The organism is Streptomyces sp. NPDC002324 (assembly GCF_053593335.1).
Map to the genome: position 1 here is coordinate 56719 of NZ_JBSFCF010000021.1, position 56944 is coordinate 113662.

The 56944-nt window shown below is 71.7% G+C and carries 53 protein-coding genes and 1 tRNA gene (2 of these 54 running past the window's edge); 37 read left to right on the forward strand and 17 right to left on the reverse strand.

Annotated features, from left to right (window positions below; translation table 11 throughout):
- Both ACWCRJ_RS25630 and ACWCRJ_RS25635 read right to left on the reverse strand, forming a co-directional pair.
- Positions 1–874 carry the 5' portion of a glycoside hydrolase family 64 protein gene (locus tag ACWCRJ_RS25630; RefSeq protein WP_450941485.1) on the reverse strand. The gene continues 344 nt to the left of window position 1, outside the view, so only the first 874 of its 1218 coding nucleotides appear in the window; the start codon lies at positions 872–874; the stop codon falls past the left edge of the window.
- A gap of 204 nt (positions 875–1078) precedes the next feature.
- Positions 1079–1870: a VOC family protein gene (locus ACWCRJ_RS25635; protein WP_450941486.1), complete on the reverse strand. Its 792-nt coding sequence runs from the start codon at positions 1868–1870 to the stop codon at positions 1079–1081.
- 233 nt (positions 1871–2103) lie between these two features.
- Here ACWCRJ_RS25635 and ACWCRJ_RS25640 point away from each other — a divergent pair, with 233 nt between their 5' ends.
- The 3 genes from ACWCRJ_RS25640 (at position 2104) to ACWCRJ_RS25650 (ending at position 4135) form a co-directional block, all read left to right on the forward strand.
- A complete protein-coding gene (locus ACWCRJ_RS25640; protein WP_028796893.1) occupies positions 2104–2352 on the forward strand; it encodes a WhiB family transcriptional regulator in 249 nt (82 codons plus the stop codon).
- A gap of 340 nt (positions 2353–2692) precedes the next feature.
- Positions 2693–4033: an SDR family NAD(P)-dependent oxidoreductase gene (locus ACWCRJ_RS25645; RefSeq protein ID WP_450941487.1), complete on the forward strand. Its 1341-nt coding sequence runs from the start codon at positions 2693–2695 to the stop codon at positions 4031–4033.
- A 26-nt stretch (positions 4034–4059) separates the two neighbouring features.
- Positions 4060–4135, forward strand: a tRNA-Trp gene (locus ACWCRJ_RS25650).
- A gap of 33 nt (positions 4136–4168) precedes the next feature.
- Here ACWCRJ_RS25650 and ACWCRJ_RS25655 read toward each other — a convergent pair.
- The 4 genes from ACWCRJ_RS25655 to ACWCRJ_RS25670 form a co-directional block, all read right to left on the reverse strand.
- Positions 4169–5146, reverse strand: a complete 978-nt coding sequence (locus ACWCRJ_RS25655) for an acyl-ACP desaturase (protein ID WP_046914536.1) — start codon at positions 5144–5146, stop codon at positions 4169–4171.
- A gap of 223 nt (positions 5147–5369) precedes the next feature.
- Entirely contained in the window at positions 5370–6146 is a 777-nt protein-coding gene (gene ddaH / locus ACWCRJ_RS25660) for a dimethylargininase (RefSeq protein WP_450941488.1), read from the reverse strand.
- A gap of 172 nt (positions 6147–6318) precedes the next feature.
- On the reverse strand, positions 6319–7950 hold the full coding sequence (locus ACWCRJ_RS25665; protein WP_450941489.1) for an ABC-F family ATP-binding cassette domain-containing protein: 1632 nt from the start codon (positions 7948–7950) through the stop codon (positions 6319–6321).
- A 348-nt stretch (positions 7951–8298) separates the two neighbouring features.
- Positions 8299–8715 carry a spore wall synthesis regulator SsgD gene (locus tag ACWCRJ_RS25670; RefSeq protein WP_005484659.1) on the reverse strand — a complete coding sequence of 139 codons (417 nt, stop codon included), beginning with the start codon at positions 8713–8715 and terminating at the stop codon, positions 8299–8301.
- A 294-nt stretch (positions 8716–9009) separates the two neighbouring features.
- On the opposite strand from ACWCRJ_RS25670, the gene ACWCRJ_RS25675 reads away from it, so the two are divergent.
- The 4 genes from ACWCRJ_RS25675 (at position 9010) to mmpA (ending at position 11466) form a co-directional block, all read left to right on the forward strand.
- Entirely contained in the window at positions 9010–10059 is a 1050-nt protein-coding gene (locus ACWCRJ_RS25675) for a WD40/YVTN/BNR-like repeat-containing protein (RefSeq protein WP_450941490.1), read from the forward strand.
- A 69-nt stretch (positions 10060–10128) separates the two neighbouring features.
- The gene (locus ACWCRJ_RS25680; protein ID WP_450941491.1) at positions 10129–10452 is read left to right on the forward strand and encodes a plasmid stabilization protein; all 324 of its coding nucleotides are present in this window, start codon (positions 10129–10131) and stop codon (positions 10450–10452) included.
- Positions 10453–10498: 46 nt separating this feature from the next.
- On the forward strand, positions 10499–11188 hold the full coding sequence (locus ACWCRJ_RS25685; protein WP_450941568.1) for an endonuclease V: 690 nt from the start codon (positions 10499–10501) through the stop codon (positions 11186–11188).
- Positions 11189–11319: 131 nt separating this feature from the next.
- Positions 11320–11466, forward strand: a complete 147-nt coding sequence (gene mmpA / locus ACWCRJ_RS25690) for a morphogenic membrane protein MmpA (protein WP_450941492.1) — start codon at positions 11320–11322, stop codon at positions 11464–11466.
- Positions 11467–11508: 42 nt separating this feature from the next.
- On the opposite strand, the gene ACWCRJ_RS25695 is transcribed toward mmpA, so the two are convergent.
- The gene (locus ACWCRJ_RS25695; RefSeq protein ID WP_450941493.1) at positions 11509–12687 is read right to left on the reverse strand and encodes a saccharopine dehydrogenase family protein; all 1179 of its coding nucleotides are present in this window, start codon (positions 12685–12687) and stop codon (positions 11509–11511) included.
- A 92-nt stretch (positions 12688–12779) separates the two neighbouring features.
- Here ACWCRJ_RS25695 and ACWCRJ_RS25700 point away from each other — a divergent pair, with 92 nt between their 5' ends.
- The 4 genes from ACWCRJ_RS25700 to ACWCRJ_RS25715 all read left to right on the forward strand — a co-directional run bounded on the left by ACWCRJ_RS25700 (position 12780) and on the right by ACWCRJ_RS25715 (position 18080).
- Positions 12780–13160 (forward strand): MmcQ/YjbR family DNA-binding protein, encoded by a 381-nt coding sequence (locus tag ACWCRJ_RS25700; RefSeq protein WP_450941494.1) that lies wholly within the window; start codon positions 12780–12782, stop codon positions 13158–13160.
- 155 nt (positions 13161–13315) lie between these two features.
- Positions 13316–14545, forward strand: coding sequence for a CaiB/BaiF CoA transferase family protein (locus tag ACWCRJ_RS25705; protein WP_450941495.1), 1230 nt, complete (start codon positions 13316–13318; stop codon positions 14543–14545).
- A gap of 46 nt (positions 14546–14591) precedes the next feature.
- A complete protein-coding gene (locus ACWCRJ_RS25710) occupies positions 14592–15806 on the forward strand; it encodes an acetyl-CoA C-acetyltransferase (protein WP_450941496.1) in 1215 nt (404 codons plus the stop codon).
- Between the two features lie 99 nt (positions 15807–15905).
- A complete protein-coding gene (locus ACWCRJ_RS25715) occupies positions 15906–18080 on the forward strand; it encodes a 3-hydroxyacyl-CoA dehydrogenase NAD-binding domain-containing protein (protein ID WP_450941497.1) in 2175 nt (724 codons plus the stop codon).
- A gap of 483 nt (positions 18081–18563) precedes the next feature.
- Here the strand turns inward: ACWCRJ_RS25715 and ACWCRJ_RS25720 are convergent, their stop codons facing one another.
- Complete coding sequence (locus ACWCRJ_RS25720) at positions 18564–19295, reverse strand: MerR family transcriptional regulator (RefSeq protein WP_450941498.1); 732 nt, start codon at positions 19293–19295, stop codon at positions 18564–18566.
- A gap of 78 nt (positions 19296–19373) precedes the next feature.
- Between ACWCRJ_RS25720 and ACWCRJ_RS25725 the strand changes: the two genes are divergently transcribed.
- From ACWCRJ_RS25725 to ACWCRJ_RS25745, 5 genes are all read left to right on the forward strand, one after another.
- A complete protein-coding gene (locus tag ACWCRJ_RS25725; RefSeq protein WP_450941499.1) occupies positions 19374–19853 on the forward strand; it encodes a macro domain-containing protein in 480 nt (159 codons plus the stop codon).
- Positions 19854–19902: 49 nt separating this feature from the next.
- Positions 19903–20379 carry a F0F1 ATP synthase subunit B family protein gene (locus tag ACWCRJ_RS25730; RefSeq protein WP_450941500.1) on the forward strand — a complete coding sequence of 159 codons (477 nt, stop codon included), beginning with the start codon at positions 19903–19905 and terminating at the stop codon, positions 20377–20379.
- A 108-nt stretch (positions 20380–20487) separates the two neighbouring features.
- Positions 20488–22452 carry a Xaa-Pro dipeptidyl-peptidase gene (locus tag ACWCRJ_RS25735; RefSeq protein ID WP_450941501.1) on the forward strand — a complete coding sequence of 655 codons (1965 nt, stop codon included), beginning with the start codon at positions 20488–20490 and terminating at the stop codon, positions 22450–22452.
- Positions 22449–23720 carry a M14 family metallopeptidase gene (locus ACWCRJ_RS25740; RefSeq protein WP_450941502.1) on the forward strand — a complete coding sequence of 424 codons (1272 nt, stop codon included), beginning with the start codon at positions 22449–22451 and terminating at the stop codon, positions 23718–23720. The genes ACWCRJ_RS25735 and ACWCRJ_RS25740 overlap by 4 nt, the downstream gene beginning before the upstream one ends.
- 83 nt (positions 23721–23803) lie before the next feature.
- Entirely contained in the window at positions 23804–25528 is a 1725-nt protein-coding gene (locus tag ACWCRJ_RS25745; protein ID WP_450941503.1) for a BCCT family transporter, read from the forward strand.
- A gap of 217 nt (positions 25529–25745) precedes the next feature.
- On the opposite strand, the gene ACWCRJ_RS25750 is transcribed toward ACWCRJ_RS25745, so the two are convergent.
- A complete protein-coding gene (locus ACWCRJ_RS25750) occupies positions 25746–26696 on the reverse strand; it encodes an FAD-dependent oxidoreductase (RefSeq protein WP_450941504.1) in 951 nt (316 codons plus the stop codon).
- Positions 26697–26761: 65 nt separating this feature from the next.
- Between ACWCRJ_RS25750 and ACWCRJ_RS25755 the strand changes: the two genes are divergently transcribed.
- Positions 26762–27790 carry an oxidoreductase gene (locus ACWCRJ_RS25755; protein WP_450941505.1) on the forward strand — a complete coding sequence of 343 codons (1029 nt, stop codon included), beginning with the start codon at positions 26762–26764 and terminating at the stop codon, positions 27788–27790.
- A 75-nt stretch (positions 27791–27865) separates the two neighbouring features.
- Positions 27866–29506, forward strand: a complete 1641-nt coding sequence (locus ACWCRJ_RS25760) for an ABC-F family ATP-binding cassette domain-containing protein (protein WP_450941506.1) — start codon at positions 27866–27868, stop codon at positions 29504–29506.
- 231 nt (positions 29507–29737) lie between these two features.
- Here the strand turns inward: ACWCRJ_RS25760 and ACWCRJ_RS25765 are convergent, their stop codons facing one another.
- The 3 genes from ACWCRJ_RS25765 to ACWCRJ_RS25775 form a co-directional block, all read right to left on the reverse strand.
- Positions 29738–32134, reverse strand: a complete 2397-nt coding sequence (locus tag ACWCRJ_RS25765; RefSeq protein WP_450941507.1) for a Tex family protein — start codon at positions 32132–32134, stop codon at positions 29738–29740.
- A 228-nt stretch (positions 32135–32362) separates the two neighbouring features.
- Entirely contained in the window at positions 32363–32506 is a 144-nt protein-coding gene (locus ACWCRJ_RS25770) for an LPFR motif small protein (protein ID WP_450941508.1), read from the reverse strand.
- A gap of 85 nt (positions 32507–32591) precedes the next feature.
- Positions 32592–33458: an SCO6745 family protein gene (locus tag ACWCRJ_RS25775; protein WP_450941509.1), complete on the reverse strand. Its 867-nt coding sequence runs from the start codon at positions 33456–33458 to the stop codon at positions 32592–32594.
- Between the two features lie 123 nt (positions 33459–33581).
- Here ACWCRJ_RS25775 and ACWCRJ_RS25780 point away from each other — a divergent pair, with 123 nt between their 5' ends.
- Entirely contained in the window at positions 33582–34541 is a 960-nt protein-coding gene (locus tag ACWCRJ_RS25780) for a GlxA family transcriptional regulator (protein ID WP_450941510.1), read from the forward strand.
- Positions 34542–34586: 45 nt separating this feature from the next.
- Positions 34587–35222, forward strand: a complete 636-nt coding sequence (locus tag ACWCRJ_RS25785; protein ID WP_450941511.1) for a DJ-1/PfpI family protein — start codon at positions 34587–34589, stop codon at positions 35220–35222.
- 17 nt (positions 35223–35239) lie between these two features.
- Here the strand turns inward: ACWCRJ_RS25785 and ACWCRJ_RS25790 are convergent, their stop codons facing one another.
- Positions 35240–35983 carry an enoyl-CoA hydratase/isomerase family protein gene (locus tag ACWCRJ_RS25790; RefSeq protein WP_450941512.1) on the reverse strand — a complete coding sequence of 248 codons (744 nt, stop codon included), beginning with the start codon at positions 35981–35983 and terminating at the stop codon, positions 35240–35242.
- A gap of 247 nt (positions 35984–36230) precedes the next feature.
- On the opposite strand from ACWCRJ_RS25790, the gene ACWCRJ_RS25795 reads away from it, so the two are divergent.
- Positions 36231–36746, forward strand: a complete 516-nt coding sequence (locus ACWCRJ_RS25795) for an ATP-binding protein (protein WP_450941569.1) — start codon at positions 36231–36233, stop codon at positions 36744–36746.
- A gap of 42 nt (positions 36747–36788) precedes the next feature.
- Here ACWCRJ_RS25795 and idi read toward each other — a convergent pair whose 3' ends face one another.
- From idi to galE, 4 genes are all read right to left on the reverse strand, one after another.
- Positions 36789–37382: an isopentenyl-diphosphate Delta-isomerase gene (gene idi / locus ACWCRJ_RS25800; RefSeq protein WP_450941513.1), complete on the reverse strand. Its 594-nt coding sequence runs from the start codon at positions 37380–37382 to the stop codon at positions 36789–36791.
- A gap of 126 nt (positions 37383–37508) precedes the next feature.
- Positions 37509–38036 (reverse strand): GNAT family N-acetyltransferase, encoded by a 528-nt coding sequence (locus ACWCRJ_RS25805; RefSeq protein WP_450941514.1) that lies wholly within the window; start codon positions 38034–38036, stop codon positions 37509–37511.
- Positions 38027–38965: a cation diffusion facilitator family transporter gene (locus ACWCRJ_RS25810; protein WP_450941515.1), complete on the reverse strand. Its 939-nt coding sequence runs from the start codon at positions 38963–38965 to the stop codon at positions 38027–38029. Before ACWCRJ_RS25810 ends, ACWCRJ_RS25805 begins: the two co-directional genes overlap by 10 nt.
- A gap of 158 nt (positions 38966–39123) precedes the next feature.
- Positions 39124–40092 (reverse strand): UDP-glucose 4-epimerase GalE, encoded by a 969-nt coding sequence (galE, locus tag ACWCRJ_RS25815; protein WP_450941516.1) that lies wholly within the window; start codon positions 40090–40092, stop codon positions 39124–39126.
- A 413-nt stretch (positions 40093–40505) separates the two neighbouring features.
- On the opposite strand from galE, the gene ACWCRJ_RS25820 reads away from it, so the two are divergent.
- The 16 genes from ACWCRJ_RS25820 to ispG all read left to right on the forward strand — a co-directional run.
- Positions 40506–42320, forward strand: a complete 1815-nt coding sequence (locus ACWCRJ_RS25820) for a DUF5941 domain-containing protein (RefSeq protein WP_450941570.1) — start codon at positions 40506–40508, stop codon at positions 42318–42320.
- Positions 42317–43069 (forward strand): phosphocholine cytidylyltransferase family protein, encoded by a 753-nt coding sequence (locus ACWCRJ_RS25825; RefSeq protein ID WP_450941517.1) that lies wholly within the window; start codon positions 42317–42319, stop codon positions 43067–43069. Before ACWCRJ_RS25820 ends, ACWCRJ_RS25825 begins: the two co-directional genes overlap by 4 nt.
- Positions 43057–44121, forward strand: a complete 1065-nt coding sequence (locus tag ACWCRJ_RS25830) for an iron-containing alcohol dehydrogenase family protein (protein WP_450941518.1) — start codon at positions 43057–43059, stop codon at positions 44119–44121. Before ACWCRJ_RS25825 ends, ACWCRJ_RS25830 begins: the two co-directional genes overlap by 13 nt.
- 28 nt (positions 44122–44149) lie before the next feature.
- Positions 44150–44878, forward strand: coding sequence for a CDP-alcohol phosphatidyltransferase family protein (locus tag ACWCRJ_RS25835; RefSeq protein ID WP_005484614.1), 729 nt, complete (start codon positions 44150–44152; stop codon positions 44876–44878).
- A gap of 8 nt (positions 44879–44886) precedes the next feature.
- Positions 44887–45759 (forward strand): glycosyltransferase family 2 protein, encoded by an 873-nt coding sequence (locus tag ACWCRJ_RS25840; RefSeq protein WP_450941519.1) that lies wholly within the window; start codon positions 44887–44889, stop codon positions 45757–45759.
- A 95-nt stretch (positions 45760–45854) separates the two neighbouring features.
- Positions 45855–46784, forward strand: a complete 930-nt coding sequence (locus tag ACWCRJ_RS25845) for an ABC transporter permease (protein WP_450941520.1) — start codon at positions 45855–45857, stop codon at positions 46782–46784.
- Positions 46777–47544: an ABC transporter ATP-binding protein gene (locus ACWCRJ_RS25850; RefSeq protein ID WP_005484611.1), complete on the forward strand. Its 768-nt coding sequence runs from the start codon at positions 46777–46779 to the stop codon at positions 47542–47544. Before ACWCRJ_RS25845 ends, ACWCRJ_RS25850 begins: the two co-directional genes overlap by 8 nt.
- 416 nt (positions 47545–47960) lie before the next feature.
- A complete protein-coding gene (gene hpnC / locus ACWCRJ_RS25855; protein WP_450941521.1) occupies positions 47961–48863 on the forward strand; it encodes a squalene synthase HpnC in 903 nt (300 codons plus the stop codon).
- The gene (hpnD, locus tag ACWCRJ_RS25860; RefSeq protein WP_450941522.1) at positions 48860–49810 is read left to right on the forward strand and encodes a presqualene diphosphate synthase HpnD; all 951 of its coding nucleotides are present in this window, start codon (positions 48860–48862) and stop codon (positions 49808–49810) included. Before hpnC ends, hpnD begins: the two co-directional genes overlap by 4 nt.
- On the forward strand, positions 49810–49950 hold the full coding sequence (locus tag ACWCRJ_RS25865; RefSeq protein ID WP_450941523.1) for a DUF6380 family protein: 141 nt from the start codon (positions 49810–49812) through the stop codon (positions 49948–49950). The genes hpnD and ACWCRJ_RS25865 overlap by 1 nt, the downstream gene beginning before the upstream one ends.
- Positions 49947–51374 (forward strand): hydroxysqualene dehydroxylase HpnE, encoded by a 1428-nt coding sequence (hpnE, locus tag ACWCRJ_RS25870; RefSeq protein ID WP_450941524.1) that lies wholly within the window; start codon positions 49947–49949, stop codon positions 51372–51374. The genes ACWCRJ_RS25865 and hpnE overlap by 4 nt, the downstream gene beginning before the upstream one ends.
- An 89-nt stretch (positions 51375–51463) precedes the next feature.
- On the forward strand, positions 51464–52516 hold the full coding sequence (locus ACWCRJ_RS25875; RefSeq protein ID WP_005484607.1) for a polyprenyl synthetase family protein: 1053 nt from the start codon (positions 51464–51466) through the stop codon (positions 52514–52516).
- Positions 52517–52653: 137 nt separating this feature from the next.
- Positions 52654–54648, forward strand: coding sequence for a squalene--hopene cyclase (gene shc, locus ACWCRJ_RS25880; protein WP_450941525.1), 1995 nt, complete (start codon positions 52654–52656; stop codon positions 54646–54648).
- A complete protein-coding gene (locus ACWCRJ_RS25885; RefSeq protein WP_450941526.1) occupies positions 54648–55292 on the forward strand; it encodes a phosphorylase family protein in 645 nt (214 codons plus the stop codon). The genes shc and ACWCRJ_RS25885 overlap by 1 nt, the downstream gene beginning before the upstream one ends.
- 5 nt (positions 55293–55297) lie before the next feature.
- Complete coding sequence (hpnH, locus tag ACWCRJ_RS25890) at positions 55298–56320, forward strand: adenosyl-hopene transferase HpnH (RefSeq protein ID WP_450941527.1); 1023 nt, start codon at positions 55298–55300, stop codon at positions 56318–56320.
- Between the two features lie 4 nt (positions 56321–56324).
- Positions 56325–56944, forward strand: partial view of a flavodoxin-dependent (E)-4-hydroxy-3-methylbut-2-enyl-diphosphate synthase gene (gene ispG / locus ACWCRJ_RS25895; protein ID WP_450941528.1) — the 5' portion only. The gene runs 538 nt beyond the window's last position; only the first 620 of its 1158 coding nucleotides appear in the window; it begins with the start codon at positions 56325–56327; its stop codon lies off the right edge, out of view.

A 56944-nucleotide genomic window follows, 5' to 3' on the forward strand; every position in this document is an offset into this window, starting at 1 on the left:
GGCCGCCGGCGAAGGTGAGCGTGTCGCCGGAGACGCGGCCGGCGAGGACGCCCCGCCCGCCCTGGAGGTCGATCCGCAGATCCGTCCCCCGGTACTTCTGCCACACCTGGTCGATGGAGGAGTTCCAGTAGGCGCGGAACGGCATCAGGTCGGGCCGGTCGAAGTACGGCGCCATGAGGTTCTGCGGTGAGATGACGCGCAGCACCTTGCCGTCGCCGCCCCGGATGACGAGCCGGTCCCACGGCTGGCCGTCCCGCGCCGACTGCGCCACCAGATCGGCGGCGATCCGGCCCACCGCCCCGTCGGGCAGCGGGGCGACCGTGTGCGTGCGGTCGCCCTCCAGGGCCAGCCCGATCGGCAGGGCCGTCACCAGGTCGACGTAACTGATGTTGGCGAACAGTTGCGTGGAGTTGAAGGTGAACTCGCAGAACGACCAGGTCTTGCCGTAGTTGGGATCGGCGGGCGTCGCGAAGGCGGGCTCGACCAGCGCCGGGCCCGGATTGAGGAAGAACTGCAGGGTGCTGTCGCGTACGAAGTAGACGCGGGCGCCGTACATCTGAGGCAGCGTCAGCACGGTGGGGGCCGACCCCGCCGGGCCGAGCGGGATCGCGCAGTCGACCGGCAGCGGTGTCTGGGGCGCGGGGGGCGAGGTGGGCCGGTAGACCCCTCCGTCGGCCCGCAGCAGCAGCCAGGCGCCCGTCGCCTGCTCGTGCCCGGTGACGTACGCCCGGACCGTGCCCGGCAACGAGGCGTTGCGCAGGGCGAGTTGGCAGGTCGCGGGCGCGGCCTGGGCGGGTGCGCCGAGAGCGCCCCCGAGGGCGGTCGTGCCGACGGCGGCCGCGGTTGCGGACAGGAAGATACGGCGGGAGATCACGGTGGCCTCCTGGGACGTGGGGGGAGTGGAGGCACAGCGGACGGGGCCCCTGCTGTGGTTCCCCCACTGTTCCCAGGGGAAGTTGGGCCGTCAAGACTTATGACTGAGAGCGCTCTCAAGACTTTCGTGTCTTCATGAGATGACGACAGACCGAACGGCGTCCGAGCCCGATGTCCGGGCGGAGCACCTGACGGCAGGCGGGAATCAGCCCTGCGGCCGCTCGCTCCGGATCACCGCGAACCGAGCCCCGTACGGGTCGGCGAGCCGGGCGAAGCGCCCCGCGCCCGCGAGGTCCGTGGCGGGTGCGTGGACGCTGCCACCCAGCTCCCGCGTCCTGCTCACCGCGGCGTCCGGGTCCGGGACCTCGAAGTACGGCAGCCAGTGCGGTCCGGACTCCGCCTCGCCCGGGTCCTCGTCGAGCGGGACGATGCCGCCGAACATGGCACTCGGCTCGGTCCCCGACGGACTGACGCAGGTGTAGCTGCCGCCGCCGACGTCGATCGCGTAGGTCTCCCAGCCGAACACAGAGTGGAAGAACCCGGCCGCCGCGGGCAGGTCCGGGGTGTGCAGCTCCAGCCAGCACAGCGCGCCCGGGTCGGTGACGACGTCGAGGCCCTTGTTGCCACGGGGCTCCCAGACACCGAAGGGGACACCCGCCCGGTCGGCGAGGATCGCCATGCGGCCCTCGTCGGCGACGTCCATGGGCCGCAGCAGCACCGAACCGTGGGCCTGCTCGACCGCCTTGACCGTGGCCTCGGCGTCCGGCGTCCGGAAGTAGACGTTCCAGGACGGGGGGCCCTGTTCCGGCGGGTTCTGCATGCCGGCCGCGGCGGTGCGGCCGTCGAGCTGGAAGAAGCCGTAGCCGCCCATGTCGGGGCCGGCCGGCCGGAACCGCCAGCCGAAGAGATCCTGGTAGAAGCCGGCGGCGCCTTCGATGTCGGGGGTGGCGAGGTCGATCCAGTTCGGGGCGCCGGTGACGTAACGGGTGGTGAGCATTGCTGCGCTCCTCCGAGGGGGTGCGAGGGCCCATGTCCTGTACCGCCGAGTCTGGCACCGTCCACGGACGATCGCCCGCCTCACGTCACGTCCGATGGCTTCGTTTCCCGTGGACCCCGCTCAGCGCGCCGTCGTGCGTCGGTCCACCGCCCCGGGGGACCATGTCAGGCCCGGGCCGTCGTGTTGATGCCGCGTTGATCGAACGTTTTTCGGCGCGCGACACGATGCTGCGCATGCACTATGACACGATCACCCCGATCGACAGCGCCTGGCAGGAGCGCGCGCTGTGTGCGCAGACGGGGGCCGACTTCTTCTTTCCCGAGCCCGGCAGTTCGGTGCGTGAGGCGAAGCGCATCTGCGGGATGTGCGAGATGCGCACCGCATGTCTGGAATACGCCCTGTCCCACGACGAGCGGTTCGGCGTCTGGGGCGGGCTGTCCGAGAAGGAGAGGCTACGGCTCCGGCGCGCCGAGAACGGCTGACCCACGACACCGGACCCCCACTCACCCCCACGACACCGGGCCCCCTCACCCCCACGGCCGCGACCCTCGTCGGACCGCAGGTGAACCGCCCGTCGACGTAGGCGGGTCGGAGGAAATCGGTGGGCCCCGTCCCGGGCGGTCGCATAGGATCCTCAAGCGCGGTTCGGAGGTGGCGCAGAGGCAGTCGCACCGCCTCGGCAGGGCGAGAACCCGGTACGAATCCGGTCGTCCGCACCGCGCTCGACATCTTCCGCGGTGCCCGGCGTGCCACGGGTCCGACGGCCGCGTGGGTGCGGCCGGGACAGCGGTACGGGGCACGGGCACGCGGGCGGGGGCACGCATGGGCGAGAGCGGCGGGATCACCGAGGAGGAGCTGGCGGCCTTTCACCGTACGGTCGGCAGGCTGCGGGCGTTGCCCGTGGACGACCCCGTGCGGCTGAGGACCGAGCGGGTCGCCGCGTCCTTCGCACGCGACGGATGGAGGCGGCGCCGTAGGGCGCTCAGCGCCGAGAAGTCCGCCGCGGACGCCGCCGTGATGACCGCGACCGCCACCGGAGCCCTCTCGCGGCGCGAGGACGCTCCGCTGTCACCAGCGGCGGCGGGCGACGGGGGAGTGCTCCACAAGTCGCGTCACTGCTACGTCTGCAAGACGTCGTATCGACAGGTCGACTCCTTCTACCACCGGCTGTGCCCGCGATGCGCCGCCGACAACACCGCGCGACGCGCTCTGAGCACCGACCTGAGCGGCCGCCGTGCGCTGCTCACCGGCGGCCGGGTGAAGATCGGCTTCCAGCTGGCGCTGATGATGCTGCGCGACGGCGTCGACCTGCTCGTCACCAGCCGCTTCCCGCACGACACCGTACGCCGTTTCCGGGCCCAGCCCGGAGCCGAGAAGTGGCTCGACCGGCTGACCGTCGTCGCCGTCGATCTGCGGGACCCGCGCCAGGTGCTGGGCCTGTGCGAGCAGTTGCGGCAGGAGGGCGAGCCGCTCGACATCCTGGTGAACAACGCGGCCCAGACGATACGGCGGCCACCGGAGTCCTACGCGCTGCTGGCCGGGGGAGAGTTCGACGCGCTGCCCGAAGGGGCGCGGCAGGCACCCGGGTTCACCCCGCTGCGGATGCTTCCGGACGGGGCCGCCGCGCTGCCCGTCGCGTTGCGCGAGGCCGACGAGGCCGGGCTGCTGCCCGACCCCTCCCCGGAGAACTCCTGGTCGGCGCGGCTCGGCGCACTCGACCCGGCGGAGGTCCTGGAGACCCAGCTGGTCAACTCCCTCGCCCCAGCGCTCCTGTGCGACCGCTTGCTGCCGCTGTTGCTCGCCGGCCCGCGCCGACGCCGGTACGTGGTCAACGTGACAGCCGTCGAGGGCCGTTTCGCCGTGCGCAACAAGACCGCCGGGCATCCGCACACCAACATGGCGAAGGCCGCGCTCAACATGCTCACCCGCACCAGTGCGGCCGAACTGGCCGACCAGGGCGTGCACATGTGCGCCGTCGACACCGGCTGGATCACCGACGAGAACCCGGCCCCGAAGAAACAGCGCATGTCCGGCGCAGGCTTTCGCACCCCGCTCGACATCGTCGACGGCGCGGCCCGCGTCTACGACCCGATCGTGCGTGGCGAGGCGGGCGACCCGGTGTCGGGCGTGTTCCTCAAGGACTATCGGGAGGCGGAGTGGTGAGTGCGGAGGCTAGGGTGGCCCGCAAGGCGGGGCCGTAGCGCAGAGGCAGACGCGCCGGTCTCCAAAACCGGAACACGTCGGTTCGAATCCGGCCGCCCCGCCCCCTGTCCGCCCATGCGGGCCGGACCGCGTCGGTCAGGCCCCCGCGCGAGCCGCCATCCGCGCCTTGCGGGCCGCGAGCTTCTCGTCGAACTTGCGGGCCTCCGCGTCGAGCCCGCCCATGTAGAGGCCGAGCTCCTCCTGGGCCTTCATGCCCTCGGGGCCGAGGCCGTCGATCTCCATGATCTTCAGGAAGCGGATGACGGGCGCGAGGACGTCGTCGTGGTGGATGCGCATGTTGTAGACCTCGCCGATGGCCATCTGCGCGGCGGCGCGCTCGAAGCCGGGCATGCCGTGGCCGGGCATCCGGAAGTTCACGACGACGTCGCGGACAGCCTGCATGGTGAGGTCGGGGGCGAACTCGAACGCCGCCTTCAGCAGGTTCCGGTAGAAGATCATGTGGAGGTTCTCGTCGGCCGCGATGCGCGCCAGCATGCGGTCGCACACGGGGTCACCGGAGTGGTGGCCGGTGTTGCGGTGCGAGACGCGGGTGGCCAGCTCCTGGAAGGCGACGTACGCGACCGTGTGCAGCATCGAGTGCCGGTTGTCCGACTCGAAGCCCTCGCCCATGTGGGACATGCGGAACTCTTCGAGCTTGTCCGGGTCCACCGCGCGCGAGGCGAGCAGGTAGTCGCGCATCACGATGCCGTGCCGGCCCTCCTCCGCGGTCCAGCGGTGCACCCAGGTGCCCCAGGCGCCGTCACGGCCGAAGAGGGTGGCGATCTCGTGGTGGTAGCTCGGCAGGTTGTCCTCGGTCAGGAGGTTCACCACGAGGGCGATCCGGCCGACCTCGGTGACCTTCGACTGCCCCTTCTCCCAGGCCTCGCCGTCCTCGAAGAAGCCGGGGAAGTTGCGGCCGTCGCTCCACGGCACGTACTCGTGCGGCATCCAGTTCTTGGTGACCTTGAGATGCCGGTTCAGTTCCTTCTCGACGACTTCCTCCAGCGCGTACAGCAGGCGCGCGTCGGTCCATTCGCTGGACGGGCTGCCGAGGTGAGGAGAAGTGATCGACACAAATGCTCCAGGGGGACGAACAGGGGGCTTGTCTTCTTGTCGGCCACGGGCGGGTGGCCTGAACCTACGGCATCGTAGGCTACGAATCCGTAGGTTACGATGCCGTAGGTTAAGAGCGCCGTAAAGAGTGCTGATCAGCGGGGTGCCGCAAGGCTTTGGCGGGCACGCCGAAGGCCCCGTGGAGCCGCAGGTCCCGGGGCCGGAAGCGTGAAGGATCATCCGCTCAGGCGTACAGCCCCCGCAGCCGCACCGAGAGGCATGTCACACAGCCCTCCAGCTTCTCGAACTCGCTGATGTCGACCACGACAGGCTCGTACCCGAGGTCCGCGTACAGCTCCGCCGTCTTCGGCGCGCTGGCCGCCATCAGCAGCTTGTCGCCGCCGAGGAGCACCACATGCGCTCCGGCCTCCTCGGGCACCGGCAGGAAGCGGCCGAACAGCGAGGGCGTGTCCATCTTCGGGATGTGCCCGACGACCGTGCCGTCGGGCAGCGCGGTGACCGCCGACTTCAGATGCAGCACCTTGCTCACGGGCGCGGAGACGACCCGCGCCCCCAGCGGCTCGAACGCGGCCCGCAGCTGCTGCACCCCGGCCGCGTTCGTCCGCCCGCCGCGCCCGACGAAGACGGTGTCGCCGACCTTGAGGACGTCGCCGCCCTCCAGCGTGCCGGGTTCCCAGACCCAGTTCACCGAGCAGCCGAGCGCGGCCACGGCCTCCTCGATCCCCTCGGTCTCCTCCCGCCGGGACTCGGCGCCGGGGCGCGCGATCAGGGCCACGTTCTTGTACATCACCACGGTGTCCTCGACGAACACCGAGTCCGGGCAGTCGTCGGCCGGCTCCACCTCGATCGTCTCCCAGCCGTGCTCGCGCAGGGCCTTCCTGTACGCCTCCCACTGCTCGACCGCGAGGTCGACGTCCACCTCGGTGCGTTCGACGTGCGTGACGAGGCCCTCGGCCAGACGGGGGCTGGGACGGCGGACGAGGGCTTTCCTGCTGGGCACGTGGGTGACTCCGAATCGAACGACGGTTTCCCGGCGCGCGTGAAGCGACGCCGGTTGGCCATCATGCAGCCCCGGCGCACGAGGACAAAACCACCGGAGCCAGGCTGTGGCCCGACTGAGATACTCGGCGGTAGCCGGGCCCGGCGCGGGTGTCCGCGCCGGGCTCGCCGTATCAGCCGGCCGCCTCGATCTCCTCCGGTGTCGTGGCCCGCAGCTCTCCCTCCTCCATCAGCAGCCACCGGGTGATCCCGATCGACTCCAGGAACGGCAGGTCGTGGCTGGCCACGATCAGCGCCCCCTCGTACGACTCCAGCGCGGTCGTCAGCTGCCGCACGCTCGCCATGTCGAGGTTGTTCGTCGGCTCGTCCAGCATCAGCAGCTGCGGGGCGGGCTCGGCGAGCATCAGTGCGGCGAGGGCGGCCCGGAAGCGTTCCCCGCCGGACAGCGTCGCCGCCGGCTGGTCGGCGCGGGCGCCCCGGAACAGGAAGCGGGCGAGACGGGCCCGGATCCGGTTGTTGGTGGCGTCCGGCGCGAACCGGGCCACGTTCTCGGCGACCGTCAGCTCGTCGTCGAGGACGTCGAGCCGCTGCGGCAGGAACCGCATCGGGACATGCGCCGTCGTCTCGCCGCTCACCGGCTCCAGCTCGCCCGCGATCGTCCGCAGCAGCGTGGTCTTGCCCGAGCCGTTGCGGCCGATCAACGCGATCCGCTCCGGCCCGCGCAGGTCGAGCCCGCCCTTCACCCGGGCGCCGTATCTCAGCTCCAGGTCCAGCAGGGTGAGGACGGTGCGGCCCGGGGGTACGGCCGTGTACGGCAGCTCGACGCGGATCTCGTCCTCGTCCCGTACCGCCTCCACCGCCTCGTCGAGCCGCTCCTTCGCCCCGGCGAGCCGCTCCTCGTGCAGGATGCGGTGCTTGCCCGCGGACTCCTGAGCGGCGCGCTTGCGCGCCCCGGCCACGATCTTCGGTACCCGCTTCTGGTCCTGCATCTTCTGCCCGAACTTTTTGCGGCGGGCCAACTTGACCTGGGCGTCGATCAGTTCGCGCTTCTGCTTCTTCAGGTCGGTCTCGGCGACCCGCACCATCCGCTCGGCGGCCTCCTGTTCGGTGGCGAGGGCCTCCTCGTAGGCGGAGAAGTTGCCGCCGTACCAGGTGACCTCGCCGGCGTGCAGATCTGCGATCTGGTCGACCAGGTCCAGGAGTTCACGGTCGTGGCTGACCACGACCATGACCCCGGACCACGCCTCGACGGCTTCGTACAGCCGGCGCCGTGCGAACAGGTCGAGGTTGTTGGTCGGCTCGTCCAGCAGGAGGACGTCGGGCCGGCGCAGCAGCAGCGCGGCCAGGCGCAGCAGCACCGACTCCCCGCCGGAGACCTCGCCGATCGTGCGGTCCAGGTCGACGTGGCCGAGGCCCAGCTGTCCGAGCGTCGCCAGGGCGCGTTCCTCCACGTCCCAGTCGTCGCCGATCGTCGCGAAGTGCTCCTCGGCCACGTCACCCGCCTCGATGGCGTGCAGCGCGGCACGGGCGGCGGCGATACCGAGCGCCTCGTCGACGCGCAGGCCGGTGTCGAGCGTGACGTTCTGCGGGAGGTAGCCGACCTCACCGGCCACGCGGACGGTGCCCTCGGTCGGGCTGAGTTCCCCGGCGATCAGCTTCAACAGGGTTGATTTGCCTGAGCCGTTGACACCGACGAGCCCGGTCCGGCCGGGTCCGAAGGCGACCTGCAGATCCTCCAGGACGGGGGTGCCGTCGGGCCAGGCGAACGACAGGGACGTACAGGTGAGAGAGAGGGGAGTAGACATGAGGAACCTCGCGGGTGCGGGAAGCGGCCAGGGGCGACGCGTTCGAAACACCGCGGGGCGACGTGACGGAGGGGTGGAAGAACCCGCTGCCGGCAGGACGGCTCTGACGCCGAGGTCGCACGCAACGCACACACGCGGGCGCCGGGATACGGCGGGGTGTGTGACGCGGTGTCTCAGGACCTCAGACGAGCAACGTCCTTCTCCAATCGACGGCAACAGGACCGTGAACCAACGTACGGAGGGGGCCGGAAGGCTGTCAACGCATTAACGCGCGGCCCGCTCATGGGGGCGGCGCAGCGGGGGTGGGGGAGTGGGGAGGGGCCTCTGCGGGCGTCGTCGGGCGGGGCCTCAGCAGGCGTCGCGCATCAGCTGCGCCAGGTCGTGGTCGAGGTCGACCTGGTGGTGCTCCAGGCCGAGCGGCACCAGATCGATCGTGCTGTCCAGAAAGCGCCGTACCTCACCGGTGTGGACATGCACCACGGCGGTGCCCTCGGGAGCGTGGAACTCCAGGACCAGCCGCTCGTAGCCGTACGGGCGGACGCGGACGTCCCCGTAGCCCACGGACTCCTCCATCCCGGTCACCAGCAGTTCACGGGCGAAGGTCCAGCAGACCTCGACGCCCTCCAGCGTGGCCGGGGCGGGGAAGGTCATACGGACGGCGAAGGGGTCGCGACGGTCGTAGTGGAGCGTGGCGGGAATGCTCGGCATCCGCGGCGCGGCGGCGACGAGACGGGCCTCTACGGGCTGCTCGATGACGGTGGACAACGCCTTGCTCCCTTGTGACGGGTGGACGGATTCCGGATGACTGAGGCCGGGCACTTCAGAAGACGCCGGATCGGGCCGATCCGTGCACATGAGGGTCGAGTGACCTCTGTCACCGAACCCAATCACCGAGGTGATCGATTTCTCATCGCGTGTTCCGGGACATGGGAGAGGACACCGGACGCCGCCCCGCGGTTCCCGCGGAGGCCATCTGGACGGCACCGGATCGGTGCACTAGCTTCGCCCGCCATGAGGGGCTTGGGGCAGTCGAGGCGGATGAGTCGGACGAGTCGGACGATGGCGACGGGCCTGGCCGCGGTGGTGCTCGCCGCCGCCCTGGCGGTGCCCGCGCAGGCGCACGGGGAGGGTGACCGGCCACCGCACTGGGAACCGAAGCGGACCGGCACCGACGCGCGCTTTCGCGGTCTGGCCGCCGTCAGCCGGAACAGTGCCTGGCTGGCGGGTTCCGCGGGGACCGTGCTGCGCACCGGCGACGGGGGCAGGACCTGGCGCGACGTCTCACCGCCCGGCGCACGGGAGTTGCAGTTCCGGGACATCGAGGCATTCGACGCACGCAGGGCGGTCGTACTCGCCATCGGGGAGGGAGAGGCATCCCGCGTGTACCGCACGGACGACGGCGGTGCGACATGGACCGAGTCGTTCCGGAACACCGACCCGCGCGCCTTCTACGACTGCCTCACCTTCTTCGACCCCCGCCACGGACTCGCCATGAGCGACCCGGTCGACGGGAAGTTCCGCATCCTGTCCACGAAGGACGGCGGCCGGTCCTGGTCGGTCCTGCCGAACGAGGGCATGCCCGCGGCCCTGGAGGGAGAGGCCGGCTTCGCCGCGAGCGGTCAGTGCCTGGTCGGTTCCGGTTCGCGCGATGTCTGGCTCGCGACGGGCGGGGCCGCACGCGCGCGGGTGCTGCACAGCGCCGACCGCGGGCTGACCTGGACGGCCGCCGACACCCCCGTACCGGCCGGCGATCCTGCCCGGGGCGTCTTCGCGCTCGCCTTCCGCGACCGGGCGCACGGCATCGCCGTCGGCGGCGACTACCGCGCCGACCAGCCGTCCCCCCGGGCCGCGGCCACCACCGGGGACACCGGCCGCACCTGGAAACCCGCCGCGCAGCCGTCGCCCGCCTACCGCTCCGGGGTCGCCTGGCTCCCGTACAGCCGTACGACCGCTCTCGCCGTCGGCCCCACCGGCACCGACGTCACCACCGACGGGGGCCGCACCTGGCGCACGGTCGACACCGGCTCGTACGACACCGTCGACTGCGCCGCGGACCGGGGCTGCTGGGCGGCGGGCGAGAAGGGGCGCGTGGCCCGGCTGGAGAACTGATCGCCGCGGGGTTGTTCCGGCGGTGCTGGGTACCCGTGGCGTGTTCGAATCACGAAGGGAGTGATCTGCATGCCACGCGGTTCGAGCCCCAAGAGGGAACGCCAGTACGAGCACATCAAGGAGAGCGCCGAGGACCGGGGCGAGAGCGAGTCGCGCGCCAAGGAGATCGCCGCCCGGACGGTCAACAAGGAACGCGCCCGGTCCGGGGAGTCCAGGACCGCGAGCCGCACCTCCACGCAGGACATGTCGTCGAGCAGGCGCGGCGGTCAGCGCTCGCACCAGGGCTCCGAGGGGCCCACGCGCGACCAGCTCTACGAAGAGGTTAAGAAGCGCGGCATCCAGGGCCGTTCGGACATGAACAAGAGCCAGCTCAAGCGCGCCCTCGACACATAGCCCCGGACCTCCGCGCCATGGGGGTATGCGTACGCTCGTCGGCACCATGACGACCGTACGCATCCCGGCGGGCTGGCCCGCCACCGAAGAGCAAGCCCTCGCCGTGCAGGACGAGTTGCGGGGCAAGGTGGTCCTCGACGAGAGCGGACCACCGCCCGGCACCGGGTACGTCACCGGCGTGGACGTGGCCTACGACGACGAGCGCGACGTCGTCGCGGCGGCGGCCGTGGTGCTCGACGCGGCGACCCTCGACGTGGTGGCCGAGGCCACGGCGGTCGGACAGGTCTCCTTCCCCTACGTCCCCGGACTGCTCGCGTTCCGTGAGGTCCCGACCGTGCTGGCCGCGCTCGACGCGCTGCCGTGCGACCCCGGTCTCGTCGTCTGCGACGGCTACGGCCTCGCCCACCCGCGCCGCTTCGGCCTCGCCGCCCATCTCGGCGTCCTCACCGGCCTGCCCACGATCGGCGTCGCGAAGAACCCCTTCACCTTCACCCACGACGACCCGGGCACCCCGCGCGGCAGCGCCGCCCCGCTCCTCGCGGGCACCGAGGAGGTGGGCCGCGCCCTGCGCACCCGCGACGGCGTCAAGCCGGTCTTCGTCTCCGTCGGCCACCGGGTGAGCCTCGACAACGCCTGCGCCCACACGCTCGCCCTCACCCCGGCCTACCGCCTCCCGGAGACCACCCGCCGCGCCGACTCCCTCTGCCGCCGGGCCCTGCGGGACACGACCGGCTGAACCCCGGCCCCGGCCCCGGGCCGCGAGCGGGCGCCGGGCGTCTTCGCGCGTACGTACGGACCTGACACCTGAGTACGAACTGAGTACGTGTACGGATGCCGGCGCCCGTCATGATCGGCAGGCTGTGCCGTATGACGACGCACCGAGCACCGAAGCCCGCCGCCGCCCCCACCCAGTCCGTCGAGCGGGTCGTGACGACCGGGCTGCTGCTCGCCCTGATCGCGGGGCTGGCCTGGATCGCCGGGATGATCTACACCCTGACGGGGTGGGCCCAGTAGGGCCCACCCGCCCGCCCCGAGGACGCCGGAAGGGGCCGTCGGCTAGCGGGACGCCGCCACCCGGAAGGTGATGCCCGCCGCGCGCAGCCGCTCGATCAGCGCGTCCCCCATCGCGACCGCCGTCGTGACCTGCCCCGACGTGGCCGGCAGGTCGTCGAGGGCCAGGCACAGGGCGGACTCGGCGAACATCTTCGCCGTCTCGCCGTAGCCGGGGTCGCCGCCGGCGACCTCCGTGAAGACCCGGCGACCGCCGCCCTCGCCCACGAACCGCACCGAGAACCAGCTCTTCGCCCGCTTCTCCGCGCTCGGCCCCTCGCCCGGCTTGAGCCGGTCGCCCAGCCAGCGCCGCACCGGCGGAACCTGGGCCGCGGCGACGACCGCGCCGACGAACGCGACCCCGCCCACCGCGAAGGGCAGGGTCTTCACGGCCGCGTAGTGGCGGTAGCGGAAGTCCGGCCCGTAGCGGGGCAGGGCGCGCGCCGAGCGCTGCACCACCTGCGCGTCGATGGTCGGCAGCGGCAGCGCCCACGCCCCGACCTCCTTGGCGAACCGGGGCGCGCTCACCGGCGCGTACGCCCGCCGCCCCACCGTGCGCGGCTCGTGCCGCTTGCGGTCCCGCGCGGCGGCCATCGTCTCCCGGGTGCGCGAGAAGCCGGTGAGCGCGGAGTTGAACGTGCCGCCCGAGAACATCCCCTCGGCGCGCACGAAGCCGTCCACGGTGATCGGCACGTCCTTCGGGAGCTGCCGCACGGTGAAGTACGCGCCCAGGTCGTGCGGTATCGAGTCGAAGCCGGCCGCGTGCACGATCCGGGCGCCGGTCTCCCGCGCGCGTGCGTCGTGCCGGACGTACGTCAGGTCGACGAACTCGGGCTCGCCGGTGAGATCCAGATAGTCGGTGCCCTCGTCGGCGCAGGCGGCCACCAGCTCCTCGCCGTGCGTGATGTACGGGCCGACGGTCGTCGCCACCACCCGTGCCTGCCGGGCGAGTTCGCGCACTGCCTGCGGATCGGACCCGTCCGCCCGGAGCACACCGATGCTCGCACCGCCGGGCAGTCGCTCGCGCAGGGCCGCGAGTTTCTCCGCGTTGCGTCCGGCGATCGCCCAGCGCAGCCCCTTCGGCGCGTGCGCGGCGAGATACTCCGCGGTGAGTTCCCCGACGAACCCCGTTGCCCCGTAGAGCACGACGTCGTACGCCCGATCCGGCCTGTTCTGCCCGCTCATTGCACCCCTCAGCACTCGCCCACGCGCCGTTGTCGGTGGCTGAGGCTAGCGTGAGGGACGAGCAGCCGAGCGCGCGGGATCCGGAGGTGGCCGTGACCGTACCCAGGAACGCCCTGAAAAAGTGGCAGAAGGTACGCGAGTTCGCCCTCGCCATGCCCGGTGCCGTCGAGGAGTTCCCCTGGGGCGAGAGCGTCGCGAAGGTCAACAAGAAGGTGTTCGTGTTCCTCGGTACGGATGACGGCGGCCATCCGCTGGGCGTCACCGTCAAGCTCAGGGACGAGGAGACCCATGCCCACGCCCTGAGCTGCCCCGGCGCCGAGCCCGCGGGGTACGGCCTGGGCAGGGCCGGGTGGGTGCGCGTCCCGCTGGAGGAGAAGGGCGCTCCGGCCGTGGAGCTGCTGTGCGACTGGGTCGAGGAGAGCTACCGCGTGATCGCTCCGAAGAAGCTGATAGCGGAGCTGGACGCCCGCTGACTCCGGCGCCGGAAGCCGGGTGCGCGCGGGCTGACACGTGCGGCGACTCCGGGCACAATGACTAAGCGTTTGCTCATTCGGGGCTTGTGCGCAGTGGACCCCGTTCCTAACATCACCGGTGTCACATCGAATGTGTCACGGAGCATGGGGGCTCGATGACAGTGGCGAAGACGCCCGGCCACGGCCCGCTCGCCGGTGTGCGCGTGGTGGAACTCGCGGGCATCGGCCCGGGACCGTTCGCCGCCATGCTCCTCGCCGACCTCGGCGCCGACGTCGTCCGCGTCGACCGGCCGGGCGGCGCGGACCTCGCCGTGAACCCCCTGTACGACGTCACCAACCGCAACAAGCGCTCGGTGATCGTCGACCTGAAGTCCCCGGCCGGCCCGGACCTCGTCCTCGACCTGGCCGACCGCGCCGACATCCTGATCGAGGGCTACCGGCCGGGCGTCGCCGAGCGCCTCGGTGTCGGCCCCGAGACCTGCCACGCCCGCAACCCCCGCCTCGTCTACGGCCGGATGACCGGCTGGGGCCAGCAGGGCCCGCTCGCCCGGCGCGCCGGGCACGACATCGCCTACATCGCCCTGACCGGCACCCTCGGCATGATCGGCCCCGCGGACACCCCGCCGCCCGCCCCCGCCAACCTGCTCGGCGACTACGCGGGCGGCTCCCTCTACCTCGTCGTCGGCGTCCTCGCCGCCCTCCACCACGCCCGCGCGACCGGCGCCGGCCAGGTCGTGGACGCGGCCATCGTCGACGGCACCGCGCACCTCTCCGCGATGATCCACGGCATGCTCGCCGCCGGCGGCTGGCAGGACCGCCGCGCCGCCAACCTCCTCGACGGCGGCTGCCCCTTCTACGGCACGTACGAGACGGCCGACGGCCGGTACATGGCCGTCGGCGCCCTTGAACAGCAGTTCTACGCCGAGTTCGTCGACCTCCTCGGCATCGCGGACCGGGCCCCGGCCCGCAAGGACGTGGCCGCCTGGAGCGAGCTGCGCGAGAGCGTCGCGGCCCGCTTCAGAAGCCGTACGAGGGACGAGTGGACGGCCGTCTTCGAGGGCTCCGACGCCTGTGTGGCCCCGGTCCTGTCGCTGAGCGAGGCCCCGCACCACCCCCATCTCGCGGCCCGTGGCACCTTCACCGACTTCGGCGGCATCACCCAGCCCGCCCCCGCGCCCCGTTTCTCCGCCACCCACACCTCCGTCCGCGGCGGACCCGCGCAGCCGGGCGCCGACACCGCCGACGTGGCCCACGACTGGGGCATACCGGGACTGTCGCAGAACGCGTCGGTCGTGGACGGCCCGGCGCCGGACGCCTCTCCCGCCGGTGCCTCCCCTCCGGCCGGCGCCTCCCCGTCGGACGCGTCCGCCGAGGACACCGCCTGACACCGGCCCCCGGGCCGCACCCTCCCGCACTGGAAAGGCCAGACTCGTGAGCACCGAAGCGTATGTGTACGACGCGATCCGCACCCCGCGCGGCCGCGGCAAGGCCAACGGCTCCCTGCACGGCACCAAGCCCATCGACCTCGTCGTCGGCCTGATCCACGAGGTCCGGCGGCGCTTCCCCGGCCTCGACCCGGCCGCCGTCGACGACATCGTGCTCGGCGTCGTGGGCCCGGTGGGCGACCAGGGCTCCGACATCGCCCGCACCGCCGCGATCGCCGCCGGGCTGCCGGACACGGTGGCCGGCGTCCAGGAGAACCGCTTCTGTGCCTCGGGCCTGGAGGCCGTCAACCTGGCTGCCGCAAAGGTCCGTTCGGGCTGGGAGGACCTGGTGCTCGCGGGCGGTGTCGAGTCGATGTCCCGGGTGCCGATGGCCTCGGACGGCGGAGCCTGGTTCAACGACCCGATGACCAACCTGGCCGTCAACTTCGTACCGCAGGGCATCGGCGCCGACCTCATCGCCACGATCGAGGGCTTCACCCGGCGCGATGTCGACGAGTACGCGGCACTGTCCCAGGAGCGTGCGGCCGCCGCCTGGAAGGACGGCCGTTTCGACCGCTCCGTCGTCCCCGTCACCGACCGCTCCGGTCTCGTGGTGCTCGACCACGACGAGTACATGCGTCCCGGCACGACGGCCGACTCGCTCGCGAAGCTGAAGCCGTCGTTCGCCGACATCGGCGACCTGGGCGGCTTCGACGCGGTGGCGCTGCAGGAGTACCACTGGGTAGAGGAGATCGACCACGTCCACCACGCGGGCAACTCCTCCGGCATCGTGGACGGCGCCTCGCTCGTCGCCATCGGCACCAAGGAGATCGGCGAGCGGTACGGTCTGCGCCCGCGCGCCCGGATCGTCTCCGCCGCCGTCTCCGGCTCCGAGCCCACCATCATGCTCACCGGCCCCGCCCCCGCGACCCGCAAGGCCCTCGCCAGGGCCGGGCTGACGATCGACGACATCGACCTCGTCGAGATCAACGAGGCGTTCGCGGCCGTGGTGCTCCGCTTCGTGCGGGACATGGGTCTCTCGCTCGACAAGGTCAACGTCAACGGCGGCTCGATCGCGCTCGGCCACCCGCTCGGCGCGACCGGAGCGATGATCCTCGGCACCCTCGTCGACGAGCTGGAGCGGCAGGACAAGCGGTACGGACTGGCCACGCTCTGCGTGGGCGGCGGCATGGGCATCGCGACGATCGTGGAACGCGTCTGAGACGACCGGCGGAACACCGGACGCGTTCACAGGACGCGGATCACGGGACGCGATCACCCGACCAAGACTTCTGCGGAAAGACTCTACGGAGACCCTGTCATGACACAGAGCACCACCATCCGCTGGGAACAGGACCGCACGGGCCTCGTCACCCTCGTCATCGACGACCCGAACCAGTCCGCGAACACCATGAACCAGGCGTTCCGTGACTCCCTCGCGGTGATCGCCGACCGTCTGGAGGCCGAGAAGGACAGCATTCGCGGCGTCATCATCACCTCCGCCAAGAAGACGTTCTTCGCCGGCGGCGACCTCCGCGACCTCATCAAGGTCACCCCCGAGACCGCGCAGCAGCTGTTCGACGGCGGCCTGGAGATCAAACGCAACCTGCGCCGCATCGAGACCCTGGGCAAGCCCGTGGTCGCGGCCATCAACGGCGCCGCACTCGGCGGCGGTTACGAACTGGCCCTCGCCTGCCACCACCGCGTCGCCCTCGACGCACCCGGCTCGAAGATCGGCTGCCCCGAGGTGACCCTCGGTCTGCTGCCCGGCGGCGGTGGCATCGCCCGCACCGTACGCCTGCTGGGCATCGCCGACGCCCTGCTGAAGGTACTGCTGCAGGGCACCCAGTACAGCCCGCGAAGTGCCCTGGAGAACGGCCTGATCCACGAAGTGGCCGACACGCAGGACGAGTTGATGGACAAGGCCCGCGCCTTCATCGACGCCAACCCCGAGTCGCGGCAGCCCTGGGACCAGCCCGGCCACCGCATCCCCGGCGGCACCCCCGCCCACCCGAAGTTCGCGGCGAACCTGCCCGCCTTCCCCGCCACGCTGCGCAAGCAGACCAACGGCGCGCCCTACCCGGCCCCGCGCAACATCCTCGCCGCCGCCGTCGAGGGCGCCCAGGTCGACTTCGAGACCGCCCAGGTCATCGAGGCGCGCTACTTCGTGGAGCTGGCCGCCGGCCAGACGTCGAAGAACATGATCCAGGCCTTCTTCTTCGACCTCCAGGCCGTCAACTCCGGCGCGAACCGGCCCAAGGGCATCGAGCCGCGCCAGGTCCGCAAGGCCGCCGTCCTCGGCGCCGGGATGATGGGCGCCGGCATCGCGTACTCCTGCGCCCGCGCGGGCATCGACGTCGTGCTGAAGGACGTGACGCCCGAAGCGGCCGCGAAGGGCAAGGAGTACTCGCGCAAGCTCTGCGCCAAGGCGGTCGCCAAGGGCCGCACCACGCAGGAGAAGGCCGACGCGCTCCTCGCCCGCATCACCCCGACGGCCGACCCGGCCGACCTCGCGGGCTGCGACGCCGTCATCGAGGCCGTGTTCGAGAACACCGAGCTGAAGCACAAGGTCTTCCAGGAGATCGAGGGGGTCGTGGCACCGGACGCCCTGCTCTGCTCCAACACCTCCACCCTCCCCATCACCGAGCTGGCCGAGGGCGTCGTCCGCCGGTCCGACTTCATCGGCCTGCACTTCTTCTCACCCGTCGACAAGATGCCGCTCGTCGAGATCATCAAGGGCGAGCAGACGGGGGAGGAGGCGCTGGCCCGCGCCTTCGACCTGGTCCGCCAGATCAGGAAGACCCCGATCGTCGTCAACGACTCCCGCGGCTTCTTCACCTCCCGCGTCATCGGCCACTTCATCAACGAGGGCGTCGCGATGGTGGGGGAGGGCATCGAGCCCGCCTCCGTCGAACAGGCGGCGGCCCAGGCGGGCTACCCCGCCAAGGTCCTCTCCCTCATGGACGAGCTGACCCTCACCCTGCCCCGCAAGATCCGAGCCGAGTCCCGGCGGGCCGTGGAGGAGGCGGGCGGCACATGGGTGGAGCACCCCGCCGACGCGGTCATCGACCGCATGGTCGACGAGTTCGCCCGGCCGGGCCGCAGCGGTGGCGCCGGCTTCTACGACTACGGCCCCGACGGCCGCCGCGCCAAGCTCTGGCCCGGCCTGCGCGAACACTTCACCAGGCCCGGGTACCGGATCCCCTTCGAGGACATGCGGGAGCGCATGCTCTTCGCGGAGGCCCTGGACACCGTCCGCCTCCTCGAAGAGGGCGTCCTGACCTCCGTCGCCGACGCCAACATCGGCTCCCTCCTCGGCATCGGCTTCCCCGGCTGGACCGGCGGCGTCCTCCAGTACATCAACGGCTACGAGGGCGGCCTCCCCGGCTTCGTGACCCGAGCCGAAGAACTCACCGCCCGCTACGGCCCCCGCTTCACCCCACCGGCCCTGCTACGGGAAAAGGCCCAGAGGGGAGAACCGTTCACGGACGCGTAGCCCTCCGGGCGGGGGCGGTTGCCCGGGTGCGGCCCCGGTGGGGGCTGGTAGCGCAGTTCCCCGCACCCGTGGAAACCCAGGCCCCTGCAGGGCCAGAAACAGCCCAACCCCGCGCAGGGCCAGAAACAGCCCAGCCCCGCGCAGGGCCAGAAACAGCCCAGGCCCCCGCAGAGCCAGAAACAACCCAGCCCCCCGCAGGGCCAGAAACAGCCCAGGCCCTGCGGGCCGAAAAGCCCAGGGCCTCACGGCCCCGAAAAGCGATGGCTTTTGCGGTCCTGCAAAGGACGGCGCTGCGGTCTTGAAAAGGGACGGCTCTGCGGTCCTGAAAAGCAGTGGGCGCAGCCCCTGCTTTTCAGGGGCGCGGGGAACTGCGCGAGAAGCCCCACCGGGCCGTCAGCCTGGGGGTCGAAGGGGCGCAGCCCCTGGGATGGGACGGGTAGGGGCGGCGGGGGCGAAAACACCCGCCCGGCACCCCCCACCCCCTCAAGACTCCACCACCCACCCCCGCAACTCCTCCGTCAACGACCGCTGAAAGGTCGTCAACAACGCCTGCACGAGCAGCGGCTGCACACGCGCCGACAACGACCGCGCAACCTGAGCATCCCGCCCCTTCACCGCCTCCCGAAACAACCGAGACAACTCCCCCGCGGCAGCACGCGAATGCTCGATCAACACACCCCGCGCCGCAAGAATCGACTCCTCGGACAGGGGCACATCGAGCAACTCCACCCCGAGCCGCAACAACCCCACATCTACCCGCAGAGCGTCCCCGTCCCGCTCGACCACCCCCATCGCGAGCAGCCGCTCCACCTCCGCCTCCCCCAGAGCCCGCCCGGCCCGCCGGTCCAGCTCCTCCCGCGTGACCGTCTCCACCGCGTCCGGCGCCCACGACGCCACCACCGCACGCTGCAGCGCGAGATCGCGCGGCGTGAGATCCGCCGGCAGCTGCCCCAGATACCGTTCGATGGCCGCGAGGGTCATGCCCTGCCGCTGCAGCTCCTCGATCAGCGCGAGCCGCGCGAGGTGATCCCGCCCGTAGTGGCCGACCCGGCGGGGCCCGATCACCGGCGGCGGCAACAGCCCCCGGGTGCCGTAGAAGCGGACCGTACGCACCGTGACGCCCGCCCGCGCGGCCAGCTCGTCGACGGTGAGAACGAACTCTCCGGCGCCCTCGACGGAGCCGCCGCCGGTGCTCTGCGCGGTGTCGGTGGTCATGCACAGCAGTATCGCTGTCGCACCGGTGCCGTGACATCCGGACGGCCGATTGTCAGTACCGCCCCGTACGGTGGCGTCATGTCGGGGATCACCTACGTCCGCGGGGACGCCACCACGCCGCTGGGCAAGGGCGTCAAGATCATCGCGCATGTCTGCAACGACATGGGCGGCTGGGGCAAGGGCTTCGTCCTCGCCCTCTCCCGCCGCTGGCCGGAACCGGAGGCCGCCTACCGCGCCTGGCACCGCGACCGGGCGCGCAACGACTTCGGGCTCGGCGCCGCCCAGTTCGTGCGGGTGGGCCCGTACCTGTGGGTGGCGAATTTGATAGGCCAGCACGGCACCCGTACCGGCAGCAAGGGCGTACCCGTCCGGTACGAGGCCATCGACACCGCCCTCGGCCTGCTCGCGGACAAGGCCCTGGAACTGGAGGCCTCGGTCCACATGCCCCGTATCGGCTGCGGGCTCGCGGGCGGCACATGGTCCCGGGTGGAACCGCTGACAGCCGACCGCCTGGTGCGCCGCGGGATACCGGTGACGGTGTACGACCACGGCGGCTGAACCCGGGCCGGCGCGGTACCACCGGGACGCGAGCGGGTAGGGCACCCGTATGGAACTGCTCCCGATGGACATCGGCCCGCTCAACCCGATCGTCGCGGAACTCGTCGTCGCGGCACTGCTGTTCGCCCTGGTGTTCCTCTTCTTCGTCCGGCTCGTGCCCCGCGTCCAGCGGGTCCTCGACGAACGGGAGGCGGCGACCAAGGGAACCGAGGCGCAGGCGGAAGCCCTGCGGGAGGAGACCCGGATCAAGCGGGCGGAGGTGGCACGGACCCTGGCCGAGGCCCGTCACGAGGCCGCCCGCATCCGTCAGCGCGCCCACGAGGAAGGTGCCGCCCTGATCGCCGAGGCCCGTGCCGACGCCCACCGCGAGTCCACCACCCTCCTCACCGAGGGCCGCGCCCGCCTCGGCTCCGACCGCGCCAGGGCCGAGGCCGAACTCCGCGTCCACGTCTCCGTGCTGGCCTACGACCTCGCCGGCAGAATCATCGGTGAGCCGATCGAGGCGGAGGTCCAGCCGCGCCCCTGAGGCTCACGGCCCTGCGAGTGGCTCCTTTCGGCCACGGGCGTGGCCGAAGCCCCGCGAACCCCAAGAGTGCCTCTTTTGCACGGGAGTTGACCGCAGTACCGTCCGCGCATGCCGATACCTGTGCGACGCACACGCTTCACGACCTGGAGATCGCTCGCGACGGCGGCCACGGCCGCCGCCCTCACGGCCTCGTTCCTCACCCCGGCGGTCGCCGGCACCCCGGCCCCCCGGAAGAGCGAACCGGTCTACTCGTACGACAAGGCCATCCGCGAGGCCGTCTGGGTGGACACCGGGCTCGACGGCGACCGCGATGGGAAGAAGGACCGGGTCGCCGTCGACATCGTCCGTCCGAGCGAACCCGCTCAGCGGGGCCGCAAGATCCCCGTGATCATGGACGCCAGCCCGTACTACTCCTGCTGTGGACGCGGTAACGAGAGCCAGCGCAAGACGTACGACGCCCAGGGGAACATCGTCCAGACACCGCTGTTCTACGACAACTACTTCGTGCCCCGCGGCTACGCGTTCGTGGCCGTCGACCTCGCCGGCACCAACCGTTCCGACGGCTGTGTGGATGTCGGCGGCCGTTCCGACATCCAGTCCGCCAAGGCGGTCGTCGACTGGCTCAACGGCCGCGGCAGGGCGTACACCACCCGCACGGGCGGCGCGCCCGCCAAGGCCCGCTGGACCAACGGCAGAACCGGCATGATCGGCAAGAGCTACGACGGCACGATCGCCAACGGCGTGGCCGCCACCGGCGTCGAGGGCCTGGAGACCATCGTCCCGATCGGCGCGATCTCCTCCTGGTACGACTACTACTTCGCCAAGGGCGCCCCCCTCTACAACTCGGGTCCCGAGTGGCTCTCCGACTACGTGGAGAGCCCGGGAGCCCGCGCCAAGTGCGGTCACGTCCAGCAGAAACTGGTCGACGGGGCCCCGCGCACCGGCGATCTGACCCCCTTCTGGGCAGAGCGCGACTACGTCAGGAACGTCCGGAAGATCGACGCCAGCGTCTTCGTCATCCACGGACAGCAGGACCTCAACGTCCGCCCCAAGCACTTCGGCCAGTGGTGGGACGCCCTCGCCGAGCACGGCGTCGAGCGCAAGATCTGGCTCTCCCAGACCGGCCACGTCGACCCGTTCGACTTCCGCCGCGCGGAGTGGGCCGACACCCTGCACCGCTGGTTCGACCACGAACTCCTCGGCTACGACAACAGCATCGACGACGAGCCCATGGCCGACATCGAACGCCACCCGGACCAGTGGGAGACGTCCACGCTCTGGCCGCCGCGCGCGACGAAGACGGCGACCCTCCGCCCGGCGAAGGGCAGCGCACCGGGCGTCGGCACCCTCGGCCTGCGCAAGCGGTCCGGCACCGAATCCTTCACCGACGACCCGGCGCTGGACGAGACCGACTGGGCCGCGTACGCCGACAGGTCCACCCCCGGCAAGGCGGGCTTCGTCACCGCGCCCCTCACCAGGGACCTGCGGCTGTCCGGCTCCTCCAAGGTCACCGTCACCGCCACGCCCACCACCTCCGCCGCCCACCTCTCGGCGGTCCTGGTCGACCTCGGCCCGGACACCGTCCGTGACTACGCAGCGGCGGGCGAGGGCATCACCACCCTCACCGAGCGCACCTGCTGGGGCCCGAGCACCACCGGCGACAGCTCCTGCTTCCGGGAGACCCGGGCGAAGACGGCCGACGTGGAGTACACGATCTTCAGCCGCGGCTGGGCCGACCTCGGCAACCACTCCTCGGGCACCGGAGCCCCGCTCACGCCCGGCACCCCGTACACGATCACGCTCGACCTGCACGCGAGCGACCACGTCGTCCCGGCGGGCCACCGTCTCGCGCTGATCGTCGCGGGCACCGACAAGGACCTGATCGACCCGCCGGCCGCCACGCCCACCCTGACCATCGACCTCCGGAAGACCTCCGCGAAGGTCCCGCTGGTCGGCGGTGCCGCCGCCTTCGAGAGGGCGACCGCCGGCGCCACGGCCACCCCGGGGGCCACCGTGCTCGACGGCGTGCGCGACCCGGGCCGGGCCGCCCGCGTGCCCGGCGGTACGGCGTGAGGGCCCGGATCGCGGCGCTGATCGCCACCGCCCTCGCCGCACCCCTGCTGTCGACGCCCGCGTACGCGACGGACACCGCCCCGCCGCGCACCGGGTTCGAGACGTCGAGCGGCGCCCGCTGGACCACTCAGCCCGAGGAGCAGGAGTTCCTGGCCGCCGTCGACCGGGCGAGCGACAAGGTGTCGGTCGCCCGGATCGGCACGACCGGGCAGGGCCGCCCGCTCCAGCTCGTCCGCGTCGGCGCCCGGGCCGCCTCGCGCACGGTCCTGCTCATCTGCAGCCAGCACGGCGACGAGCCCTCGGGCCGCGAGGCCTGCCTCGCCACGATCCGTGACCTCGCTCGTTCCGAGGACGAGCGGACCCGGCGGCTGCTGCGGTCCACCACGGTTCTCGTCGTGCCCACGGCCAACCCCGACGGCCGGGCCGCCGACACCCGGGGCAACGCCGACGGTATCGACATCAACCGCGACCACCTCGCCCTGCGCACGGCCGAGGCACGGGCGCTCGCCGCAGTCCAGCGCGACCACGCACCCGACATCGTCTACGACCTGCACGAATACGGCGCCACACCCCAGTACTACGACAAGGACCTCTTCGACCTCTGGCCCCGCAACCTCAACACCGACGCGGCCGTCCACGCCGAGGCCCGCACCCTCTCCCTGGACCATGTGCGCCCGGCCGCGCGGGCGGCGGGCCACTCGACCGGCACCTACGGCATCTGGACCGACCCGGTCACCGGCGACCCGATCCGCCAGGTCGCCGGTGACGGCCAGGAACGCATCCTGCGGAACATGTCCGGGATCAAGCACTCGGTCGGACTGCTGATCGAGAGCCGCGTGGAGCCGCCCGCCGGCGGCACCGAGGGACCGGCCAACCACCTTCGCCGGGTGAACTCGCAGCTCGCGGCCCTGAAGGGGCTGTTCGCCTTCGCCGGTGAACGCGGCCGACGGGTCGACCGGGCCACCGGCGCGGCCCGTCTCGCCGGCCTCCGGGACACCGGCCCGGTCTACGTCGGCGGCGCCGACAACGACCCGGCCGAACCCGCCGAGGTGATCCAGGACCCGCCCTGCGGCTACCGGCTCACCGAACAGCAGTACGAAGAGTTCGCGGACGAGCTGTCCCTGCACGGCGTCCGCGTACGGCCCGGGAGTGACGGCGACGGCGCACTCGTGCCGCTGCGCCAGCGACTGCGGGCGCTCGTGCCGCTGCTGCTCGACGAGCGGGCGCCCTACCACCTTACGGAGGGAGTGCCCGACACCACCTGTTGAACAAGAAAGTGTCGAGGTCACATGTGATAGGCGTTCCTGGGCAGGAGAGGGTCAGTTCCAGCCACTCTTGAAAGGTTCCACCTGTGACGCACGACCAACACACCACCCACCACGGGGGAGGCGCGCTTCCCGGCTCGGAAGCGGGCCTCTCCGGCGGCGGGCGGCCCCGGACGGACCGCGTCGTGTTCGGCGTGACGGCGGCACTCACCCTGGCCTTCGTCCTCTGGGGCGCCATCTGGACCGACTCGCTCGAAACCGTCTCCGGCAAGATGCTGAGCGGCCTGATCCACAACGGTGGCTGGGCGTTCATGCTGGCCGCCTCCTGCTTCGTCATCTTCGCCCTGTGGCTCGCGGTCAGCCGCTACGGCCGCATCCACCTGGGGGTCGAGGGCGAGAAGCCCGAGTTCCGCACGGTCTCCTGGGTCGCCATGATGTTCAGCGCCGGCATGGGCATCGGCCTGATGTTCTACGGCGTCAGCGAACCCCTCGCCCACTACACCGCGCCCCCGCCGGGCACGAACCCCGAGGGTTCGGGCGAGCGCATGGAAACGGCGATGGCGACCACCCTCTTCCACTGGACGCTGCACCCCTGGGCGATCTACGCGGTGGTGGGCCTCGCCATCGCCTACAGCACCTTCCGCAAGCGGCGCCGCCAGACCATCAGCGCCGTCTTCACCCCGCTGATCGGCGAGAAGCACGCCAACGGCTCGGCCGGCCGGGTCATCGACATCCTCGCGATCGTCGCCACGATCTTCGGCTCGGCGGCCTCCCTCGGCCTCGGCGCCCTCCAGATCGGCTCCGGTGTCACGGAGCTGGGCTGGATGGGCAAGGTGAGCACCGGCCTGCTCGTCGGCATCATCGCGGTCCTGACCCTGGCCTTCGTCGCCTCCGCCGTGTCCGGTGTCGAGAAGGGCATCCAGTGGCTGTCCAACACCAACATGGTGCTGGCCCTGCTGCTGGCGGTCTTCGTCTTCGTCGCAGGCCCGACCATCCTCATCCTCGACCTGCTGCCCACCTCGGCCTTCGCCTACCTCGGCGACCTGCCCCAGCTCGCGGGCCGCACCGAGGCGTCCGGCGGCCAGGGCGTCGCCGACTGGCTCGGCAGCTGGACCGTCTTCTACTGGGCGTGGTGGATCTCCTGGACGCCCTTCGTCGGCATGTTCATCGCCCGCATCAGCCGCGGCCGCACCATCCGCCAGTTCATCGGCGGCGTCATCCTCGTCCCCAGCTCGGTCAGCCTCGTCTGGTTCGCCGTGTTCGGCGGTACGGCGATGAAGCTGCAGGAGCAGGGCCGGCTCGGTGAGGAGGCCACCCCGGAGGGCCAGCTCTTCGCCGTCCTCCACGAGTTCCCCATCGCCACGGTCTCCAGCCTGCTCGTGATGATCCTCGTCGGCATCTTCTTCGTCTCCGGTGCCGACGCCGCCTCCATCGTCATGGGCACGCTCTCCCAGCGTGGCGCGCTCGAACCCGGCCGCTTCGTCGTCGTCTTCTGGGGCGTCCTCACCGGGGCCGTCGCCGCGATCATGCTCCTGGTCGGCAGCGGGCAGGGCGACGCTCTCACGGGCCTGCAGAACCTGACGATCCTGGCCGCCGCGCCGTTCGTCATCGTCATGATCGGCATGTGCGTCGCGCTCATGCGGGACCTGCGCCGGGACTCGGTGATCGTCCGCGAGGAGATGGCCTCCGAGGCGGTCGAACTCGCCGTCATCGAGGGCCACAAGCGCTACGACGGCGAGTTCGAGATCAGGGTCGGCCCCGGCCAGGGCACGGAGATCGAGGGCGACCCGATCGGCCACCGCGCGGAGTGAGAGGGGCAGGGGCGCGGGGGGAGTGGGCGGGCGGCCACGACACATCGCGCCCGCCCGCCCCGCGGCCTCGCGCCCGCCCGCCCCGCGGCCTCGCGCCCGTCCGCCCCGCGGCTGCCCGCGTTGCGCCTCGCATCCGCCCGAGCCGCTGCCCCGCGCCCGCCCGCCCCGCGGCCCCGCCAGTCACCCGGAAACCTTCGGGGGCCCGGCGGCGAGCCGGTCACCCGGAGGCGAGTCGTGCCGCCTCCCGCGCGCAGCCCCACGCCACCGTGACCCCCGCCCCGCCGTGGCCGTAGTTGTGCACCAACACCCGCCCGCCCGGCAGGACTTCGCGCTCCAACCGCACGGCGGGCCGCGAGGGCCGCAGACCCACCCTGTGCTCGATGACCCGGGCTCCCTCGATCTCGGGCCGGATCGCCGCACACCGCCGCACGATCCCTTGCGCGATCACCGGATCCGGCGTCAGGGACCAGGCGTCCTCCTCCGCCGTGCCGCCCAGGATCAGACCGCCCGGCTGAGGGATGAAGTACGTACTCCTGGACCCGGCGTGATCCACCGAGGTGAGCCAGGTCGTGACCCCGGGGTTCTCCACGACGACCAACTGCCCCCGCACCGGCCGTACGGAGGGGTCCGGCACCAGCTCCCGCGCGCCCAGCCCCGTGCAGTTGACGACGACCGGCGCGTCGACCGCCGCGAGATCCGTGACCGTACGCTCCTCCACCACCCCGCCCGCCGCGACGAACCGCTCGCGCAGCCACCGCAGATGGACCCGCATGTCGATCAGCGGCAGTCGCGCCCACAGCCCGACGCCCGCGTACTCACCGGCCGTCGCCACCCGCAGCCCGGGCACCCGGGAGGCCCACGCACCCAGTCCGTCCAGTTCGGTCTCGCCGTGTACGCCCTCGACCATGCGTACGCCCGTCTCGCCGGACCGCGCCGTCAGCTCCTCGTACACGGCCAGCGTGACGAGCGCCCACGCGCCGACGAGCTCCTCCGGCTCGATCCGATAGGGCCACCACAGTCCGCCCGCGACGGCGGACGTCGTCAGCTCCGCGGGCTCCCGTGTCCAGATCCGGACCCGCCTGCCGCCCTCCGCCAGCACGACGGCCGTCGTGAGACCGACGACTCCGCCACCGACCACGATCACATCGCCGTTCGATTCCTTGGTCACGCAGGGACGTTAACGGAATATGGCATGCGTGCTCACAAGTCTGCCTTTGTGGGGATACTCACACCATGTCTGCCGAGTACGCGACCTTCGGCCTGGCACCGGCGATGCGAGCCGGTGGCGTCCTCGCCAACGGTGCCTACCAGGTGCACCGGGACTTCGTGGACTTCATCGTCGACGGACGCCCGCTGCTGTACCAGCTCTCCGACCTCGATGCCGTCTCCCCACTCGCCTCCGACGTCCCGCCCTCGATCTTCACCGCCCAGGTGCGCAGCCTGCTCCTGGAAGCCGAAGCCCCCCTGACGGAGGGCCGTTACATCATCTACGGCTGTCCCGAATGCGCCGACCTCGCCTGCGGAGCCGTGACCGCGGTCATCGAGCGGGCCGGCGAGGACTTCGTGTGGCGGGACTTCGCCTGGCAGACGGAGGAGGAGGCCGACCTCAAGCTGAACGGCTACACGGGCATCGGTCCCTTCCGCTTCCGCGGCCCCGAGTACCGCGGCGCGCTGCAGTCCCTGCTGTCGGAGGCCGCCGCCGAGCCGTCGGTCCGCCGCCGGGTCCTCCTCATCGGTGCCCGGGTCGCCGTCCTCGCCAGACTCGCCGCCGCCCTGCGTGCCATCGGCATCGGCACCGACATAGCGCACGACGCCACCGGTGTGCCCGAGGACGAACTGCGGACCTACGGTGCCGTGGTCTTCGGCCGGGCCGTCGGCGAGGCGGACCGCGCCGCCGTGCGCCTGGCCTTCGACCGCGCGGGGGTCAAGGTCGCCTACGTCGACGGGCTCGCCCCGATCATCCCGCTGCTCGTCGCCCAGATCGAGCACGCCCTCGACCGCAGCCCGGCACGGCAACGTCGCCTGACCCGTCTCGTCGCCGCCGGGGGACAGGCCGGCATCGAGATCACCTCCACCTGCCGTGTGGAGCTGACCGCCTACCGCCTCGACCGGCTGTACCGCCCCCACACCTACCGCTTCTTCGACGGCATCCTCCCGGCCGGCCGGCACCGCATCGGCCTGGACCCCAAGGCGGTGAAGGGAGAGTCGTTCATCGTGGCCCGCACCTCGGGAACGGTCCTGGTGGAGCCGATGGCGGCGTGAGTTCGCCGGGCGGGCGGGGCCCGGCCCCCGACGCGGCTGGGAGGTCCCGTCCTCCTGTCGTTAGGATCGCCCCCTGTGACCGCCACCCTCGTCGTCAAGAACCTCGCCGCCGGCCACGGCGACCGCTCCCTCTTCTCCGGGCTCGACCTCGTCGTCGCCCCCGGTGATGTGATCGGGCTGGTCGGTGCCAATGGCGCGGGCAAGTCCACGCTGCTCAGGCTGCTCGCCGGTCTGCTCCCGCCGGAGGAGGGCGAGCTGCGGCTGTCCCCGCCCACGGCGACCGTCGGCCACCTGCCGCAGGAGCCGGAGCGCCGGGAGGGCGAGAGCGTCCGGCACTTCCTCGCCCGGCGCACGGGCGTGGCCGAGGCCCAGCGCGTGATGGACGAGGCAACCCAGGCCCTGGTGGACGGCGCGCCCGGCGCCGACGACGCGTACTCGGTGAGCCTGGAGCGCTGGCTCGACCTGGGCGGCGCCGACCTGGACGAACGGGCGGAGGAGGTCACCGCCTCCCTCGGCCTCGGCGTCGGCCTGGACCAGCCGATGACCGGCCTCTCCGGCGGCCAGGCCGCCCGCGCCGGACTCGCCTCGCTCCTCCTCTCCCGCTACGACGTCTTCCTCCTCGACGAGCCCACCAACGACCTAGACCTGGACGGCCTGGAACGGCTCGAACGCTTCGTCTCCGGCCTGCGCGCGGGAACGGTGGTCGTCAGCCACGACCGCGAGTTCCTCACCCGCACGGTCACCAAGGTCCTCGAACTCGACCTCGCCCAGAACCGGATCAACCTCTACGGCGGCGGCTACGAGGCCTACCTGGAGGAGCGGGAGACGGCCCGCCGGCACGCCCGCGACGACTTCGAGGAGTACGCCGACAAGAAGTCCGCCCTCCAGGACCGCGCCCAGATGCAGCGCTCCTGGATGGACAAGGGCGTCAAGAACGCGCGGCGCAAGGCGAACAACGACAACGACAAGATCGGCCGCAAGTTCCGCAGCGAGGCGAGCGAGAAGCAGGCCGCGAAGGCCCGGCAGACCCAGCGCATGATCGAACGGCTGGACGTCGTCGAGGAGCCGCGCAAGGAGTGGGAGCTGCGCATGGAGATCGCGGCGGCCCCGCGTTCCGGTGCCGTGGTCGCCACCCTGCGCGACGCCGAGGTGCGGCGCGGCGACTTCGCGTTCGGACCGGTGTCGCTGCAGATCGACTGGGCCGACCGCATCGCCATCACGGGCGCGAACGGCGCGGGCAAGTCGACGCTGCTGGGCGCGCTGCTCGGCCGCGTCCCGCTGGACTCGGGACACGCCGCCCTCGGCTCGGGCGTCCTGGTCGGCGAGGTCGACCAGGCGCGGGGGCTCTTCCACGGCCCCGAGTCCCTGCTCGACGCCTTCGCCGCGGCCGTCCCCGACACGGAACCCGCCGAAGTCCGCACCCTCCTCGCCAAGTTCGGTCTCAAGGCGGCCCACGTCCTACGCCCGGCGGTCACCCTCTCCCCGGGCGAACGCACCCGCGCGGCCCTCGCGCTCCTCCAGGGCCGAGGCGTCAACCTCCTGATCCTCGACGAGCCCACCAACCACCTGGACCTCCCCGCCATCGAACAACTGGAGTCCGCCCTCGACTCCTACGAGGGCACGCTCCTCCTGGTCACCCACGACCGCCGCATGCTGGACGCGGTCCAGGTGACTCGCCGCCTCACCGTGAAGGCGGGCAAGGTGACGGAAAGCTGAGGGCGAGTCTCGGCCGCGGGTCCGGTGGGGGCCTGTCGCGCGGTTCCCCGCGCCCCTGAAAGACACGGCCCTGGCGGGCCTTGAAAAAGCAGGGGCGAAGCCCCGCTTTTTCAGGGGCGCGGGGAACGGCGCGAACAGCCCCCACCGAGCCGTCACATGGGGGTCGAAGGGGCGCAGCCCCTAGAGGACGGGACGGGCAGGGGCGGCGGGGGCGAACCCCCGCCGCCGCACTCACCGCCGCTTCTTGTCCACCAACCCCGCCCGCCGCAACGCATCAGCCATCGCACTGTTGGAAGGCGCCGGAGCCCCAGCTCCCTGCCGGGAACCACCGCCCCCACCCCCACGCCCCTGCTGCCGGGGCGGCTGCCCCCCACGGGCACCCCGCTGCTGCCGGGGACCTCCACCGGACGACCCGGCCGCCCCCTTCGCCGCCGCCTCGTCGTCGAGCCGCAACGTCAAAGAGATCCGCTTCCGCGGAATGTCGACGTCGAGCACCTTCACCTTCACGATGTCCCCGGGCTTCACCACGTCCCGCGGATCCTTCACGAAGGTCTTGGACAGCGCGGAGACATGCGCCAGACCGTCCTGGTGGACACCGACGTCGATGAACGCCCCGAAGGCCGCCACGTTCGTCACGACCCCCTCCAGCACCATCCCGGACACCAGGTCGGAGATCTTCTCCACGCCCTCCTTGAAGGTGGCCGTCTTGAAGGCCGGCCGGGGGTCACGCCCCGGCTTCTCCAGCTCCTTCAGGATGTCCGACACGGTTGGCAGACCGAACGTCTCGTCCACGAAGTCCGCCGGCCGGAGCGACCGCAGCACCCCCGTGTTGCCGATGAGCGCCGCCACCTCCTGCCCGGAGGTCTTCACCATCCGCCGTACGACGGGGTACGCCTCCGGGTGCACGCTGGACGCGTCCAGCGGGTCGTCGCCGCCCCGGATCCGCAGGAATCCCGCGCACTGCTCGTACGCCTTCGGACCCAGCCGCGCCACACCCTTCAGCTGGGAACGCGACTTGAAGGGACCGTTGGCGTCACGGTGGGCCACGATGTTCTCGGCGAGGCCGGAGGAGATGCCGGACACGCGCGCGAGGAGCGGCGCGGAGGCCGTGTTCACGTCCACACCCACGCCGTTCACACAGTCCTCCACCACCGCGTCCAGCGAACGCGACAGCTTCACCTCGGACAGGTCGTGCTGGTACTGCCCGACACCGATGGACTTCGGGTCGATCTTCACCAGCTCGGCCAGGGGGTCCTGGAGGCGGCGCGCGATGGACACGGCGCCACGCAGCGAGACGTCCATCCCCGGCAGCTCCTGCGAGGCGAACGCCGACGCCGAGTACACGGACGCGCCGGCCTCGGACACCATCACCTTGGTGAGCTTCAACTCCGGGTGCTTGGTGATCAGTTCACCGGCGAGCTTGTCGGTCTCGCGGGAGGCCGTGCCGTTGCCGATCGCGATCAGGTCGACCGCGTGCTCCTCGGCGAGCCGGGCCAGCTTCGCGATGGCCTCGTCCCACTTGTTGGCCGGGACGTGCGGGTAGATCACGTCGGTCGCCACGACCTTGCCGGTCGCGTCCACCACGGCGACCTTCACGCCCGTACGGAAACCGGGGTCGAGGCCGAGCGTCGCGCGGGTGCCGGCGGGGGCGGCGAGGAGCAGGTCGCGCAGGTTCGCCGCGAACACGTTCACCGCCTCGTCCTCGGCGGCCGTCCGCAGCCGCAGCCGCAGATCGATGCCGAGGTGGACGAGGATCCGGGTCCGCCAGGCCCAACGGACGGTGTCCGTCAGCCACTTGTCGCCGGGGCGCCCGCGGTCGGCGATCTGGAAACGGTGGGCGACGATCCCCTCGTACGACGAGGGACCGGGCTGCTCGGAGGGTTCCTCCGGCTCCAGGACGAGATCGAGGACGTCCTCCTTCTCGCCGCGCAGCATCGCCAGGATGCGGTGGGAGGGCAGATCGGTGAACGGCTCCGCGAAGTCGAAGTAGTCGGCGAACTTGGCGCCCGCCTCCTCCTTGCCGTCCTTCACCTTGGCGGCCAGCCGCCCCCGTACCCACATGCGCTCGCGCAGTTCGCCGATCAGGTCGGCGTCCTCCGAGAACCGCTCGGTGAGGATCGCCCGCGCGCCGTCCAGCGCGGCCTGCGCATCGGCGACGCCCTTGTCGGCGTCCACGAACGCCGCGGCGGCGGCCAGTGGCTCGACCGTCGGGTCGCCGAGCAGCCCCTCGGCCAGCGGTTCGAGGCCCGCCTCCCGGGCGATCTGCGCCTTCGTGCGCCGCTTGGGCTTGAACGGGAGGTAGATGTCCTCCAGCCGCGCCTTGGTCTCCGCGGCACGGATCTGCGCCTCGACCTCCGGCGTCAGCTTGCCCTGCTCGCGCACCGAGTCGAGGATCGCCGTCCGCCGCTCCTCCAGCTCCCGCAGATAGCGCAGCCGCTCCTCCAGCGTGCGCAGCTGCGCGTCGTCGAGCATCTCCGTCGCTTCCTTGCGGTAGCGGGCGATGAAGGGCACGGTCGAACCGCCGTCGAGCAGCTCCACCGCGGCTCTGACCTGCCGCTCCCGTACGCCGAGTTCCTCGGCGATCCTGCCTTCGATGGACCGTACTTCGATCGACCCGGGTGTCGTCACGTTCCCGTACCGCCTTCTCCACTGGGGTTGCGCGGCAATTGTGGCAGGTGGCACCGACAGCGGGGGCTCAGGCCGTGAGACTCGTCGGACCGGCCGCGGACGACCCCACCGGATCGGCCTCGACGGGACCCGGCACACCGGAGTCGACGGGACCCGGCCAGGCCGGGACGCACGGGGAGCCGGACGCGGCACGCGCGTCCGGCTCCTAGGTCTTCGGCCCGGCCGTTCTCAGGCCCGACGGGCCCGCCCGCCGCCGCGCGTCGAACTCGACGCGCCGCCGAAGAGCCGGGCCACGGCCCGGAACGGCAGTGTGACCACCGTCGCGACGGCCCCACCGATCTGTCGCAACACGTCTGCGATGGCACGGAACACGTACTTCCCCTTTCGTCTCCCGGCCGGCTGTGCCAGGAAAGATCGAGTACCGCACTCCGTGCCGTTCATGCCTGGACCGTGCGGATCAGCCCTTGCCGATCATCCCCGCCGGGAACGCGCCCGCGGCGAGCATGCGTGTCACCAGCGCGGTCATCAGCTCGGTGAGCCTCTCCACCCCGGGCGCGCCCAGATGCTCGTACGGCATGCTGTCGAGGCGGTCGGTGGCGTCCTCGATCTCCCGGCGCAGGGCCACGCCCGCCTCCGTCAGCGAGCCCTCGCCGTCGAGCAGTCCGCGCCCACGCAGCCGGTCGCTCGCGGCGTCCCACTCGTCCCGGGTCCAGCCGCGGGTGCCGAGGGCCCACTTCGGGGACATGCCCTTGCCGGTGGCGGTGTGGCTGACCAGCGCCTCCACCGGGTCCAGACCGGCGTCGAGGAGGGCGGCGAGGTGTCCGTCGCCGCGGTGCTCGCGCAGCAGGGTGGCCGCGTGCCAGAGCGCGAGGTGAGGGCGTTCGGGTACGGGGAGATCGGCGTGCGCCGCGTACAGGGGGCGCGCGGTCCTCGTGCACGCCTCGGTGGCGCGCAACGCCAGCCGGGCCGCCTCGGCGACCTCCTCGGAGGCGGTCACCTCCTCGCCCAGCAGTCGCCGCAGCGTGGTGTCGGCCGCGCGCTCACGGGCCTCCAGCACCACCGCGGGCGCGGCGGTCTCCCAGACGGCGGGCACGTGCTCCGCCACGCGCTCGTGGCGGAAGTTGAAGAACGTCGCGGTCACCACGCCCGCGCCGACCGTGCCCATGGCCGCGGCCCGCACCGCGAAGTACGCCGCCTGTGGGTCCTTCACCCCCACGGCGGCCAGTTCCCGGCCGAGATCCGGCGAGAAGTAGTGCGCGGCGTGGAACGGGTTGAGGAGCCCATGGCAGCGCCGCCCGGCGCGCTCCGGCAGGAAAGAGGTCATGGCCCAATGTTACCGACCGGTTGGTAGGTGGAAAGGGCCCGGCGGGCCCCGTCCCGTCCCATGGCAGGAAAGGTGGGGTGCTCGTCATTGCGGCCATGCCTCGCCCGCCCAAGAATCGATGACATGCGAACTGTCCTGGTCGTCCTCTTCGACGGCGTGCAGAGCCTCGACGTCACGGGTCCCCTGGAGGTCTTCGCCGGCGCGGAACAGCACACACCGGGGACGTACCGCATCGACACGGCCTCCCTGGACGGCGCGCCCGTGCGCACCTCCAGTGGCCTCACCCTGGTCCCCGACCACTCTCTCGCCGCCGCACCCGCCCCGCACACCCTGCTGGTCCCGGGAGGCCAGGGCACCCGCAGCCCCGCCCCCGAGACCGTCGCCTGGCTGCGCGAGCACGGCCCGCGCGCGGAGCGTCTGGTCTCGGTCTGCACCGGTGCGATCCTGCTCGCCGAGGCGGGCCTCCTGGACGGCCGCCGGGCCACCACCCACTGGGCGTACTGCGACACCCTGGCCCGCCATCACCCGGCGATCGAGGTCGACCCCGACCCCATCTTCGTCCGCGACGGCCACATCGCCACCTCCGCCGGTGTCACCTCCGGCATCGACCTGGCCCTCGCGCTCGTCGAGGAGGACATCGGCCGCGACGCCGCCCTCGCCATCGCCCGCCACCTCGTCGTCTTCCTGCGCCGACCGGGCAACCAGGCCCAGTTCAGCGCCCAGCTCGCCGCCCAGACGGCCCAGCGGGAGCCGCTCCGCGAGGTGCAACAGTGGATCACCGAGCATCCCGGCGCCGACCTGTGCGTCGAGCGCCTGGCGGCCCGAGCCCGGCTCTCACCCCGCCACTTCGCCCGCGCCTTCCGGGCCGAGACGGGCATGACCCCGGGCCGATACGTGGACCGCGTCCGCCTCGAACACGCGCGCCGCCTCCTGGAGGACACCGCCGACGGCGTCGAGGAGATCTCCCGCACCTGCGGCTACGGCACCGCCGAGGCCATGCGCCGCGCCTTCGTGAAGTCCCTAGGCACCTCCCCGGCGGAGTACCGCCGCCGCTTTCGCCCGGCCCCGGCTCCCACGCGCTGAACCGAAGCCGACATCGAGACCCCGAACCGAAGCGAAAGGGATCCCATGCAGATCGCCATCGTCCTCTTCGACCGCTTCACCGCCCTCGACGCGGTGGGCCCCTACGAGACCCTCGGCCGTCTCCCCGACGCCGAACTCGTCTTCGTCGCCGAGGAGAGGGGCCCGGTCCGCTCCGACACCGGCGCCCTCGCGCTCACGGCCGACAGGACCCTCGCCGAGGTCCCGAGTCCGGACATCGTCGTGGTGCCGGGCGGCCCCGGCCAGTTCGAGCAGATGGAGAACGAGACCCTCTTCGCGTGGCTGCGCACGGCCGACCGCACCAGCGCCTGGACGACCTCCGTGTGCACCGGCTCCCTCCTGCTGGCCGGCGCCGGTCTCCTCGAAGGCCGCCGGGCCACCTCGCACTGGCTGGCGCTGGACTTCCTCAAGCGGTACGGCGCCGAGCCCACGGGGGAGCGGGTCGTGATCGACGGCAAGTACGTCACCGCGGCCGGGGTCTCCTCCGGCATCGACATGGGCCTGACCCTGGTGGGCCGGATCGCGGGCGACGAACACGCCCAGGCCGTCCAGCTGATGACCGAGTACGACCCGCAGCCGCCCTACGACGCCGGCGCCCCGCACAAGGCGCCCGCCCACCTGGTGGAGGAGTTCCGCACCAACAGCCGCTTCGCCCTGATGTGACCGGTGCCGGCCGCCCCTCAGACCGTCCAGGTGAATCGGGGCTGCCGGCGCTCCAGGAACGCGGCGACGCCCTCCGCGGCGTCGGCGCTGCCGCGTGCCTGCTCGGCCCAGTGGGCGTCGCGGTCGGTGCGGCCGTTCGCGAACTCCTTGGCCGCCGCCTGCGTCAGCCGGGAGCGCGAGACCAGGATCCGGGTGAACTCCGCGACCCGGCCGGCGAGTTCGCCTGCGCGCAGCACCTCGTCCACCAGCCCCGTGCGCAGTGCGCGCTCCGCGTCGATCAACTCGCCCGAGAACAGCAGGTACTTGGCGGTGCCCGGCCCGACCAGCGACACCAGCCGCCGGGTGGAGGAGGCCGGGTAGACGAGCCCCAGCTTCGCCGGAGTGATCCCGAACAGCGACCCCTCCTCCGCGAACCGCAGATCGCAGGCCGCCGCCAGCTGCGAGCCGCCGCCCACGCAGTGGCCCCGGATCGCCGCGAGGGTCGGCTTGGCGAAGGCGGCGAGCGCCTCCTCGGCACGGCCCGCCAGCTCCTGGGCCTCGCCCGGGAACTCCCGCAGCGTGGAGATGTCGGCGCCCGCGCAGAACGTGTCGCCCTCCCCGGTGAGCACCAGGGCCCGTACGCCGGGGTCGGCGCCCAGCCGGCCGAGCAACGGCGGCAGCGCCCGCCACATCCCGGCCGTCATGGCGTTGCGCTTGGCCGGGTGGTGGACGACGACGGTCGCGACCCCGTCGGCGACGGTGTCCAGCAGCTGAGGCTCCATGCACCGGATGCTAGTGCGGTGGCTCCGGTCGGCCCACCACCGGCTTCGGCGGCAAACCCGTACAACCCGAATAGTTCCTGAAGGGACAAGCGTCGGACAAAGACAGTCGTGCGGCCGCCTCACTCGCGCACAGGCGATCCGAAAATCGTCGATACGCGCTGACTTCTGTTCAGTCCTCCGTGCTCGGCGCTCCGTTACCAACACTCGACATGTGGTGACAATCGAGCGCAAGGGTGGCGACCGGACGATGGACGACCAAGGGCGCGGGAGCGACCCACGCCCTGAAGACGGCGGGCACGGTGCCGAGGACCCGAGGCCGCCGGAGCCACTGCCCTACGAAGGGGTCTGGCGGTTCACCGCTGCCGCCGTCGACGCCTCGGTGCCGCAGGCGCGGCGCGCCGTCCGGGACCTGCTCGCCCGTCAGGGCGTGCCGATCTCGGACGACCTCGTCCAAGGACTTCTGCTGATCGTCTCCGAGCTGGTGACGAACGCCGTGAAACACGCGGCGCTCCTGTCGCCCACGCTGGCCGTCGAGGTCGCCGTCGGAGCGGAGTGGGTGCGGGTCTCCGTGGAGGACAACCACCCCTACCGCCCGACCGCCCTGGAGACCGACCACGGCCGCCTCGGCGGCCGCGGTCTGCTCCTGGTGCGCGAGATCACGCTGGAGGCGGGCGGCGTCTGCGACGTCGAGCACACCGCGAGCGGCGGCAAGGTGATCTGGGCCGCCCTGCCGCTCAGACCCGCACACCTGATCCAGGGGTGAGTGATCACCGGTTCGCGGATCGGGTCCACCGGCCCGGGGCCGTCACCAGCCCGCGGCCGGGCCCGTCAGCTCCCTGACCGCCGGCCGGGCCGCGTCCAGCACCGTCATGAACCAGGCCGAGAAGGTGTCCTTGGCGTGCCGCTCCGCCAGCTCGTCCGGGGTCACGAACGCGGTGGCCCCGACCTCCTCCGGGTCCGGCCGCAGCGGGGCCTGCAGGAGACCGACGAACAGATGGTTGAACTCCTGCTCCACCAGACCCGAGTCCGGGTCCGGGTGGTTGTAGCGGACCGTGCCCGCCTCGCCGAGCAGCGCCGGGGAGACCCCCAGCTCCTCGTGCGTCCGCCGTGCGGCCGCCGCGAAGGGGGACTCGCCCGGGTAGGGGTGCCCGCAGCAGGTGTTCGACCAGACGCCGGGGGAGTGGTACTTGCCGAGGGCCCGCTGCTGGAGCAGCAGCCGCCCGCGCTCGTCGAACAGGAACACGGAGAAGGCCCGGTGCAGTTGACCGGGCGGTTGATGAGCGGCCAGCTTCTCCGCGGTGCCGATCGTGGTGCCGTCCTCGTCGACCAGCTCCAGCAGGATCGCTTCCGTGGTCCCGTTCTGCGAACTCTGCACCGCGGTGGCAGGTGTGATCGGCATGCCCATCCTTCGCCTCGTTCTTCGAGCCTCAAGTCTGCCGCACGAAACCGCCGCTCCCGGCACTTCGCGCGAACCCGCATGTCCTACCCGTCCACCCCGGCCCGCAGACACACGCCGGTCCGCGCGTCACACCCCGAAGGCGGCCGGATACCTGATGGTGCCGGGCGCCACCGGCGCGGAACCGTCCAGCACCAGGGCCATCATCGCCGCGTCCGGCACGTCGAAACCCGGCCGGATGCCGTACTCGGACGCACGTACGAAGCCGAAGCGCGGGTAGTACTCCGGATGCCCCAGGACGAGGACCAGCCCCTCCTCACGCGCGCGTGCCGCCTTCAGTACCGCGCGGACGACGGCCGCACCCGCTCCCCGCCGCTGCCGGTCCGGCAGTACCGCGACGGGCGCCAGCGCCAGCGCGGGGACCTCGTCCACATGGCAGCGTGTGATGAGCGCGTACGCCGCGAGCGTGCCGTCCGGTGCCTCGGCGACGTAGGACAGCTCCGGCAGCCAGGCCCCGGGGTCCTCGCGGAGCGCGTCGACGAGCCTGGCCTCCGCGTCGGTCTCGAAGGCGGCGGCGTTGACGGCGTACACCCCCTCCCGGTCGGCGGACGTCTCCGGTCGCGTCGTCCAGTGGATCGTCCCGGTGGTCAAAGGCACAGTCTCGCCTCGTGTTCCGCGTGGCCGCTCGGCTCCAGCTGGAACGTGCAGTGCTCGACGTCGAAGTGGTCGCCGATGCAGCCCTGGAGGTCGTGCAGCATCTTCTCGTGGCCGATGGAGTCCAGCGTGTCGGAGCCGACCACCACATGGGCGGAGAGCACCGGCATGCCGGACGTGATCGTCCAGGCGTGCAGGTCGTGGACGTCCTCCACGCCGGGCAGCGCCAGTATGTGGGCTCGCACCTCGGCCATGTCGACGTTCTTCGGGGCCGCCTCCAGCAGGACGTCGAGGGTCTCGCGCAGCAGCTTCACCGTCCGCGGGACGATCATCAGGCCGATGACCAGCGAGGCGATCGGGTCGGCGGCCTGCCAGCCGGTGAGCAGGATGACCACCGCGGAGATGATCACCGCCAACGAGCCCAGCGCGTCCGCGGCCACCTCCAGGAAGGCGCCCCGTACGTTCAGGCTCTCCTTCTGGCCGCGCATCAGCAGGGTCAGCGAGATCATGTTCGCGACCAGACCGATCACGCCGAAGACGACGGTCAGCCCGCCCTCGGTGCCGACCGGTGTGACGAAGCGCTGGATCGCCTCGTACAGGACGTAGCCGCCGACGCCGAGCAACAGCAGACAGTTCGCGAGCGCCGCGAGTATCTCGGCGCGCGCGTAGCCGAAGGTGCGGTTGCCGCTCGGCGGGCGGTTCGCGAAGTGGATCGCGAGGAGCGCCATCCCGAGGCCCACCGCGTCCGTCGCCATGTGGGCCGCGTCCGCGATGAGCGCGAGCGAATCGGCGAGCACGCCGCCGACGATCTCGACCGCCATGACGGTGAGCGTGATCGACAGCGCGACGCGCAGCCGTCCGCGGTACGCCGCTGCCGCCGTACCCGTGGTCGGCGCGTGATGCGCGTGCCCGTGATCGTGCCCAGCCCCCATGGGGTGCCCGCCTCTCGAAAGCGTCCGTGTGTTCGGCTCCGGATCACAGTGAACTACGGGTGGGGGGTATCCGGCAACGCGGCACTGAACACCGTTGTCATGTGCTCTGACCTGCGGAAACGATGCGCAGGTCAGAGCGTTGTCATGATCGGTACGGGTCAGAGACCGCGATGCAGCCGCCAGCCCTCCCAGGCCGACTCGACCATCTCGCGCACCCCGCGCCGGGCCGTCCAGCCGAGTTCGCGTTCGGCCCGCGCGGCCGAGGCGACCGCGCGCGGCGCGTCGCCGGGACGGCGCGCCTCGACGAGCGCGGGGCGCCGGTCGCCGGTCACCTCGCCCACCAGGTCGATGAGTTCGCGGACCGAAACGCCCTCGCCGCGGCCGATGTTCACGGTCAGGTCGCCCGTGGCGCCCCCGGCGAGGCGCCGGGCGGCCGCGAGGTGGGCGTCGGCGAGATCGGCGACATGGATGTAGTCCCGCACGCAGGTGCCGTCCGCGGTCGGGTAGTCGTCGCCGAAGATCCGCGGGGCCTCGTCACGGGTGAGGCGGTCGAAGACCATCGGGATGACGTTGAAGACGCCCGTGTCGGCCAGCGCCGCGTCGGCGGCCCCCGCCACGTTGAAGTACCGCAGGCACACGGTGGCCATGCCGTGTGCCCGGCCCGCGGCCCGGACCAGCCATTCCCCGGCGAGCTTGGTCTCGCCGTACGGGCTCATCGGGGCGCACGGGGTGTCCTCGGTGATGAGGTCCACGTCCGGGTTGCCGTAGACGGCGGCGGAGGAGGAGAAGACGAAGCGCTCCACCCCGGCTCCGGCCGCCGCCTCCAGGAGGGTGGCGAGACCGCCGACGTTCTCCTGGTAGTAGCGGGTGGGCTGGGCGACGGACTCGCCCACCTGCTTGCGGGCGGCGAGGTGGACCACGCCGGTCACGGCGTGCTCGGCCAGCACGCGCTTGAGGAGGTCGCCGTCGAGGGCGGAGCCGTGGACCAGCGGGATGTGCTCGGGGAGGCGGCCGCGAACCCCCGCGGAGAGGTCGTCCAGTGCGACGACCTGTTCGCCGGCCTCGGTCATGACCTTCGCCACGTGTGCGCCGATGTAGCCCGCCCCGCCTGTGATCAGCCATGTCATGGGGCCACCTTATTCGGGGGCGGGTCGGGGGCCGTGTTGTGTCCGTTCACCGGGGAGGACGTGCAGGGTTGGCGGGCACGGCGCTCGTCGTGACCCGACGCACGGTTCCCCGCGCGGCGTGCGGCGGCCGCGGATCACGGTCCTCGGAAGGGCACGCACCCACCCCTTCACCCTCTATGAACCGATATGCGCACCGGAGTTTGTGGCGCACCCCCCACATCCCCGATGATGATCGCGGCGGAGGAGCAACGGCCTGAACAGGTACAACCGATCAGGCCGTGAACGGGCGGTGAACGCCTGCTTCCCTTCATCCGATAACCTCTGCCGACACGCCGCCGGCCCCCAGGGCCTGGCCGCCTTCCACCACGTACATGTCCGGCGCGGTCGCGTCGGCACCCAGGGAGTGAGTTCCTCTGTCGACCGCCATCCTCACCGGTCAGCCGGTGCCCGGATCGTCGCTGGAGGGCGATCTGCGGTCGCTCGGCTTCGACGTGCGGGTCGCCTGCGACGCCGGTGACGCCGCGAGGCTCCTGGCGACGGTGCCCGCGGACCAGCGGGTCGCGCTCGTCGACGCCCGCTTCGTGGGCCACGTGCACGCCCTGCGCCTGGGACTCACCGACCCCCGCTTCGAGGCCGCCGCCCTGCCGGGCGCCGTGACCGTACGGGCCGCCGGCCGTCAGGCGCTGACCCGGGTGCTGACCCGTGAGAACCCCGCCGTGAGCGGCAGCACCGCCGTCGCCGTCGACAGCGTCGCCGACCGGATCGTCGCCGCCCTCGACGCGGACGGTGTCAGCCTTTACCGCCCCGAACTCGGCACCCTGGTCGCCGCCGTCCCCGCCGACCCGCAGGCGCGTGACGAGGCCCGGCGCGCGGTCGCCGCCGTCGACGACGAGGCCGTACGCCTGCGCACCGCGGTGAAGTCCCGCGACGGCTTCTTCACCACGTACTGCGTCAGCCCGTACTCCCGCTACCTCGCCCGCTGGTGCGCCCGCCGGGGTCTGACCCCGAACCAGGTCACCACGGCCTCCCTGCTCACCGCCCTGATCGCGGCGGGCTGCGCGGCCACCGGCACCCGAGGTGGCTACGTCGCGGCCGGCCTGCTGCTGATCCTCTCCTTCGTCCTCGACTGCACCGACGGCCAGTTGGCCCGCTACTCCCTGCAGTACTCCACGCTCGGCGCCTGGCTCGACGCCACCTTCGACCGCGCCAAGGAGTACGCCTACTACGCGGGCCTCGCCCTCGGCGCCGCCCGCGGCGGTGACGATGTATGGGCCCTCGCGCTCGGCGCGATGGTCCTGCAGAGCTGCCGGCACATCGTCGACTTCTCCTTCAACGAGGCGAACGTCGGGGATTCGGCCGCCACCGCCAACACCAGCCCCACGGCCGCGCTGTCGGGCAAGCTCGACAGCGTCGGCTGGACGGTCTGGATCCGCCGGATGATCGTCCTGCCGATCGGCGAGCGCTGGGCCATGATCGCCGTCCTCACGGCGGTCACCACACCGCGCATCACCTTCTACGCGCTGCTCGTCGGCTGTGCCTTCGCCGCGACCTACACCACGGCTGGTCGCGTCCTGCGCTCCCTGACGCGCAAGGCCGAGCGGACGGACCGCGCGGCGCGGGCGCTGGCGGACCTCGCGGACAGCGGGCCCCTGGCCGAGTTCCTCGCCCGCGTCCTGCCCGGCGGGCCGCGTGCCCTGGCGCCGGTGTTCGCCCTCGCGGGCGCTGTCGTCGTGGCGCTCGCGGCCTGGATCGACGGGCCCGGCTGGTCGGTGGTCATCTGCGCCGGCGCGTACGTCCTGGTGTCCGCGGAAGCCGTCGCCCGCCCCCTCAAGGGCCCCCTCGACTGGCTGATCCCCCCGCTCTTCCGCGCCGCCGAGTACGGCACCGTCCTGATCCTCGCGGCCAAGGCCGAGGTGAACGGGGCCCTTCCCGCGGCTTTCGGGCTGGTGGCCGCGGTCGCCTACCATCACTACGACACGGTGTACCGCATCCGCGGGGACGCCGGAGCGCCGCCGCAGTGGCTGGTGCGGGCCATCGGGGGACACGAAGGCAGGACCCTGCTGGTCACCGTCCTGGCCGCGCTGCTCGCGCCCACAGAGTTCAAGGTCGCGCTCACGGCTCTCGCCGTGACCGTGGCGCTGCTGGTGCTCTTCGAGAGCATCCGCTTCTGGGTGACCGCCCATAAGACAGGCGCACCCGCCGTACACGATGAAGGAGAACCCGCATGATCGGCCTCGTGCTGGCGGCCGGCGCCGGACGGCGTCTTCGCCCCTACACCGACACCCTTCCCAAGGCGCTCGTGCCGGTCGGTCCGGAGGGCGACGAGGACAGCCTCACCGTTCTCGACCTGACGCTCGGCAACTTCGCCGAGATCGGCCTGACCGAGGTCGCGATCATCGTCGGGTACCGCAAGGAGGCCGTCTACGAGCGCCGCGAGGCGCTGGAGCAGAAGTACGGCGTCAAGATCACCCTGATCGACAACGACAAGGCCGAGGAGTGGAACAACGCCTACTCCCTGTGGTGCGGCCGTGACGCCATCAAGCACTCGGTGATCCTCGCCAACGGCGACACCGTGCACCCGGTCTCCGTCGAGAAGACCCTGCTGGCCGCCCGCGGCGACGGCAAGAAGATCATCCTCGCCCTCGACACGGTGAAGTCCCTCGCCGACGAGGAGATGAAGGTCGTCGTCGGCCCCGAGGGCGGCATGACGAAGATCACCAAGCTGATGGACCCGGCCGAGGCGACCGGTGAGTACATCGGCGTCACCCTCATCGAGGGCGAGGCCGCCGACGAGCTGGCCGACGCCCTGAAGACGGTCTTCGAGACGGACCCGCAGCAGTTCTACGAGCACGGCTACCAGGAGCTCGTGAACCGCGGCTTCCGTATCGACGTCGCGCCCATCGGTGACGTCAAGTGGGTCGAGATCGACAACCACGACGACCTCGCCAAGGGACGTGAGATCGCGTGCCAGTACTGACGAGGCTCATCCCCTCGCCGGTCGTCGTGGACATCCGTCCCGGCGCGCTCGATGATCTGGCGGCGATCCTGTCGGACCAGCGCATCGCGCCGTCGGGCCGGCTGGCCTTCGCCATCAGCGCCGGCTCCGGCGCGGCGCTGCGCGACCGGTTCGCCCCCGCGTTCCCGGAGGCGGACTGGTTCTGCGACGCCGACGGCACCATCGACGGAGCGGTCCGGCTCGCCGACTCGATCAAGAAGGGCGGTCACTACGACGCCGTGGTCGGGCTCGGCGGCGGCAAGGTCATCGACTGCGCCAAGTACGCGGCCGCCCGGGTGGGCCTGCCGCTCGTCGCCGTCGCCACCAACCTCGCCAACGACGGTCTGTGCTCCCCGGTCGCCACCCTCGACAACGACGCGGGCCGCGGCTCCTACGGTGTGCCGAACCCGATCGGCATCGTCATCGACCTCGACGTCATCCGCGAGGCACCGGTGCGCTTCGTGCGGGCCGGCATCGGCGACGTGATCTGCAAGATCTCCGCCGTGGCCGACTGGGAGCTGTCCAGCCGGGAGACGGGCGAGAAGGTCGACGGACTGGCCGCCGCCATGGCCCGCCAGGCCGCCGAGGCCGTGCTCCGCCACCCCGGCGGGGTCGGCGACGACGAGTTCCTGACGACGTTGTCCGAGTCGCTCGTCCTGTGCGGGATCTCCATGTCCGTGGCCGGTGACAGCCGTCCCGCCTCGGGCGCCTGTCACGAGATCAGCCACGCCTTCGACCTGACCTTCCCCAAGCGCAACGCCCTGCACGGTGAACAGTGCGGCCTAGGCGGCGCGTTCGCCACGTTCCTGCGGGGCAACCACGAGGTCGCGGGCCAGATGGTCGAGGTCCTGCGCCACCACGGCCTGCCGGTCCTCCCCGACGAGATCGGCTTCACCGTGGACGAGTTCGTCCAGGTCGTGGAGTTCGCCCCGCAGACCCGGCCGGGCCGCTACACCATCCTGGAACACCTCGAACTGAGCACCGACCAGATCAAGGACGCCTACGCCGACTATGCCAAAGCCATCAGTAGCTGAACTCCGCCCGGTCGTTCACCCCCCGGGTGTGAAGGACCGGCGGAGCGGTGAGCACTGGGCCGGCCGGCTCTACATGCGCGAGATCTCGCTGCGGATAGACCGGCACCTGGTGAACACCCGGGTCACGCCCAACCAGCTGACCTACCTGATGACCGTCTTCGGCGTCCTCGCCGCCCCGGCCCTGCTGGTGCCGGGAATCCCGGGCGCCGTCCTCGGTGTGCTGATGGTCCAGCTGTATCTGCTGTTCGACTGCGTCGACGGCGAGATCGCCCGCTGGCGCAAGCAGTACTCGATGGCCGGCATCTACGTGGACCGGGTCGGCGCCTACCTCTGCGACGCGGCCGTGCTGGTCGGCTTCGGCCTGCGCGCCGCCGACCTGTGGGGCACCGGCCGCATCGACTGGCTGTGGGCCTTCCTCGGCACGCTCGCCGCGCTGGGCGCCATCCTGATCAAGGCCGAGACGGACCTCGTCGGGGTCGCCCGGCACCAGCAGGGCAAGCCGCCGGTCCAGGAGTCGGCCGCCGAGCCGCGCTCCTCCGGCATGGCGCTGGCCCGCAGGGCCGCCGCCGCCCTGAAGTTCCACCGGCTCATCCTCGGCGTCGAGGCCTCCCTGCTCATCCTGGTCTTCGCGGTCCTGGACCAGATGCGGGGCGACCTGTTCTTCTCCCGGCTCGGCGTCGCCGTGCTCGCCGGCATCGCGCTGCTCCAGACCCTGCTGCACCTGGTGTCCATCCTGGCCTCCAGCAGGCTGAAGTGAGCGGCGGCATGAAGGTCGGCGCGGTGATCATCACCATGGGCAACCGCCCCGACGAACTCCGCGCCCTCCTCGACTCGGTCGCCAAGCAGGAGGGCGACCGGGTCGAGGTGGTCGTCGTCGGCAACGGCTCGCCCGTCCCGGACGTCCCCGAGGGCGTACGGACGGTCGAGCTGCCCGAGAACCTCGGCATACCCGGCGGCCGCAACATCGGGACAGAGGCGTTCGGTCCCAGCGGCCGGGACGTCGACGTGCTCCTCTTCCTCGACGACGACGGCCTGCTCGCCCACCACGACACCGCCGAACTCTGCCGCCGGGCCTTCGAGGAGGACCCGCGACTCGGCATCGTCAGCTTCCGGATCGCCGACCCGGACACCGGGCAGACCCAGCGGCGCCATGTGCCCCGGCTGCGGGCCGCCGACCCGATGCGCTCCTCCCGGGTCACCACCTTCCTCGGCGGCGCCAACGCCGTGCGCACCCAGGTCTTCGCCGAAGTCGGCGGGCTCCCGGACGAGTTCTTCTACGCGCACGAGGAGACCGACCTCGCCTGGCGGGCCCTCGACGCGGGCTGGATGATCGACTACCGCTCCGACATGGTGCTGTACCACCCCACGACCGCCCCCTCCCGGCACGCGGTCTACCACCGCATGGTCGCGCGCAACCGCGTCTGGCTCGCGCGCCGCAACCTCCCGGCCCCGCTCGTCCCGGTCTACCTGGGCGTCTGGCTGCTGCTGACGCTCCTGCGCAAGCCCTCCGGCCCGGCGCTGAAGGCCTGGTTCGGCGGCTTCAAGGAGGGCTGGACGAGCCCCTGCGGCCCCCGCCGGCCCATGAAGTGGCGTACGGTGTGGCGGCTGACCCGACTGGGCCGACCGCCCGTCATCTGACAAGCTCGAAATCTGAGAGCATTCGGCCGTACCCGGCCCAGGTTTCCGCCTCGGCCCGACCAGGCTGCGCACTTTGAGGACGAAAGTTTCCATTTGTGAGTGAGACAACGCATGACGGCAGGGTTGTGGTGAGCGACCGTCCGTCGCCCGACGACGGGCTCTCCGCGACGGAACTGGCCGCCAAGTACGGGCTCGCCGTGAGCGGCGCCCGGCCCGGACTCGTGGAGTACGTCCGCCAGATGTGGGGGCGGCGTCACTTCATCCTCGCCTTCTCCCAGGCGAAGCTCACCGCGCAGTACAGCCAGGCCAAGCTCGGCCAGCTGTGGCAGGTGGCCACCCCCCTGCTCAACGCGCTGGTGTACTTCCTGATCTTCGGTCTGATCCTGGGCGCCGACCGCGGCATGCCTCGCGAGGTGTACATCCCGTTCCTGGTCACGGGTGTGTTCGTGTTCACCTTCACGCAGAGCTCGGTGATGGCGGGCGTCCGCGCGATCTCCGGCAACCTGGGCCTCGTGCGCGCCCTGCACTTCCCGCGCGCCTCCCTGCCCATCTCCTTCGCGCTCCAGCAGCTCCAGCAGCTGATGTTCTCGATGATCGTGCTGTTCTGCGTGGCGGTCGGCTTCGGCAGCTACCCGCAGCTGTCCTGGCTGCTGATCGTCCCCGTGCTGGTGCTGCAGTTCCTGTTCAACACCGGCCTCGCGCTGATCATGGCCCGCATGGGGTCCAAGACCCCGGACCTCGCGCAGCTGATGCCGTTCGTGATGCGGACCTGGATGTACGCCTCCGGCGTGATGTTCTCCATCCCGGTGATGCTGGAGGACCACCCCAAGTGGATCGCCAGCGTCCTGCAGTGGAACCCGGCCGCGATCTACATGGACCTGATGCGCTTCGCGCTGATCGACGGCTACGGCTCGGAGAACCTGCCCCCGCACGTGTGGGCGGTCGCCGGCGGCTGGGCCGCGCTGATCGCGCTCGGTGGCTTCGTGTACTTCTGGAAGGCGGAGGAGAGGTACGGCCGTGGCTGAGTCACTCATCCCCACCGTCATCGCGGACGAACTGCACATCGTCTACCGCGTCAACGGCGCCAAGACCGGCAAGGGCAGCGCGACCGCCGCCCTCAGCCGCATCGTCAAGCGCGGCGAAGAGCGCGGAGTACGCAAGGTGCACGCCGTCAAGGGCGTCTCCTTCATCGCCTACCGCGGCGAGGCCATCGGTCTGATCGGCTCCAACGGCTCCGGCAAGTCCACCCTGCTGCGCGCGATCGCCGGTCTGCTCCCGGCGGAGAAGGGCAAGGTCTACACCGACGGCCAGCCCTCGCTGCTCGGCGTCAACGCCGCCCTGATGAACGACCTCACGGGCGAGCGGAACGTCATATTGGGCGGCCTCGCGATGGGTATGTCCCGCGAGCAGATCAGGGAGCGCTACCAGGGCATCGTCGACTTCTCGGGCATCAACGAGAAGGGCGACTTCATCACCCTGCCGATGCGTACCTACTCCTCCGGCATGGCGGCCCGGCTGCGGTTCTCCATCGCGGCGGCCAAGGACCACGACGTGCTGATGATCGACGAGGCCCTCGCCACCGGCGACCGCGCGTTCCAGAAGCGGTCCGAGGCCCGTATCCGCGAGCTGCGCAAGGAGGCCGGCACGGTCTTCCTGGTCAGCCACAACAACAAGTCCATCCGGGACACCTGCGACCGGGTGCTGTGGCTGGAACGCGGCGAACTGCGCATGGACGGCCCGACGGACGAGGTCCTGAAGGAATACGAGAAGTTCACGGGCAAGTAGTCCCGAACGACCCGGGCCCCACCGGAACTGTTCCGGTGGGGCCCTGCGTCTGCAAGGGATACCGGGGAGCGGCGTCCGCAAAGGAAACGCCAACTTCGGCAAGGATCGACAAGGACCGTGTCAACTCCGGCCGCCCGTAGGAATCTTGGGGGCAATCGGTGCTTTCTTGTGATGTGCAGGACACCCCGACGGAGCATGGTGCGTTGTACAACGTAAGCTGTAACGGTGCCGAATCGCGGCAAGTGGGTCCATAATGCGCGACACCCGGCATCCGCCGCAGACGCCGCCCACTGGGCGGCGTGTCCGAAATAGTGCGTCTTGGGTCGGCAGTGTAGAACGGGAGATGTGACGGCCATGGCTACGGAGACTCCCCAGCTCAACCACGCTTCCGCCGTGCCCGCGCCGGGTGACGAGCGGTGACCGATGCCGGGACGGCGCGCACCGGGGACCCGGAGCGCGACACCCTCGACAAGGCCGGGACCGAGAACTTCCCCGTCGCCCCGTTCTTCCTGCCCCGGGCCTGGCGCGACGACCTCATGGCCGTCTACGGCTTCGCCCGCCTCGTCGACGACATCGGCGACGGCGATCTCGCCCCCGGCGGCGCCGACGCCCGCCTCCTCGGCGTGTCCCCCGAGGACGCCGACGACCGACCGCTCCTCCTCGACGCCTTCGAGGCGGAACTCGCCCAGGTCTTCGACGGCACCCCGAACCATCCGCTGCTGCGCCGCCTGCAGCGCACGGTCCGCGACCGCCGCCTCACCCCCGAACCGTTCCTCGCCCTGATCGCCGCCAATCGCCAGGACCAACTGGTCAAGCGGTACGAGACCTACGACGACCTGCTCGCCTACTGCGCGCTGTCCGCCAACCCCGTCGGTCACCTGGTCCTCGCCGTCACCGGCACCACCACCCCCGAGCGGGTCCGGCACTCCGACGCGATCTGCACCGCGCTGCAGATCGTCGAGCACCTGCAGGACGTCGCCGAGGACCTGGGCCGCGACCGGATCTATCTCCCCGCCGCGGACATGAAGCGCTTCCACGTCCAGGAGAGGGACCTCGCCGCACCCACCGCGGGTGCGTCGGTGCGCGCCCTGGTCGCGTACGAGGCGGAACGCGCCCGTCGACTCCTGAGCGACGGCGCCCCCCTCGTGAGCAGCGTCCACGGCAGGCTGCGGCTGCTCCTCGCGGGGTTCGTGGCGGGCGGAAGAGCGGCGCTCCACGCGATCGCCGCCGCCGAATTCGACGTACTTCCCGGCCCGCCCAAGCCCGGCAAGCTCCGGCTGCTGCGCGAGGTGGGCGCGACCCTGCGAGGAGAGGGGTGATCCGGACCGTGGAGTCGGAACCAGACACGTCCGCGCCGGTACTCGCCGCCTACAGCTACTGCGAGGCCGTCACCGGACAGCAGGCCCGCAACTTCGCCTACGGCATCAGGCTGCTGCCGACGCCCAAGCGCCGCGCGATGTCCGCGCTGTACGCCTTCTCCCGGCGCGTCGACGACATCGGTGACGGCGCTCTCGCGGTCGAGGTCAAGGCGGGCCGGCTGGAGGAGACCCGGGCGCTGCTCAGCCGGGTCCGGGACGGCTCGGTCGACGAGGACGACACGGATCCCGTCGCCGTCGCCCTCGCCCATGCCGGGGCGGCCTTCCCGATCCCGCTCGACGCGCTCGACGAACTCATCGACGGCGTCCTCATGGACGTACGCGGCGAGCACTACGAGACCTGGGACGACCTGAAGGTCTACTGCCGCTGCGTCGCCGGTTCCATCGGGCGGCTCTCCCTCGGCGTCTTCGGCACCGAGCCGGGTGTGCGCGGCACGGAACGCGCTCCGGAGTACGCCGACACCCTCGGGCTCGCCCTCCAACTGACCAACATCCTCAGGGACGTTCGCGAGGACGCGGTGGGCGGCCGTACCTATCTGCCCGCCGACGACCTGGCGAAGTTCGGCTGCTCGGCCGGGTTCGCCGGGTCTTTCCCACCGGCCGACTCCGACTTCGCGGGTCTGGTGCACTTCGAAGTGCGCCGGGCCCGCGCCCTGTTCGCCGAGGGCTACCGGCTGCTGCCGATGCTCGACCGCCGCAGCGGCGCCTGCGTGGCGGCCATGGCCGGCATCTACCGCCGGCTGCTGGACCGCATCGAGCGCGAGCCGGAGGCCGTGCTGCGCGGCCGGGTCTCGCTGCCCGGCCGCGAGAAGGCGTACGTCGCCGTACGCGGCCTCTCCGGTCTCGACGCCCGCAATGTGTCGCGCCGAACCGTCAGGAGGCGCGTCTGATGGACAATTCGCTCCAAGGTGAACCCATCGGGGAAAAGCGGTACGCAACCCTCCGCACCACCGCGGCGTCCCTGACTGCGACGGTCCGCCGCGGCGGGATGCGGCACCCCGGCGGACCGGCAGGGGAGGGTGCACGATGACCGACGGCGCACAGTCCGGGCGACTGCCGGACGCGGACCGTACGGGCCGGGTCGGCGGCACGGCCGTGGTGGTCGGCGGGGGACTGGCCGGTGTCACCGCCGCGCTCTCGCTCGCCGACGCCGGCGTGCGGGTCACCCTCCTGGAGGGGCGGCCCCGCCTCGGCGGACTGGCCTTCTCCTTCCGGCGGGGCGACCTCACCGTCGACAACGGCCAGCATGTGTACCTGCGGTGCTGTACCGCCTACCGCTGGTTCCTCGACCGCGTCGACGCGGCCGCGCTCGCGCCCCTGCAGGATCGTCTCGACGTGCCGGTTCTCGACGCCGGGGGCAGGCCCGGGCGACGGCTCGGCAGACTACGGCGCGACGCGCTGCCCGTCCCCCTGCATCTGGGGCGCAGCCTCGCCACGTACACCCATCTCTCGCTCGCCGAACGCGCGAAAGTGGGGCGGGCCGCGCTGGCGCTCAAGGCACTCGACCTCGCCGATCCCGCCCTGGACGAACAGGACTTCGGCAGCTGGCTCGCCGCGCACGGCCAGTCACCGCGGGCCGTCGAGGCGCTGTGGGACCTGGTGGGCGTCGCCACCCTCAACGCGGTGGCCCGGGACGCCTCCCTCGGACTCGCCGCGATGGTGTTCAAGACCGGCCTGCTGTCCGAGCCGGGCGCCGCCGACATCGGCTGGGCGCATGTCCCGCTGGGCGACCTGCACGACCGGCTGACCCGCAAGGCGCTCGACTCGGCGGGCGTGCGCACCGTACTGCGCACCCGCGTCACCTCCGTCTCCCCTGCGGGGAACGGGAGTTGGCGCGTCGAGACGCCCGGCGAGAGCCTCGACGCCGACACGGTCGTCCTCGCCGTACCGCAGCGCGAGACGTACGACCTGCTGCCGGGGGGAGCGCTCGACGAGCCCGGGCGGCTGCTGGAGATCGGCACCGCGCCCATCCTCAACGTGCATGTCGTGTACGACCGCAAGGTGCTGAGCCGGCCGTTCTTCGCGGCGCTCGGCTCGCCCGTGCAGTGGGTCTTCGACCGGACCGAGGCGTCCGGGCTGCGCGAGGGCCAGTATCTGGCGCTGTCGCAGTCCGCCGCCCAGGACGAGATCGACACCCCCGTCTCCGTACTGCGCGAGCGCTATCTGCCCGAGCTGGAACGGCTGTTGCCCGCCGCGCGCGAGGCGCGGGTGCGGGACTTCTTCGTGACCCGGGAGCGCACGGCGACGTTCGCTCCCACCCCCGGCGTCGGACGGCTCAGGCCCGGCGCCCGCACCAAGGCACCCGGCCTGTACCTGGCCGGAGCGTGGACCGCCACCGGGTGGCCCGCGACCATGGAGAGTGCGGTCCGCAGCGGCATCGGCGCGGCGGACGCCGCCCTCGCCGCTCTGGGCCGGCCCCGGGACCACCTCTTCGACTTCGAGGAGGCCGCGTGAGGCTCGAAGCGCGCAGAAACGGTTCCCGCATTCTCGGTACCACGAACACATCGACATCTGGAGAGACTGTGCCCACTGTGCCCCCGGCCGTGACGGCCGCCGCGAGGACCGCGGTGGACGTGACCGCGCTCCTGGAGCGCGGGCGGACCCTGGCCACACCCGTGCTGCGGGCGGCCGTCGACCGGCTGGCGCCCCCCATGGACACCGTCGCCGCCTACCACTTCGGCTGGATCGACGCCCACGGCAACCCGGCCGACGGCGACGGCGGCAAGGCCGTACGCCCCGCGCTCGCCGTCATGTCCGCCGAGGTCACCGGCGCCGCACCCGAGACCGGCATCCCCGGCGCGGTCGCGGTGGAGCTGGTGCACAACTTCTCGCTGCTGCACGACGACCTGATGGACGGCGACGAACAGCGCCGCCACCGCGACACCGTCTGGAAGGTCCACGGCCCCGCCCAGGCCATCCTCGTCGGCGACGCCCTGATGGTCCTCGCCAACGAGATCCTCCTCGAACTGGGCACCGCCGAGGCGGCCCGCGCCACCCGCCGCGTCACCACCGCGACCCGGGCGCTCATCGACGGGCAGGCCCAGGACATCTCCTACGAGCACCGCGAGCGGGTCACCGTCGAGGAGTGCCTGGAGATGGAGGGCAACAAGACCGGCGCCCTCCTCGCCTGCGCGTGCTCCATCGGCGCCGTCCTCGGCGGCGCGGACGACCACACCGCCGACACCCTGGAGAAGTACGGCTACCACCTGGGCCTCGCCTTCCAGGCCGTCGACGACCTGCTGGGCATCTGGGGCGACCCGGTCTCCACGGGCAAGCAGACCTGGAGCGATCTGCGCCAGCGCAAGAAGTCCCTGCCGGTCGTCGCCGCGCTCGCGGCCGGCGGTCCGGCCTCCGAACAGCTCGGGGAACTCCTCGCCGCCGACGCCAAGAGCAGCGACTTCGAGAACTTCTCCGAGGAGGAGTTCGCCGTGCGCGCCGCCCTCATCGAGGAGGCGGGCGGCCGGGAGTGGACCGCCCAGGAGGCCCGCCGCCAGCACACGATCGCCGTCGAGGCGCTCGACTCGATCCGGATGCCGGAGCGGGTGCGGGAGCAGTTCGCCGCGCTCGCCGACTTCGTCGTCGTACGGAAGAGATGACCGCCTCCACCCAGGAGTCGACCCTCACCGGTCGAATAGTGCTCGCGTAGTCGCCGGCCGGTGCCCGTCACCGGACACGCACCGGCCGACGGCTGACCCACCGCAGAGAGATCCGTCCACTGCACGAAGGGGAAGCCATGACAGCGACGACCGACGGAAGCACCGGGGCCCTGCCGCCCCGCGCCCCCTCGGCCAGCGACACCGACCACGGCACTCCTGTGGCGGCAGGGGTCCAGGAGGCTGCCGTGCACGCCGTACGGCGCGCCACCGACCTCCTGCTGTCCCGGCAGGACGCCCAGGGCTGGTGGAAGGGCGACCTGGAGACCAACGTCACCATGGATGCCGAGGACCTGCTGCTCCGTCAGTTCCTGGGCATCCGCGACGACAGGACCACGCGCGCCGCCGCGCTCCACATCCGGGGCGAGCAGCTCCCGGACGGCACCTGGGCCACCTTCCACGGCGGCCCGTCCGACCTCTCCGCCACCGTCGAGGCGTACGTCGCGCTGCGGCTGGCGGGGGACGACCCGGCCGAGCCGCACATGGCGCGGGCGTCGGCGTGGATCCGGGAGCGGGGCGGGATCGCCGCCGCCCGGGTCTTCACCCGCATCTGGCTGGCGCTGTTCGGCTGGTGGAAGTGGGACGACCTGCCGGAGATGCCGCCGGAGATCCTCTACTTCCCGCGGTGGATGCCGCTGAACATCTACGACTTCGGCTGCTGGGCCCGCCAGACGATCGTGCCGCTGACCGTCGTCTCGGCCAAGCGCCCGGTGCGGCCCGCGCCGTTCCCGCTCGACGAGCTGCACACCGACCCGGGGCGGCCGAACCCGCCCAGACCCCTGGACCCGCTGGGCAGCTGGGAGGGCGCCTTCCAGCGGCTCGACCGGGCCCTGCACGGTTACCACAGGGTGGCGCTGAGGCGGCTGCGCCGGGCAGCCATGAACCGAGCGGCCCGCTGGATCGTCGAGCGTCAGGAGAACGACGGCTGCTGGGGCGGCATCCAGCCCCCCGCCGTGTACTCGATCATCGCGCTGCACCTGCTCGGCTACGACCTCCGGCACCCCGTGATGCGGGCCGGGCTGGAGTCCCTCGACCGGTTCGCCGTGTGGCGCGAGGACGGGGCCCGGATGATCGAGGCGTGCCAGTCCCCGGTGTGGGACACCTGCCTCGCCACCATCGCCCTCGCCGACGCCGGCCTGCCCGCCGACCACCCCCAACTGGTCAAGGCCGCCGACTGGATGCTCGGTGAGGAGATCGTCCGCCCCGGCGACTGGTCGGTGAAGCGGCCCCAACTCCCGCCCGGCGGTTGGGCGTTCGAGTTCCACAACGACAACTACCCCGACATCGACGACACCGCCGAGGTCGTCCTCGCACTGCGCCGGGTCGAGCACCACGACCCCGAGCGCGTGGAGAAGGCGGTGCGGCGCGGGGTGCGCTGGACCCTGGGCATGCAGTCCGCGAACGGGGCGTGGGGCGCGTTCGACGCCGACAACACCAGCCCGTTCCCCAACCGGCTGCCGTTCTGCGACTTCGGCGAGGTCATCGACCCGCCGTCCGCCGACGTCACCGCGCACGTGGTGGAGATGCTCGCGGCGGAGGGCCTGTCCCACGACCCGCGCACCCGGCGCGGCATCGAGTGGCTGCTCGCCGAACAGGAGCCAAGCGGCGCGTGGTTCGGCCGCTGGGGCGTCAACTACGTCTACGGCACCGGGTCGGTGGTCCCCGCCCTGGTGACCGCGGGGCTGCCCGCCGCGCACCCCGCGATCCGCCGGGCCGTGGCCTGGCTGGAGACCGTGCAGAACGACGACGGCGGCTGGGGCGAGGACCTGCGCTCCTACCGCGACCCCGCCGAATGGGGCGGCAAGGGCGCCTCCACCGCCTCCCAGACCGCGTGGGCGCTGCTCGCGCTGCTGGCGGCGGGGGAGCGCGACACCAAGGCCACCGAGCGCGGCGTCGAGTGGCTGGCCCGGACCCAGCGCGAGGACGGGTCCTGGGACGAGCCGTACTTCACCGGCACCGGGTTCCCCTGGGACTTCTCGATCAACTACCACCTCTACCGCCAGGTCTTCCCGCTCACCGCGCTCGGCCGGTATGTCCACGGCGAGCCGGCCCTCCTGAAGCCCGGGGGACGCTGATGGACGCGCCCTCCGCCCCGGCCCCGCTGCTGATCGCCTGCGCGCTCGGCATCGAACAGCTCGTCCTGCGCAGCGGCGACCGGGGCGGCGCCGGGGGCCCGGTCACCGTCCTGCGCACCGGCATGGGGCCGAGGGCCGCCGAACGGTCCGTCACCCGGCTGCTCGCCGACCCGGGGCTGCGCGGGGCGGCCGTACTGGCCACCGGGTTCTGCGCCGGACTCGCCCCGGGCATGCACCCCGGCGACCTGGTCGTCGCCGAGGAGACCTGGGGGCCGGGTGGCGCCGTGACTCCTTGCGTCTCCACCGGACGCCTGGTCAAGGAGCTGGAGCGCGCCGTGCCCGGACGCGCGGTGCACACCGGCCCGCTCACCGGGTCCGACCACGTCGTACGCGGCCAGGAACGGTCCGATCTCCACGCGACCGGCGCACTCGCCGTCGACATGGAGTCCGCCGTCACGCTCCACTGCGCCGTGAGATCCGGCGCACGCCCGGTTGCGGCCGTCCGGGTGGTCGTGGACGCTCCAGAGCATGAACTGGTCCGGATCGGCACGGTACGCGGTGGAATATCGGCTTTCCGCGTTCTTCGTGCCGTCCTTCCCGCCTACTACGAATGGCACCGTTCCTTGCTGCTCCCCAGGAGGTGAGCCAGATGGCCATGCCGCTCCGCCAGTCCATCAAGGTGGCGACGTATCTCGCTGAACAGAAGCTCCGCAAGCGGGACAAGTTCCCGCTGATCGTCGAGCTGGAACCGCTCTACGCCTGCAACCTGAAGTGCGAGGGCTGCGGGAAGATCCAGCACCCGGCGGGCGTGCTCAAGCAGCGCATGCCGGTGGCGCAGGCCGTGGGCGCCGTCCTGGAGTCCGGTGCCCCGATGGTGTCCATCGCCGGCGGCGAGCCCCTGATGCACCCTCAGATCGACGAGATCGTCCGGCAGTTGGTGGCGAGAAGGAAGTACGTCTTCCTGTGCACCAACGCCCTGCTGCTGCGCAAGAAGATGGAGAAGTTCAAGCCCTCGCCGTACTTCGCGTTCGCCGTGCACATCGACGGTCTGCGGGAGCGGCACGACGAGTCGGTGGCGAAGGAAGGGGTGTTCGACGAGGCCGTCGCCGCCATCAAGGAGGCCAAGCGGCGCGGCTTCCGGGTGACCACCAACTCGACCTTCTTCAACACCGACACCCCGCAGACCATCATCGAGGTCCTCAACTTCCTCAACGACGACCTCCAGGTCGACGAGATGATGATCTCTCCCGCCTACGCCTACGAGAAGGCCCCCGACCAGGAGCACTTCCTCGGCGTCGAGCAGACCCGCGAACTGTTCAAGAAGGCCTTCTCCGGCGGCAACCGCCGACGCTGGCGGCTCAACCACTCGCCCCTGTTCCTCGACTTCCTGGAGGGCAAGGTCGACTTCCCGTGCACGGCGTGGGCGATCCCCAACTACTCCCTCTTCGGCTGGCAGAAGCCCTGCTACCTGATGAGCGACGGGTACGTCACCACGTACCGGGAACTGATCGAGGACACCGACTGGGACGCGTACGGCCGGGGCAAGGACCCGCGCTGCGCCAACTGCATGGCGCACTGCGGCTACGAGCCGACCGCCGTCCTCGCCACCATGGGCTCGCTGAAGGAGTCCCTGCGCGCCCTGCGCGAGACCGTCTCCGGGAACCAGGGGTGATGTGATGACCGCCGTGTCGCTGGGCGTTCCCGCGCTGCCGGTCCGGCCGATCGCCGAGCGGCGCGGGTCGCGAGGGATCCAGGTCGGGTCGGTGGCGGTCGGGGGCGGGGCCCCGGTCTCGGTGCAGTCGATGACGACGACCCGTACGTCGGACATCGGCGCCACCCTGCAGCAGATCGCGGAACTCACCGCGTCGGGCTGCCAGATCGTCCGTGTCGCCTGCCCCACGCAGGACGACGCGGACGCCCTCGCCACCATCGCCCGCAAGTCGCAGATCCCGGTGATCGCGGACATCCACTTCCAGCCGAAGTACGTGTTCGCGGCGATCGAGGCCGGTTGCGCGGCGGTGCGGGTGAACCCCGGCAACATCAAGCAGTTCGACGACAAGGTCAAGGAGATCGCGCGGGCGGCCAGCGAGCACGGGACCCCGATCCGGATCGGGGTCAACGCCGGTTCTCTCGACAAGCGGCTCCTGCAGAAGTACGGCAGGGCGACGCCCGAGGCGCTGGTGGAGTCCGCGTTGTGGGAGGCGTCGCTGTTCGAGGAGCACGGCTTCCGGGACATCAAGATCTCGGTCAAGCACAACGACCCGGTCGTGATGATCGAGGCGTACCGGCAACTGGC

Excerpts from the sequence above, each read along its gene's own strand:
- mmpA (WP_450941492.1), top strand. The coding sequence starts at position 11,320 with ATGACGACGCACCGAGCACCGAAGCCCGCCGCCGCCCCCACCCAGTCC.
- ACWCRJ_RS25685 (WP_450941568.1), top strand. The coding sequence starts at position 10,499 with ATGACGACCGTACGCATCCCGGCGGGCTGGCCCGCCACCGAAGAGCAA.
- ACWCRJ_RS25640 (WP_028796893.1), top strand. The coding sequence starts at position 2,104 with ATGCACTATGACACGATCACCCCGATCGACAGCGCCTGGCAGGAGCGC.
- galE (WP_450941516.1), bottom strand. The coding sequence starts at position 40,092 with ATGACATGGCTGATCACAGGCGGGGCGGGCTACATCGGCGCACACGTG.
- ACWCRJ_RS25755 (WP_450941505.1), top strand. The coding sequence starts at position 26,762 with ATGTCTGCCGAGTACGCGACCTTCGGCCTGGCACCGGCGATGCGAGCC.
- ACWCRJ_RS25720 (WP_450941498.1), bottom strand. The coding sequence starts at position 19,295 with ATGACCACCGACACCGCGCAGAGCACCGGCGGCGGCTCCGTCGAGGGC.
- ACWCRJ_RS25825 (WP_450941517.1), top strand. The coding sequence starts at position 42,317 with ATGATCGGCCTCGTGCTGGCGGCCGGCGCCGGACGGCGTCTTCGCCCC.
- hpnE (WP_450941524.1), top strand. The coding sequence starts at position 49,947 with ATGACCGACGGCGCACAGTCCGGGCGACTGCCGGACGCGGACCGTACG.
- ACWCRJ_RS25840 (WP_450941519.1), top strand. The coding sequence starts at position 44,887 with ATGAAGGTCGGCGCGGTGATCATCACCATGGGCAACCGCCCCGACGAA.
- ACWCRJ_RS25675 (WP_450941490.1), top strand. The coding sequence starts at position 9,010 with ATGGCGACGGGCCTGGCCGCGGTGGTGCTCGCCGCCGCCCTGGCGGTG.
- ACWCRJ_RS25725 (WP_450941499.1), top strand. The coding sequence starts at position 19,374 with ATGTCGGGGATCACCTACGTCCGCGGGGACGCCACCACGCCGCTGGGC.
- ACWCRJ_RS25785 (WP_450941511.1), top strand. The coding sequence starts at position 34,587 with ATGCAGATCGCCATCGTCCTCTTCGACCGCTTCACCGCCCTCGACGCG.
- ACWCRJ_RS25775 (WP_450941509.1), bottom strand. The coding sequence starts at position 33,458 with ATGACCTCTTTCCTGCCGGAGCGCGCCGGGCGGCGCTGCCATGGGCTC.
- ACWCRJ_RS25695 (WP_450941493.1), bottom strand. The coding sequence starts at position 12,687 with ATGAGCGGGCAGAACAGGCCGGATCGGGCGTACGACGTCGTGCTCTAC.
- ACWCRJ_RS25680 (WP_450941491.1), top strand. The coding sequence starts at position 10,129 with ATGCCACGCGGTTCGAGCCCCAAGAGGGAACGCCAGTACGAGCACATC.
- ACWCRJ_RS25795 (WP_450941569.1), top strand. The coding sequence starts at position 36,231 with ATGGACGACCAAGGGCGCGGGAGCGACCCACGCCCTGAAGACGGCGGG.
- ACWCRJ_RS25885 (WP_450941526.1), top strand. The coding sequence starts at position 54,648 with ATGGACGCGCCCTCCGCCCCGGCCCCGCTGCTGATCGCCTGCGCGCTC.
- ACWCRJ_RS25705 (WP_450941495.1), top strand. The coding sequence starts at position 13,316 with ATGACAGTGGCGAAGACGCCCGGCCACGGCCCGCTCGCCGGTGTGCGC.
- ACWCRJ_RS25780 (WP_450941510.1), top strand. The coding sequence starts at position 33,582 with ATGCGAACTGTCCTGGTCGTCCTCTTCGACGGCGTGCAGAGCCTCGAC.
- ACWCRJ_RS25735 (WP_450941501.1), top strand. The coding sequence starts at position 20,488 with ATGCCGATACCTGTGCGACGCACACGCTTCACGACCTGGAGATCGCTC.
- ACWCRJ_RS25635 (WP_450941486.1), bottom strand. The coding sequence starts at position 1,870 with ATGCTCACCACCCGTTACGTCACCGGCGCCCCGAACTGGATCGACCTC.
- ACWCRJ_RS25645 (WP_450941487.1), top strand. The coding sequence starts at position 2,693 with ATGGGCGAGAGCGGCGGGATCACCGAGGAGGAGCTGGCGGCCTTTCAC.
- ACWCRJ_RS25715 (WP_450941497.1), top strand. The coding sequence starts at position 15,906 with ATGACACAGAGCACCACCATCCGCTGGGAACAGGACCGCACGGGCCTC.
- idi (WP_450941513.1), bottom strand. The coding sequence starts at position 37,382 with ATGCCGATCACACCTGCCACCGCGGTGCAGAGTTCGCAGAACGGGACC.
- ACWCRJ_RS25665 (WP_450941489.1), bottom strand. The coding sequence starts at position 7,950 with ATGTCTACTCCCCTCTCTCTCACCTGTACGTCCCTGTCGTTCGCCTGG.
- ACWCRJ_RS25865 (WP_450941523.1), top strand. The coding sequence starts at position 49,810 with ATGGACAATTCGCTCCAAGGTGAACCCATCGGGGAAAAGCGGTACGCA.
- shc (WP_450941525.1), top strand. The coding sequence starts at position 52,654 with ATGACAGCGACGACCGACGGAAGCACCGGGGCCCTGCCGCCCCGCGCC.
- ACWCRJ_RS25810 (WP_450941515.1), bottom strand. The coding sequence starts at position 38,965 with ATGGGGGCTGGGCACGATCACGGGCACGCGCATCACGCGCCGACCACG.
- hpnH (WP_450941527.1), top strand. The coding sequence starts at position 55,298 with ATGGCCATGCCGCTCCGCCAGTCCATCAAGGTGGCGACGTATCTCGCT.
- ACWCRJ_RS25730 (WP_450941500.1), top strand. The coding sequence starts at position 19,903 with ATGGAACTGCTCCCGATGGACATCGGCCCGCTCAACCCGATCGTCGCG.
- ACWCRJ_RS25790 (WP_450941512.1), bottom strand. The coding sequence starts at position 35,983 with ATGGAGCCTCAGCTGCTGGACACCGTCGCCGACGGGGTCGCGACCGTC.